52 protein-coding genes, 5 tRNA genes and 1 riboswitch (2 of these 58 cut by a window edge) are annotated in these 56,003 nt (G+C 63.1%); of the genes, 16 read left to right on the plus strand and 41 right to left on the minus strand.

Annotation, left to right across the window (positions count from 1 at the left end):
• The 4 genes in view from ACNQOP_RS02380 to ACNQOP_RS02395 are tightly spaced (at most 11 nt apart) and all read right to left on the minus strand, a layout consistent with a single transcriptional unit that may run on beyond the window.
• Positions 1 to 807, minus strand: partial view of a vWA domain-containing protein gene (locus ACNQOP_RS02380; protein ID WP_416403183.1) — the 5' portion only. The gene continues 183 nt to the left of window position 1, outside the view; only the first 807 of its 990 coding nucleotides appear in the window; it begins with the start codon at positions 805 to 807; the stop codon falls past the left edge of the window.
• Positions 798 to 1,262: a hypothetical protein gene (locus tag ACNQOP_RS02385; RefSeq protein WP_416403184.1), complete on the minus strand. Its 465-nt coding sequence runs from the start codon at positions 1,260 to 1,262 to the stop codon at positions 798 to 800. The genes ACNQOP_RS02380 and ACNQOP_RS02385 overlap by 10 nt, the downstream gene beginning before the upstream one ends.
• Positions 1,252 to 2,181 carry a DUF58 domain-containing protein gene (locus ACNQOP_RS02390; protein WP_257367950.1) on the minus strand — a complete coding sequence of 310 codons (930 nt, stop codon included), beginning with the start codon at positions 2,179 to 2,181 and terminating at the stop codon, positions 1,252 to 1,254. The genes ACNQOP_RS02385 and ACNQOP_RS02390 overlap by 11 nt, the downstream gene beginning before the upstream one ends.
• An 11-nt stretch (positions 2,182 to 2,192) precedes the next feature.
• Positions 2,193 to 3,200, minus strand: a complete 1,008-nt coding sequence (locus tag ACNQOP_RS02395; RefSeq protein WP_416403185.1) for an AAA family ATPase — start codon at positions 3,198 to 3,200, stop codon at positions 2,193 to 2,195.
• A 109-nt stretch (positions 3,201 to 3,309) separates the two neighbouring features.
• Here ACNQOP_RS02395 and ACNQOP_RS02400 point away from each other — a divergent pair, with 109 nt between their 5' ends.
• Positions 3,310 to 3,513, plus strand: coding sequence for a hypothetical protein (locus tag ACNQOP_RS02400; protein ID WP_374111492.1), 204 nt, complete (start codon positions 3,310 to 3,312; stop codon positions 3,511 to 3,513).
• Between the two features lie 11 nt (positions 3,514 to 3,524).
• On the opposite strand, the gene ACNQOP_RS02405 is transcribed toward ACNQOP_RS02400, so the two are convergent.
• The 5 genes from ACNQOP_RS02405 to ACNQOP_RS02425 form a co-directional block, all read right to left on the minus strand.
• Positions 3,525 to 4,397 carry a carbohydrate ABC transporter permease gene (locus tag ACNQOP_RS02405; RefSeq protein ID WP_416403186.1) on the minus strand — a complete coding sequence of 291 codons (873 nt, stop codon included), beginning with the start codon at positions 4,395 to 4,397 and terminating at the stop codon, positions 3,525 to 3,527.
• Positions 4,394 to 5,263 carry a carbohydrate ABC transporter permease gene (locus ACNQOP_RS02410; RefSeq protein WP_416403187.1) on the minus strand — a complete coding sequence of 290 codons (870 nt, stop codon included), beginning with the start codon at positions 5,261 to 5,263 and terminating at the stop codon, positions 4,394 to 4,396. Before ACNQOP_RS02410 ends, ACNQOP_RS02405 begins: the two co-directional genes overlap by 4 nt.
• Positions 5,260 to 6,588 carry an extracellular solute-binding protein gene (locus ACNQOP_RS02415; RefSeq protein ID WP_416403188.1) on the minus strand — a complete coding sequence of 443 codons (1,329 nt, stop codon included), beginning with the start codon at positions 6,586 to 6,588 and terminating at the stop codon, positions 5,260 to 5,262. The genes ACNQOP_RS02410 and ACNQOP_RS02415 overlap by 4 nt, the downstream gene beginning before the upstream one ends.
• Before the next feature lie 159 nt (positions 6,589 to 6,747).
• Complete coding sequence (locus ACNQOP_RS02420) at positions 6,748 to 7,947, minus strand: ROK family transcriptional regulator (RefSeq protein WP_257367944.1); 1,200 nt, start codon at positions 7,945 to 7,947, stop codon at positions 6,748 to 6,750.
• Positions 7,948 to 8,129: 182 nt separating this feature from the next.
• Positions 8,130 to 9,260 (minus strand): class I SAM-dependent methyltransferase, encoded by a 1,131-nt coding sequence (locus ACNQOP_RS02425; RefSeq protein WP_416403189.1) that lies wholly within the window; start codon positions 9,258 to 9,260, stop codon positions 8,130 to 8,132.
• A gap of 196 nt (positions 9,261 to 9,456) precedes the next feature.
• Here ACNQOP_RS02425 and ACNQOP_RS02430 point away from each other — a divergent pair, with 196 nt between their 5' ends.
• On the plus strand, positions 9,457 to 9,837 hold the full coding sequence (locus ACNQOP_RS02430; RefSeq protein ID WP_235520867.1) for a cupin domain-containing protein: 381 nt from the start codon (positions 9,457 to 9,459) through the stop codon (positions 9,835 to 9,837).
• Between the two features lie 59 nt (positions 9,838 to 9,896).
• On the opposite strand, the gene ACNQOP_RS02435 is transcribed toward ACNQOP_RS02430, so the two are convergent.
• Positions 9,897 to 9,969, minus strand: a tRNA-Ala gene (locus ACNQOP_RS02435).
• A gap of 389 nt (positions 9,970 to 10,358) precedes the next feature.
• On the opposite strand from ACNQOP_RS02435, the gene ACNQOP_RS02440 reads away from it, so the two are divergent.
• A complete protein-coding gene (locus ACNQOP_RS02440; protein WP_416403191.1) occupies positions 10,359 to 10,949 on the plus strand; it encodes a ScbR family autoregulator-binding transcription factor in 591 nt (196 codons plus the stop codon).
• A 101-nt stretch (positions 10,950 to 11,050) separates the two neighbouring features.
• On the opposite strand, the gene ACNQOP_RS02445 is transcribed toward ACNQOP_RS02440, so the two are convergent.
• From ACNQOP_RS02445 to ACNQOP_RS02500, 12 genes are all read right to left on the minus strand, one after another.
• Positions 11,051 to 11,126, minus strand: a tRNA-Ala gene (locus ACNQOP_RS02445).
• A 115-nt stretch (positions 11,127 to 11,241) separates the two neighbouring features.
• A complete protein-coding gene (gene rsfS / locus ACNQOP_RS02450; RefSeq protein WP_211712230.1) occupies positions 11,242 to 11,646 on the minus strand; it encodes a ribosome silencing factor in 405 nt (134 codons plus the stop codon).
• 58 nt (positions 11,647 to 11,704) lie between these two features.
• A complete protein-coding gene (locus tag ACNQOP_RS02455; RefSeq protein WP_416403192.1) occupies positions 11,705 to 12,871 on the minus strand; it encodes a hypothetical protein in 1,167 nt (388 codons plus the stop codon).
• Between the two features lie 8 nt (positions 12,872 to 12,879).
• Positions 12,880 to 13,545 (minus strand): nicotinate-nucleotide adenylyltransferase, encoded by a 666-nt coding sequence (gene nadD, locus ACNQOP_RS02460; protein WP_308194946.1) that lies wholly within the window; start codon positions 13,543 to 13,545, stop codon positions 12,880 to 12,882.
• Positions 13,546 to 13,558: 13 nt separating this feature from the next.
• Positions 13,559 to 13,798 carry a hypothetical protein gene (locus tag ACNQOP_RS02465; RefSeq protein ID WP_235520871.1) on the minus strand — a complete coding sequence of 80 codons (240 nt, stop codon included), beginning with the start codon at positions 13,796 to 13,798 and terminating at the stop codon, positions 13,559 to 13,561.
• Positions 13,799 to 13,880: 82 nt separating this feature from the next.
• Positions 13,881 to 15,245 carry a glutamate-5-semialdehyde dehydrogenase gene (locus ACNQOP_RS02470; protein WP_416403195.1) on the minus strand — a complete coding sequence of 455 codons (1,365 nt, stop codon included), beginning with the start codon at positions 15,243 to 15,245 and terminating at the stop codon, positions 13,881 to 13,883.
• Entirely contained in the window at positions 15,242 to 16,423 is a 1,182-nt protein-coding gene (gene proB / locus ACNQOP_RS02475) for a glutamate 5-kinase (RefSeq protein ID WP_416403196.1), read from the minus strand. The genes ACNQOP_RS02470 and proB overlap by 4 nt, the downstream gene beginning before the upstream one ends.
• Positions 16,413 to 17,999, minus strand: coding sequence for a GTPase ObgE (gene obgE, locus ACNQOP_RS02480; RefSeq protein ID WP_257367938.1), 1,587 nt, complete (start codon positions 17,997 to 17,999; stop codon positions 16,413 to 16,415). The genes proB and obgE overlap by 11 nt, the downstream gene beginning before the upstream one ends.
• 134 nt (positions 18,000 to 18,133) lie before the next feature.
• Positions 18,134 to 18,397, minus strand: coding sequence for a 50S ribosomal protein L27 (gene rpmA, locus ACNQOP_RS02485; RefSeq protein ID WP_003803426.1), 264 nt, complete (start codon positions 18,395 to 18,397; stop codon positions 18,134 to 18,136).
• A 62-nt stretch (positions 18,398 to 18,459) separates the two neighbouring features.
• Positions 18,460 to 18,768 carry a 50S ribosomal protein L21 gene (gene rplU, locus ACNQOP_RS02490; RefSeq protein WP_018777818.1) on the minus strand — a complete coding sequence of 103 codons (309 nt, stop codon included), beginning with the start codon at positions 18,766 to 18,768 and terminating at the stop codon, positions 18,460 to 18,462.
• A gap of 375 nt (positions 18,769 to 19,143) precedes the next feature.
• Entirely contained in the window at positions 19,144 to 20,655 is a 1,512-nt protein-coding gene (gene thiD / locus ACNQOP_RS02495) for a bifunctional hydroxymethylpyrimidine kinase/phosphomethylpyrimidine kinase (RefSeq protein ID WP_416403199.1), read from the minus strand.
• Positions 20,646 to 20,744, minus strand: a riboswitch (TPP riboswitch). Its footprint overlaps the gene before it by 10 nt.
• 164 nt (positions 20,745 to 20,908) lie before the next feature.
• Positions 20,909 to 24,088, minus strand: coding sequence for an Rne/Rng family ribonuclease (locus ACNQOP_RS02500; RefSeq protein ID WP_416403201.1), 3,180 nt, complete (start codon positions 24,086 to 24,088; stop codon positions 20,909 to 20,911).
• Between the two features lie 471 nt (positions 24,089 to 24,559).
• Here ACNQOP_RS02500 and ACNQOP_RS02505 point away from each other — a divergent pair, with 471 nt between their 5' ends.
• Positions 24,560 to 25,231: a vitamin K epoxide reductase family protein gene (locus tag ACNQOP_RS02505; RefSeq protein ID WP_416403202.1), complete on the plus strand. Its 672-nt coding sequence runs from the start codon at positions 24,560 to 24,562 to the stop codon at positions 25,229 to 25,231.
• Positions 25,232 to 25,320: 89 nt separating this feature from the next.
• On the opposite strand, the gene ndk is transcribed toward ACNQOP_RS02505, so the two are convergent.
• Genes ndk through ileS form a run of 4 tightly spaced genes read right to left on the minus strand, consistent with a single transcriptional unit; the run spans position 25,321 to position 30,884 of the window.
• A complete protein-coding gene (gene ndk / locus ACNQOP_RS02510) occupies positions 25,321 to 25,740 on the minus strand; it encodes a nucleoside-diphosphate kinase (protein ID WP_062069281.1) in 420 nt (139 codons plus the stop codon).
• Between the two features lie 40 nt (positions 25,741 to 25,780).
• Positions 25,781 to 26,233: a DUF4233 domain-containing protein gene (locus tag ACNQOP_RS02515; RefSeq protein ID WP_416403204.1), complete on the minus strand. Its 453-nt coding sequence runs from the start codon at positions 26,231 to 26,233 to the stop codon at positions 25,781 to 25,783.
• Between the two features lie 2 nt (positions 26,234 to 26,235).
• The gene (locus ACNQOP_RS02520; protein WP_257367933.1) at positions 26,236 to 27,597 is read right to left on the minus strand and encodes a bifunctional folylpolyglutamate synthase/dihydrofolate synthase; all 1,362 of its coding nucleotides are present in this window, start codon (positions 27,595 to 27,597) and stop codon (positions 26,236 to 26,238) included.
• A 2-nt stretch (positions 27,598 to 27,599) separates the two neighbouring features.
• Positions 27,600 to 30,884: an isoleucine--tRNA ligase gene (gene ileS, locus ACNQOP_RS02525; protein ID WP_416403205.1), complete on the minus strand. Its 3,285-nt coding sequence runs from the start codon at positions 30,882 to 30,884 to the stop codon at positions 27,600 to 27,602.
• 326 nt (positions 30,885 to 31,210) lie between these two features.
• Here ileS and ACNQOP_RS02530 point away from each other — a divergent pair, with 326 nt between their 5' ends.
• Positions 31,211 to 32,245, plus strand: a complete 1,035-nt coding sequence (locus ACNQOP_RS02530; RefSeq protein ID WP_416403206.1) for an endonuclease/exonuclease/phosphatase family protein — start codon at positions 31,211 to 31,213, stop codon at positions 32,243 to 32,245.
• A gap of 60 nt (positions 32,246 to 32,305) precedes the next feature.
• Here the strand turns inward: ACNQOP_RS02530 and ACNQOP_RS02535 are convergent, their stop codons facing one another.
• On the minus strand, positions 32,306 to 33,085 hold the full coding sequence (locus ACNQOP_RS02535) for an SDR family oxidoreductase (protein ID WP_257367930.1): 780 nt from the start codon (positions 33,083 to 33,085) through the stop codon (positions 32,306 to 32,308).
• Between the two features lie 72 nt (positions 33,086 to 33,157).
• Here ACNQOP_RS02535 and valS point away from each other — a divergent pair, with 72 nt between their 5' ends.
• Together valS and ACNQOP_RS02545 are read left to right on the plus strand one after the other, a co-directional pair.
• Positions 33,158 to 35,779, plus strand: coding sequence for a valine--tRNA ligase (gene valS, locus ACNQOP_RS02540; protein ID WP_257367929.1), 2,622 nt, complete (start codon positions 33,158 to 33,160; stop codon positions 35,777 to 35,779).
• A 376-nt stretch (positions 35,780 to 36,155) separates the two neighbouring features.
• The gene (locus tag ACNQOP_RS02545) at positions 36,156 to 37,031 is read left to right on the plus strand and encodes an Fpg/Nei family DNA glycosylase (protein ID WP_416403208.1); all 876 of its coding nucleotides are present in this window, start codon (positions 36,156 to 36,158) and stop codon (positions 37,029 to 37,031) included.
• 15 nt (positions 37,032 to 37,046) lie between these two features.
• Here the strand turns inward: ACNQOP_RS02545 and ACNQOP_RS02550 are convergent, their stop codons facing one another.
• The 6 genes from ACNQOP_RS02550 to ACNQOP_RS02575 form a co-directional block, all read right to left on the minus strand.
• Positions 37,047 to 37,661: a DsbA family protein gene (locus ACNQOP_RS02550; protein ID WP_284985818.1), complete on the minus strand. Its 615-nt coding sequence runs from the start codon at positions 37,659 to 37,661 to the stop codon at positions 37,047 to 37,049.
• Positions 37,662 to 37,740: 79 nt separating this feature from the next.
• Complete coding sequence (clpX, locus tag ACNQOP_RS02555) at positions 37,741 to 39,030, minus strand: ATP-dependent Clp protease ATP-binding subunit ClpX (RefSeq protein ID WP_257367926.1); 1,290 nt, start codon at positions 39,028 to 39,030, stop codon at positions 37,741 to 37,743.
• A 182-nt stretch (positions 39,031 to 39,212) separates the two neighbouring features.
• The gene (locus tag ACNQOP_RS02560; protein ID WP_018777832.1) at positions 39,213 to 39,872 is read right to left on the minus strand and encodes an ATP-dependent Clp protease proteolytic subunit; all 660 of its coding nucleotides are present in this window, start codon (positions 39,870 to 39,872) and stop codon (positions 39,213 to 39,215) included.
• Positions 39,873 to 39,911: 39 nt separating this feature from the next.
• Positions 39,912 to 40,523 (minus strand): ATP-dependent Clp protease proteolytic subunit, encoded by a 612-nt coding sequence (locus tag ACNQOP_RS02565; protein ID WP_284985852.1) that lies wholly within the window; start codon positions 40,521 to 40,523, stop codon positions 39,912 to 39,914.
• A 219-nt stretch (positions 40,524 to 40,742) separates the two neighbouring features.
• On the minus strand, positions 40,743 to 42,125 hold the full coding sequence (gene tig, locus ACNQOP_RS02570) for a trigger factor (protein WP_416403212.1): 1,383 nt from the start codon (positions 42,123 to 42,125) through the stop codon (positions 40,743 to 40,745).
• A gap of 69 nt (positions 42,126 to 42,194) precedes the next feature.
• Positions 42,195 to 42,269: transfer RNA gene (locus ACNQOP_RS02575), tRNA-Pro, on the minus strand.
• Between the two features lie 126 nt (positions 42,270 to 42,395).
• Between ACNQOP_RS02575 and ACNQOP_RS02580 the strand changes: the two genes are divergently transcribed.
• Positions 42,396 to 42,469: transfer RNA gene (locus ACNQOP_RS02580), tRNA-Gly, on the plus strand.
• Between the two features lie 78 nt (positions 42,470 to 42,547).
• Here ACNQOP_RS02580 and ACNQOP_RS02585 read toward each other — a convergent pair.
• The 3 genes from ACNQOP_RS02585 to ACNQOP_RS02595 form a co-directional block, all read right to left on the minus strand.
• Positions 42,548 to 43,435 (minus strand): Fpg/Nei family DNA glycosylase, encoded by an 888-nt coding sequence (locus ACNQOP_RS02585; protein ID WP_257367923.1) that lies wholly within the window; start codon positions 43,433 to 43,435, stop codon positions 42,548 to 42,550.
• The gene (locus ACNQOP_RS02590) at positions 43,435 to 43,917 is read right to left on the minus strand and encodes a ribose-5-phosphate isomerase (protein WP_257367922.1); all 483 of its coding nucleotides are present in this window, start codon (positions 43,915 to 43,917) and stop codon (positions 43,435 to 43,437) included. Before ACNQOP_RS02590 ends, ACNQOP_RS02585 begins: the two co-directional genes overlap by 1 nt.
• A gap of 97 nt (positions 43,918 to 44,014) precedes the next feature.
• Positions 44,015 to 45,022, minus strand: coding sequence for a hypothetical protein (locus ACNQOP_RS02595; protein ID WP_416403215.1), 1,008 nt, complete (start codon positions 45,020 to 45,022; stop codon positions 44,015 to 44,017).
• A gap of 132 nt (positions 45,023 to 45,154) precedes the next feature.
• On the opposite strand from ACNQOP_RS02595, the gene pepN reads away from it, so the two are divergent.
• Both pepN and ACNQOP_RS02605 read left to right on the plus strand, forming a co-directional pair.
• Complete coding sequence (gene pepN / locus ACNQOP_RS02600) at positions 45,155 to 47,716, plus strand: aminopeptidase N (protein WP_416403217.1); 2,562 nt, start codon at positions 45,155 to 45,157, stop codon at positions 47,714 to 47,716.
• 57 nt (positions 47,717 to 47,773) lie between these two features.
• Complete coding sequence (locus tag ACNQOP_RS02605) at positions 47,774 to 48,253, plus strand: OsmC family protein (protein ID WP_416403218.1); 480 nt, start codon at positions 47,774 to 47,776, stop codon at positions 48,251 to 48,253.
• Here the strand turns inward: ACNQOP_RS02605 and ACNQOP_RS02610 are convergent.
• Positions 48,250 to 49,248 (minus strand): NAD-dependent epimerase/dehydratase family protein, encoded by a 999-nt coding sequence (locus ACNQOP_RS02610; protein ID WP_416403220.1) that lies wholly within the window; start codon positions 49,246 to 49,248, stop codon positions 48,250 to 48,252. The genes ACNQOP_RS02605 and ACNQOP_RS02610 overlap by 4 nt on opposite strands.
• A gap of 87 nt (positions 49,249 to 49,335) precedes the next feature.
• Here ACNQOP_RS02610 and ACNQOP_RS02615 point away from each other — a divergent pair, with 87 nt between their 5' ends.
• Both ACNQOP_RS02615 and ACNQOP_RS02620 read left to right on the plus strand, forming a co-directional pair.
• Complete coding sequence (locus ACNQOP_RS02615; RefSeq protein WP_416403221.1) at positions 49,336 to 50,034, plus strand: mechanosensitive ion channel family protein; 699 nt, start codon at positions 49,336 to 49,338, stop codon at positions 50,032 to 50,034.
• Positions 50,027 to 50,509 (plus strand): globin, encoded by a 483-nt coding sequence (locus tag ACNQOP_RS02620; RefSeq protein WP_283091472.1) that lies wholly within the window; start codon positions 50,027 to 50,029, stop codon positions 50,507 to 50,509. Before ACNQOP_RS02615 ends, ACNQOP_RS02620 begins: the two co-directional genes overlap by 8 nt.
• A 3-nt stretch (positions 50,510 to 50,512) precedes the next feature.
• Here ACNQOP_RS02620 and ACNQOP_RS02625 read toward each other — a convergent pair whose 3' ends face one another.
• Complete coding sequence (locus ACNQOP_RS02625) at positions 50,513 to 51,184, minus strand: hypothetical protein (RefSeq protein ID WP_284985827.1); 672 nt, start codon at positions 51,182 to 51,184, stop codon at positions 50,513 to 50,515.
• 63 nt (positions 51,185 to 51,247) lie between these two features.
• On the opposite strand from ACNQOP_RS02625, the gene ACNQOP_RS02630 reads away from it, so the two are divergent.
• A complete protein-coding gene (locus tag ACNQOP_RS02630; protein WP_416403222.1) occupies positions 51,248 to 52,153 on the plus strand; it encodes an acyl-CoA thioesterase in 906 nt (301 codons plus the stop codon).
• A gap of 98 nt (positions 52,154 to 52,251) precedes the next feature.
• Here the strand turns inward: ACNQOP_RS02630 and ettA are convergent, their stop codons facing one another.
• Positions 52,252 to 53,934, minus strand: a complete 1,683-nt coding sequence (ettA, locus tag ACNQOP_RS02635; protein WP_235522107.1) for an energy-dependent translational throttle protein EttA — start codon at positions 53,932 to 53,934, stop codon at positions 52,252 to 52,254.
• A gap of 54 nt (positions 53,935 to 53,988) precedes the next feature.
• Entirely contained in the window at positions 53,989 to 54,414 is a 426-nt protein-coding gene (locus tag ACNQOP_RS02640) for a DUF6993 domain-containing protein (RefSeq protein ID WP_416403223.1), read from the minus strand.
• A 146-nt stretch (positions 54,415 to 54,560) separates the two neighbouring features.
• On the opposite strand from ACNQOP_RS02640, the gene ACNQOP_RS02645 reads away from it, so the two are divergent.
• Positions 54,561 to 54,992, plus strand: a complete 432-nt coding sequence (locus ACNQOP_RS02645) for an SRPBCC family protein (protein ID WP_257367913.1) — start codon at positions 54,561 to 54,563, stop codon at positions 54,990 to 54,992.
• 47 nt (positions 54,993 to 55,039) lie between these two features.
• On the opposite strand, the gene ACNQOP_RS02650 is transcribed toward ACNQOP_RS02645, so the two are convergent.
• Positions 55,040 to 55,115, minus strand: a tRNA-Arg gene (locus ACNQOP_RS02650).
• 218 nt (positions 55,116 to 55,333) lie between these two features.
• On the opposite strand from ACNQOP_RS02650, the gene ACNQOP_RS02655 reads away from it, so the two are divergent.
• The gene (locus ACNQOP_RS02655) at positions 55,334 to 55,885 is read left to right on the plus strand and encodes a single-stranded DNA-binding protein (RefSeq protein ID WP_416403226.1); all 552 of its coding nucleotides are present in this window, start codon (positions 55,334 to 55,336) and stop codon (positions 55,883 to 55,885) included.
• Between the two features lie 63 nt (positions 55,886 to 55,948).
• On the plus strand, positions 55,949 to 56,003 hold the start of the coding sequence (locus tag ACNQOP_RS02660; RefSeq protein WP_416403227.1) for a hypothetical protein. It continues 278 nt past the right edge of the window; only the first 55 of its 333 coding nucleotides appear in the window; its start codon is at positions 55,949 to 55,951; its stop codon lies off the right edge, out of view.

The raw sequence follows: 56,003 nt of genomic DNA on the forward strand, positions 1-56,003 counted from the left end.
GGAGCCTCCAGTCCGCTCGGCAGCGGCCCGCAGTTGAGCCCCTGGCTGGTCGGTTCGGCCACCGTAGTCCACGTCCCCGGGGTTAAGGGCGTGCACCTTGACATTCTTGGTCGCCGCCAGCGCCACGGCCTCGTCCAGGGTGAAGATCGGCTCCCCGGAGAGGAAGTTGTCCGTTGCCAGCACCACTGACCGCGAACGCTTCGCTGTCCCTTGTTCCCCGCTGGGGTGCGTGTCCGGGAAGCTTTGGACGCAGGAAGCCAGTCCGTCTCCGATCAGGGAGGAGCCTTCGCCGTTCCAGGTGCCGTCGAAGAACGATCCGGCCCCGTCGTCGAGTGCTTCCTTGGCGAGCTTGAGCTGTTCTGCCGCGTATTCGTAGTCGTCGGTCAACGGGAACACTTGAACGCTGCTGCTGTCGAAGATGACCATGCCTATCCGTTCGCCGTCGAATTCCTTGGCCAGCTCCTGAAAGACGCCGGCGATGGCTGCGTCCGTGCCGGTCATGGACCCGGAAACGTCCAGGCAGAGCACAATGTCCCTGTTGCGGATTTCCGGCTGCTCGGTGGTCCGTTGGGTGGGTCGGGCGGCGGCTGTAGCGGTGGCGGCCAGGAATACTGCTCCCAACAGGACTGCGAGCGCCAAGCGCAGACGGTGCCGGCGCAGGGCCTGCTGGTACTCGGGGAGCCCGGTGAGCCTCTCGCCGTAGGCTACGGCACGGGTGGGTCTGGGATTATGGCGACGGTGCAGCCATGCGGCGAAAACCACCGTGATTGCTGTGAGGGGAAGGATCCACCAGTAGCTCAGTTCCATTCGAGCACCACCTGGCGGGCTGCGACTGCGGATTGGCTGACGGTTTGGACGGGCATGGGGGCGAATTCGTTGGGGTAGATCCGTGCGATCCCGGTTGCGAGGTCTGCCAACCCGTGGCCGCGCAGTTCTTCGAGCGTCATGGAGGTGATGGGCAGCCCCGTGGCGCGTCCGGCGAACTCGCGGACCAGGAAGCTCAGCCTTTGGTGGGCCTCACGTTCGGGCAGGCGACCGGCGTCGGCGTCCGATGCCGTGGCCTGGATGGCGGCCAGGCAGGTGTTGCGCAATGTGTCCAGTGTCGGGTTGGCTAAGGCATCCAAGCGGGCGGCCTTTTCCGGGCGGGCAGGCCAGAACAACCAGGCGTACCAGGCTGCGACGAGGAGTACCAGGATCAACCCCAGCCACAGCCAGAGCTGCTGGTAGTGCAGTGGCTCGTAGAAGCCGGAGTCATCCTGCACTGGTGCCACCTTTGCCGCGCTTTGCAGTGGTTGCGGCCCGGGAGCGGTGTTTTTCGAGGAGCGTGAAGATTGCGGTCAGGACGTCCTCACTTCCACCGGTGTGTTCTTCGGCGATACCGAGGCGTCGGAAAGTATCGCGCCGCCGCCGCGTCCGTTCCACGGTGGCGGTGGCGTACGCGGCCTGCACCTTGCTGTCCATGGCCAGGGGTGACGGGATTGCTTCGGCGGTCCGGACGTCCGTGCTGTCCTTTGCGACGCTGCCCGGAGTTGGCGCCAACTCCGCGTCCTGGATGGTGAGCCAGAGGACTTCGTGCCGGGCCCGGAGTCGGCGCAGCATCGCCTCTGTATGGTCATCAGGCAGGAACTCGTCGGCGACCACCACAATCAGCAGCCGTCCCTTCAGGTATCGCAGGACATAATCGAGTTGCTTGGCGATTTTCCCATGGGGACTCTCCAGGGTTATCTGTGAATCGATGTCCCGTAGGAGGCGTTCCAGGTGTTCCTCTCCGGTGCGCGGGGGGACGTAGAGGGAGGCGGCTTCGTTGCCGTGCAGCAGGCCCACATCGTCACCATGGCGACATGCCAGATACCCCATGACCCCCGCGGCGTGAACGGCGATGTCCTTTTTGCCTTCACCCGAGGAAGCCTCCGCGGCCATGTTCCGTCCCGTGTCCACCAGGAGCAGCACCGAATGGCGCCGCACAGCCACGTAGCGCTTGACCAGCGGTGATCCGTGCCTGGCGGTGGCCTTCCAATCGATGTCCCTGACTTCATCTCCCGGGACATAGGCTCGCAATTCATCAAAGTCCAGGCTTCGGCCCTTGAAGACGGAACCGTACTCGCCGTCCAGCAACGTGAGGGTGCGGCGATGGGCGAAGATGAACATCCTGGATTTCACGCGGCGGAGAAGGCTCGGCAATGGCTTGTCCGTTACGGCGTCTGCACCGAAGCCAGGACGGCATCGATGACGGTTTCCACGGAGATCCCCTCAACGACGGCATCGAAGCCGAGAATGATGCGGTGGCGCAGGACGCGGTGGGCAAGGTTCTTGACGTCTTCCGGGATGACGTGGTCGCGGCCGTTGAGCAGGGCAAGGGCCCTTGCCGCTTGGCTGAAGGCAATGCTTGCCCGTGGACTGGCACCGAACTCAACCAGGCCGGCAAGTTGGGGTTCGAGGTACTGGCTTGCGTTGCGGGTGACGTAGGCCAACCCCACGATGTACCTGACAATGGCCGGATCGATGTAAACCCTGCGCACCAGCTCCTGAACCTGGAGCACTGCATCCAACGATGCTGCGGCAGGCGGCTTCAAATCCGGGTTGAACACTCCGGCATCGATCCGCCGGATGACCTCTGCTTCCTCGGCCGGGCTTGGATAGTCCAACACATCCTTGAGCATGAACCTGTCCATCTGGGCCTCGGGGAGGCGGTAGGTCCCTTCCTGCTCAATAGGGTTCTGCGTTGCCAGTACCAGGAACGGCTTGGGCAGCGGATAGGACTCCCCGCCAATGGATGTCTGCCGTTCCTGCATGGCTTCCAACATGGCGCTCTGGGTCTTAGCGCTGGACCTGTTGATTTCGTCAAGCAAAACGATGTTGGCGTGGACCGGGCCGAGCTGGGTAACGAACGTCCCCTTCGCAGCGTCGAAGATCTGCGTACCGGCGATGTCGCTGGGAAGAAGGTCCGGCGTGCACTGGATCCGGCGGAACTCTGCGCTGACCGATTCGGCAATGGCTTGGGCCGCCGTCGTTTTCGCCAGCCCCGGAACGCTCTCGAGAAGCACGTGACCGCCAGTCAAAAGACCAAGGACCAAGGTCTCGCGCAGGCGGGTTTGGCCCACCACCTTATTTTCGAAACTGCGGACAATGCTACCCACGAGCTGCTGGGCACGGGCCATGTCCGGGGCGTCAATGCCGGCCGTGGCAGTGGTCTGTTGCACTCGTGGTCTCCTTGCTGGCGTTGTTTGGCCACTCTATCCAAGTCGGGGTCCAAAAAAGCCGCAATGGGCAGCCCTCCCCATGCGGACGCCGCGGGTCTATCCTTTTGCCATGCACCAGCTACCAGCCGCCTACCAGAACTACCTAGCGAGCCAAACCCAGCATGTTGTGGACGCCGTCCGCCCTGTCCTGCTGCAGTCAGCGGCGGATCAACGCCACGGCGTCAGGATCACCTACAACACTGGTCCCACGGGTCATCAAGCCCACTTGGACGAGTCGATACCTTACGGCGAAATCGTCGAGGACATCGACTGATCCCGTCCGCGCTAACCCTTCATGGCGCCGGACAGGGCAAACGAGTTCCCCATGCCCCGGGACACCAAGGCATAAAGGACCAGCACCGGAACTGAATACAGGATCGAGAAAGCCGCCAACTGCCCGTAGGCTATGGCGCCGTGCTGGCCAAAGAAACTGAAGATCGACACCGAGGCAGGTTGCTTCCCCGTGGACAGCAGCAGGATGAAGGGGACGAAGAAGTTTCCCCATGCCTGGATGAACACGAAGATCAACACCACGCCCAGGCCCTGCCCCATCAGCGGCAGCACGATGGTGCGAAGCGCCACCAGATTCGACGCACCGTCGATCCAGGCAGCCTCCTCGAGTTCCAAGGGCACGGAGTCCATGAAGTTCTTGGTCATCCAGATCGCCATGGGCAAGGTGGTGGTGGCCATGAAGAAGATGGTTGCAGCCATGGAATCCAGCAGTTGCAGCTGGACGAACAGACCGTAGACCGGAACCATGATGGCAGTCACGGGCAGCGAGGTACCGAACAGGACCGTGTACAGGAAAGGCTTGTTGAAGCGCGACTGGTACCTGGACAACGGGTACGCTGCCAGCACGGCAGCCAACAGGTTCACTATTGCGGTGCCGGCCGAGAGCAGGAAACTGTTGGCCAGGGGCCTGAACAGCAGCTCAGGGGTCAGCACGGCACGGAAATTATCCAACGACGGCGCTTCGGGCATCTTGGCCTGGTAGCTGGCTTGGGGATCGACGGCGGCAAGCGCCAGCCACAGCAATGGCACCACGAAACACACCCCAACGAGGACCAAAGCGGCATTCGCACCCAGCTTTGCCCGACGGCGTGAGCCGGTTCCCGGCGTCGTCCGCTGTGTCCGCGATGGCACCTCCGTCCGGCTCATGCGCGCTTGTCCCGCAGGAGCTGCACGTACACCGCGCCAAAAACCATGCCCAACACGATCAGCACGGAAGCCACCGCCGTTCCGTAGCCGATGTCACCGAACTTGAAAGCCTCCTGGTAGGCCAGCACGGGCAGGTTGGTACTGGCGTTCGCTGGTCCCCCGGCGGTCATCACCCAGATCAGGGTGAAGACGGCGAGGGTCTGCAGAGTGATGAGCATGAGGTTGGTCGCTATGCTGCTCCGGATCAGCGGAAGCGTGATGAACGCCAGGCGCTGCCAACCCCGAGCCCCGTCCATCAGGGCTGCCTCGGAGACATCCCGGGGAACGTCAGCCAGCGCTGCCCGGTACACCAGCATGGAGAAGGCTGTGCCGCGCCAGGTATTTGCAAGGATGATCGCCACCATGGGGAAGGAATACAGCCAGTCCGCGCCCGGGATGCCCATGCCGCCAAGGATCTGGTTCAGCGTCCCGTCCCGGTTGAAGTAGGCGTATGCGGCGAAGGCGGCAACGATCTCCGGCAGCACCCACGCCGCAACCACTGCCGTTCCCACCCAGGAAGACACGGCCTTGCTTGAACGGGTCATCAGCAGTGCTATCAGCAGGCCCAGACCGCTCTGGCCAAGCACGGCAGATGCCATGACGAAAACCACCGTCAGCCAGGCGGCCAAGGGAAAGGAGTCATCGCCAGCCATGCGGACATAGTTGTCCATGCCCACCCACTGGGGGTCCCTGGCTCCTTTCCCGGACAAGGCAGCGTTGGTGAAGGACGCGTAGAACGACCACACCACCGGAGCCAGGAGGAACACCGTCAACAGCACAATCGACGGAGCCACTGGCAGGAGCCGCAGGAAGCGGCGGACCGTCATTTCCCCAAAACCTTGTCCTCCCCTACCAGCTTCCGTAGGGCGGCGTCGTAGTCGGCTGAGGCGTCTTCGGGACTTTTCTTGCCGGTGATCACGGCTTCCGTGGCTTCCTGCACGGCGGTGGAGATCCTCGGGTAGTCAGTGGTCGCAGGCCGGTAGTGTGTCACTTTCACCAGGTCCGAGACATCCTTCACGAACGGGTTGGCAGCCAGGTACCCTGGGTCGGCCGCAACATCTGTCCGGACAGCGATCTGGGAATTGTTGATGTCGTAGGACAAAGCGTTCTTCTTATTCAGGACCGTAGTGAGGAATGAGAAGGACAGGTCGGGATTCTTGCTTTTCGCACCCAAGGCCAGGGTCCACCCGCCCGACATGCTCACCCCGCCGGGTTCCTGCCCCTTTTGAGTGGGAAACATCGCAACGCCCATGTCCTGTTCGTAGCCGGGCCATTCGTACGCTCCGCCTTTCTGCCAGAACGACGGCGCGTAGGAGCCTTCCACTGTGGCGCCCAGCTTGCCTTTCGGGAACCATTCACCGAAGACCTTTTTCCATACATTCGCGTCCAGGGCCTCGGCCGGGCTGACAGCCAGCTTCTCGTCATACAGCGTTTTCAGGAAGGCCAACGAGTCAGTGAATCCCTGTGAACCGACCACCCATTTTTTCTCGTGCTCGTCGTACAGGGTGCTGTCCGTGCCGTACAGCAGTTCGTAGAACCCCTGCATGACTGTGCCCTCGCCGGTTGCCTTTCCGGCGTAGAGGTTGAACGGGATGGCCTCAGGGTCCGCGGCTTTGATGGCGCGGGCTGCGGCCAGGATCTCCTCCCAGGTTTTGGGTTGCCATGGCACGGGTATCCCGGCCTTCCGCAAGACGGCTTTGTTGTACCAGATGGCACGTGTGTCGGTGCCGAGCGGTACAGCGTAGACAGCGCCGTCGTCGGCTCGTCCGGCTTCCTTGGCTGCTTCGTCGAACGCGGGCCAGTCGCTCCATTTTTCGAGGTAGCTGTCCAGCTTGAGGAGGTAACCGGCGTCGACGTCCGAACGGACCTTGAAGGTGTCTTCGTAGAAGACGTCGGGAGCTGTGTCGGTGGAACGCTGCGTCAGGGCCAGCTTGGTCCCGTAATCGTCGTCGTTGGCCTGAATGGGCTGGAGATCAACAGTCACCCCGGAATGGGCGGCTTCGAATTCCTTCTTGGCATCCTGCATGACCGCGTCCAGCGCCGTGAAGGAATCCGTCTTTTGGTACACGATCTTCAGGGTCTTGTTCTCCGCTGCATCAGGGGAGGGTGAGCACGACGTCGTCGCCGCAAGGATGGCAGCGACAGAGAACATGGCGGCAGATCGGTATATGGCAGTTCTTACCCGGAAGGTCTTTATTCGGCTGCCCATGAGGCTCCAATCGGTCGAAAGGTGGCTGCAAGCCAGCACTTCATCGTGACACCTATGCGAGGTGGCCCAGCCTTACGGCTATTCAGTTGTCCCTGCCTGGCCTTAGCCCTCCAGCAGGAGCCTTTGCGCGCGCGGGGCGAGCATGTGTTCCAGGACCAGGCATGCGGCACCGATCGCGCCGACGTCCTCGCCAACCCCTGTGCCCACGACTTCGAGCCCGTGGATCGCACGGGCCGCATTGTTCTGTTCCAGCAAGGCGGGCACCCGTTCCAGGAAGTACGGCGACATCCGGCCCCAGAAGGGCCCGCCAAACACCACGCGCTCCACGTCCAGCGTGTTGGCTACTACGGAGACTGCCCGGGCGACGAGTGTGGCTGACTTGTCCAGGATCGCAATGGCCTTGGCGTCACCGGCATCGGCTTTGTCGCACAACTCGGCGAACCGCTCCTGGACTTCCGGGCCGTCTGCTCCCTGGCGCTTTCCGTCCAGGACGCCGGCCTCTTCGGCTTCGGCAACAAGGACCTGGGGGATGCTGGTGGACTTGACGCACCCGCGCTGCCCGCAATCACACAGGGGACCGTCGGGATCCACCACAATGTGGCCGATTTCGCCTGCGTTACCGGACGTGCCACGCACGACTTCGTCATTGAGGACAATGCCGCAACCGATACCGGTTCCCATGTACATGAAGACAAAGCTGCCTGCGCCACTGGCGCCACCTGCCCAGGTCTCCGCAACCGCTGCGCTGGTGACATCCTTGTCCACGAGGGTTTCCAGGCCCGTGGCTTCGGCCAACGCTTCGCGGATTGGTACCCGGTCCCAGCGGGTCAACAGCGGCGGCTCCACTACAGAGCCCTCGTCGAGGTCGATGGGACCAGGGACCGCAACGCCCAGTCCGGCGATCTTGGACGCGTCAACGCCTGATTCCTGGATGAGGATATCGATTTGCCCTGCGATGCTGGTGATCACGTCCGCCGGGTCACCGCCTGGGGTGGCCATGCGTGAATGCCGGACGACATCACCCAACAGGTCCAGGACCACGAAGGTGATGACGGCCGGGTCGAGATGAACGCCCACCGCGTACATCCCCGCGGGGTTCAGGCGCAGGATGGTCCGGGGCTTACCCGGCCCCGATCCTTCCTTGCCGGCCTCCATGATGAGCTGTTGGTCAAGGAGGCGCCGGGAGATGTTGGAGATGGTCTGCGGTGAAAGCCCAACGATTTGCGCCAGTTCAACGCGACTGAGCCCTCCCGGGGATCGCCGGATCGCTTCCAGGATGACGGTGAGGTTGAAGTCACCCATCCTGGGTAGATTCGTTCCGCGCCTAGGTGTCGGCTGCCGGATCTCAGTCACTGATGCCCCTCGTCATTGGAAAAACGTCGTCAATTAAGTCTGTCTGAATCGTACGATACCCACGCCACCACGGATATGAGCACACGCAGGCGCGGGGGTCATGGCTTGGTAACGATGAGCCCGGGATGCCCTCAGGCTTTCCGGCTGCGAGTCACCGTGAACTTCGGGTTACGGCCTTCCTCCACAGTCGGCCCGACATATCGCTCCAAGGCCGGACGGTACTGGAGGTGGCTGTTGTACACGGTCCATAGTTCCCCGCCGGGCGTCAGCACCCGTGCCGCGGCTTCAAACAACTTCAGGCCGGCACCGGCATGGACGCTTGCCCCCAAATGGAAGGGCGGATTCAGCAGGATCAGGTCCACACTCCCGGCCTCGAGGCTGGACATGGCATCGTCGTGGATCACGCTGATGCGCTCTGCCAGGCCGTTCGCGGCCGCGGTCGCGGTGGCAGATGCGACGGCCGCCGCGGACTGGTCGGTGGCGATGACCCGGGCACCTGGTTGATGGCGGGTGTACATGGTGGCAAGGATTCCGGTTCCGCAACCGAGGTCCACCACCTGCCGGGCCGCCGGAATCCGATCGAGGAAACCAAGGAGGTAGCGGGTTCCAATGTCCAGGCGGGCTCCGGAAAAGACGGCTCCGTGGGCGCAGACGGTGATTCCCAATTCGGGGTTGGCTTCGACCACGGGGAATGGCGGCTCGTCGGGGACTGGCCTGGGTCCCTTAGCTACGAGGATCCGCGATTTTTGCCTGGCCAACTGGGGCTGGACTGCGGAGAAGTACTTCTCCAGGACTGCGTTCATCCCCACGGACATGTGTTTGACGCGTCCACCGGCGAGCAGGACCGCATCCGGTCCCGCGAACCGGGCAACGGCGTCGGCAATTTCTTCCAACTCGGCCAACGACTTAGGCAGCTGCAACAGCACCAGGTCCGCGTCCTGCAGCAATTCCCGGCCAAGTTCGTGTGGCGTGTACCGTCCGTCCAAGCCTGCCGCGGCGGCATTGCGCTGCAATGCGGCCCTTCCGGTAAACAGGTCCTGGTTGACGCGGACATGCCCGACGCCGGGACCAGACAAGGCGCCCAGGGTCAGGGCCCCGTAACGGTCACCAATGACTACAACCTGGCTATCGGGCCCGAGGTAACCTTCCGCAGTCTCCAGCAGCAGCCGATCTGTGGCGTCGTAAGCCTGCAGGTTGTCCGCTTCGACGTCCGGAAGCCGGCTCAACCTACCGAACAGCGCTTCGAGTTCCCATGCCGTCACAACGCGTTTCCTGCTTTCCTTGCTTCAATGTCTCGACTTATTCCTCGACCGGGAGCACTCTGGAGGCACAACACAAACACCCGTCCGCCCCGTGGCCCACGAACCGGCCCAAACACTGACGGGCATCGGTCCCGGCGGCCGTAGGAGCCAGGGCGCCCGGACCAGCAACAGTTGCTCCCCTCCCCTGCGAGAAGCCATGAGTGTCAATGCTGTCACGAACCTGGAAGTAAAGTCCCACAATTCCCCAGATGAATCACGCCACCCTGAGAAGACCACGCTGGATCTTGTCACCGTAGGAGACTACACAATCGGCCGCCTGACCTTTGAGCCCGGATGGACGTGGGCCGACTGCATCAAGCCAGTGGTCGGCACCGACTCCTGCCAGTTGAGCCACGTAGGATTTTGCGTGTCCGGCAAACTCGACGTGGAAACCACCGACGGCGGACGTATAAGCATCTCCCCCGGCGATTCATACACCATTCCTCCCGGCCACAATGCATGGGTGGTCGGTGACCAGCCGTTCCAAGGAGTCGAGTTCGTCAGCGGCGCCGAATTTGGAAAGGCACTTTCGGAGTAGCCAAGACCTGCGGGAAACAAAAAGGACCCCGCTCTCATGAGCGGGGTCCTTTTCCGAAGTGGAGCTGAGGGGACTCGAACCCCTGACCCCCTGCATGCCATGCAGGTGCGCTACCAGCTGCGCCACAGCCCCGGAAATGCTTGCTTTTCCAGGAAGTTTTTCTCTTCCCGTCGAAGCAACTCGTCAATAGTAACCACAATTCACTGAGAAGCGAAATCATCTCAAGGTGAGGTGCGTCACCCGTCAAAACTCCCTGCAGCCGGGCCTCCTCCGGGCGTACGCGGCAGCCGAGGTGCGCTGGAAATCCATCGCACCTCCCCCCAAGCCGGCTGCCGGTGAGCCGCGCGGGAACACCCTTGCGGCTCACCTGAAGTCTAGGAGCCAAGCGGCGGTAAACCAAACCGATCAGTCGGTTTTGCCGGAATCCGTTGCACCAACAGGTCAGTGGTAGCGTTGTCGGGACGCAAAGCTGCCCGATGCGCCAGCGAGTCCATCCCCCACCGAGAGGCTCTGCATCCCCAATGCAACAACGTGCGAAGGACACCAGGCTGGCCGTCATTGAAGGTGCGGCCCGCGTATTCGCGGAGATTGGCTACGGGAACGCCAGCCTGACCGACATCACCAAACGTGCCGGCGTCACAAAGGGAGCCCTTTACTTCCACTTCACGTCCAAGCGGGAACTCGCCCTGGCCGTCATTGAAGAGCAACACGCCCTGGTGCTGGCGTCCGGCGCAGAAATAATCGGGTCCAGCAAGCCCCCCATCGACAAACTCATCAGCCTTTGCCGGATGTTCGGCCAGCAGCTTCTTGACGAACCCATCGTCCAAGGCGGTATCAGGCTCACGTTCGAAGCAACCGCGTTCCAAGCAGATGTATCCGGGCCCTACGAAGACTGGATCAACACCGCCGAACAGTTGCTTCGACAGGCCGTGGATGAGGGCCAGGTGCGGCCAGACGTGGATCCCGCGGCGTTCTCCCGGTACCTGATCGCGTCCTTCACCGGCGTGCAGATGGTCTCGGATGTCCTGACCGACAGGAAGGACGTCATGCTCCGGATCGACCAGATGTGGGAATTCATGCTGCCGGCATTGAGTATGGGCGCCAGTACCTGATTGCCAGGGCCGTGCCGAGCCGCCACTCACGGAAAGCTGCGGTGAAAAGAAAAGAGGCCCTGCCTTCTCCATGTCTTCCATGAAGTAGGCAGGGCCTCGATTGGTGGAGCTGAGGGGACTCGAACCCCTGACCCCCTGCATGCCATGCAGGTGCGCTACCAGCTGCGCCACAGCCCCATATCTTCGCTGCCCAGCACCTGGCATTTCAGCCATCCGCGCCGAAGCAACTCAAATATCTTAGAACAGCGATTCCGAAAATTCCAAATCGGGCATATTCGGTGCCGCGCAATCCTTAGTGCTCGGAATCCTCCGCGGTGACAGCCTTGGCGGAAGCGTCGTCACCCAGCTCAAGGTCCACCACAGGGCAGTCCTTCCACAGGCGATCCAAGGCGTAGAAGACCCTGTCCTCGGCGTGCTGAACGTGAATGACGATGTCGGCGTAGTCCAGCAGGACCCAACGGCCCTCGGAGCGTCCTTCGCGGCGCACCGGGCGGAGGTCCTGCTTCAAGAGTTCTTCTTCAATACCGTCAACGATGGCGTTGACTTGGCGTTCCGTCGGAGCCGAGGCGATCAGGAAAACGTCTGTGAGTGCCAGACGCTCGCTGACGTCGAGGGCGACGATATCCTCGGCAAGTTTGCCGGCCGCGGCACGCGCGGCGTGACGGGCGAGGGTGATGGATTGTTCATGTGCAGACACGGGGACTCCTTGTTGTGGCCTGTGGCCTGTGAATGGCGTGAGCCGTTGTTTAGCGGAACTAGCCGCTGGTAATCATGATGATGCCGACGATGAGCGCAACGATGCCCAGTGCGAGGACACCGAACTGCAGCAGCCTGTTGCGCTGGGCCCTGGCCAGGCCGGCCGTGTTGGCATCGAGTGGATCAAGACCGTAGGCAGTGCTCGCCGAGATCGGCGGCCTTTGCTTTTCTTCGCCAGTGTCCACCTGATGGGCCGACTTCTTGCGGGCCGACCGCGCTACAGCTTCCGCGCGGGCCAGGACGCCGGCACGGCCGCGTGAGCCCGGCTTCTTTCCGGTTGCCGGTTCAGCTTCAAGCTTGGGACCGGCGGACGTAATCAGGGGAACAAAGGTTGTGCTGGGCCGCTTCATGACCGGCCGTTCGACACCTGGTACCTTGACGAACTCCAGGGGCGTGACCATGGCAAGGTTATTAGCTGTGGAAGGACCCGAATTCCCGGGGTTTGGCTTACGTGGCTCGGCCTTGGCTTGGTCCGGCGTCGCCTGTTCGGCCAGTTTCTGCTTCGCAGCGGCACGCTTGTTCAACACGGCCGCGCGCTCCGCCAAGGCAATCTGCTGGGCCAACACCTCTGGATCAACTGCCAGGGGGTCCTGCTCGGCAATGTGTTCCAGTTTCGCGGTCTGGTTTTGGACCTGCGCCGCGATCATCTCGCGGACTGCCAGGGCCTGCTCCACCGACATATCGGATTCTGTTGGGCCGCTCTTGCCCGCTCCGTCGGTCGTCGGGGAGGCTGCCGGATCGGCAGGAGCCGTGACGGGCTTGCCATCGGCCGCCGCTGCGGGCTTGCCCGCGTCCGGTGCCGGAACGATGGGGTTCATGGACGTGGCAACTTCAGCCTGGAGCTGCTGCAACCTCAGCTGGCGACGCGTTGGCGGGCCGCCACCCGAGAGCTGTTCCTCCTTGTCAGCCAGGTCCTTGATGGTCCGGAGGGCTGCCCGATCACGGGCGCGGATCTGGGATGAACGCTCCTGCGCCGCGGGTCCCACAGCGTCCACCGGCGCGTTTGCCGCGCGCCTGTTGCGCGCGTTCGGGCGATCGGCTTCTTCGGCGGCAGCCGCTTCTGCGGGGTCGCTTGACGTAGCGTCAGGCGTTGTTTCCGGGTGCTCTTCCCGGGCACGGCGAAGCTCGCGCCTGCTGCGGATGGGTCGCTGTTCCTGGCTGCTCATTTAAAAACTCATTCAGTACGTGCTTGGTCGTCTGATCCGGATAATGCTGGCGACAGTTCCCCTGCCGATGGCCGGGGTGCGTACAGCCCATATTTTGCGATGTACTGGACCACTCCGTCCGGCACGAGGTACCACACAGGGTTGCCCGCGCCGACGCGTGTCCTGCAATCCGTGGAGGAGATCGCCATGGCGGGCACTTCGAGAAGGCTGACATCCTCTGTCCGGCCCAAATCGTTCAGTTCGTGTCCAGGGCGGGTCACGCCGACAAAGTGGGCCAAGGACCACAATTCGTCAACGTCTTTCCAGGACAGGATCTGCGCCAAAGCGTCGGCACCCGTAATGAAGAAGAGGTCCGCATCAGGACGGAGTTCCCTCAAGTCGCGGAGGGTGTCGATAGTGAACGTCGGGCCTGGTCGGTCCACGTCCACACGGCTTACGGTAAAGCGGGGGTTGGAAGCTGTGGCGATCACTGTCATGAGGTAGCGGTGCTCGGGCTCGCTGACCTGCTTGTGCGACTTTTGCCACGGCTGCCCGGTGGGCACGAAGACCACTTCATCAAGGTCGAACTTGGCTGCGACTTCACTTGCAGCCACAAGGTGGCCGTGATGGATGGGATCAAACGTTCCACCCATCACGCCCAGCCGAAGCCTGCGCTCCGACTCCCCGCGAGGTATTGCGGCGATAATGTTAGTGGCCCTGGCCGTGGGTGTGCTTGTTGGGGTGCTGGCGGTGCGGATCGGAGTGCTCTTCCACTGCCTCGTGACGGTTGCCCAGGTTGGTGTAGGACAGCGTTACGAACATGAGAACCAGCAGCAGGGCAAACATGGAGACGCCGAAGACCCACGGCTCGGCCCACAGCGGGGCGAGTTCCTCGTGGCCGCCTTCTGTCGCGGCGGCAATGGACGTGGCGATCTGCTGAAACAGCATCTTCTCCCCTAGTTGGTTCTCAAAGGATTTCGACGGCGGGACTCCCCGCCGTTCCGGACTTCTGTTCTATGTTACCGCGTTGCTAGCTGCGGATTTGGCCTTCGCCCTGGACGATCCACTTAGTGGTGGTGAGTTCCGTGAGGCCCATGGGTCCGCGCGCATGGAGCTTCTGCGTGGAAATCCCAACCTCCGCGCCGAGCCCCAACTCACCGCCGTCGGTGAAACGCGTGGAGGCGTTGACGATCACAGCGGCCGAATCGATGTCTGCGATAAATTTCTCCGCATTTGCCAGGTTGTTGGTGAGGATGGCTTCGGTGTGCCCGGTGGTCCACTTGCGGATGTGCTTTACGGCGTCGTCCAGGTTGTCCACCATGGCAACGGCGAGATCCAGGTCCATGTATTCAGTGGCCCAATCCTCGTCGTCGGCCGGGACGGTCTCCACACCAGCACCCAGGGCAGCCGCAATCCGATCATCCACGTGGAGGGTCACACCTGCGTCGCGGAGTGCTTTGGCCACGGCAGGAAGAACGGTGGAACCGGAGTGGACCAGGAGCGTCTCAACGGTGTTGCAGACACTGGGCCGCTGCGTCTTTGCGTTCAGGAGGATGTCCACGGCCATCTCTTCGCCGGCGGACTCGTCGATGAAGATGTGGACGTTCCCCTCCCCGGTCTCAATGACGGGCACGGAGGAGTTGGTCACCACAGTCTGGATGAGCTCGCGTCCGCCGCGGGGAATGAGGACATCCACCCGTCCGCGGGCTCGCATCAGGACGTTGGCGCCTTCGCGGCCGTACTGGTCAACGCTTTGCACCGCATCGGCCGGGAGGCCCACGGAGTCCAGCGCTTCGCGCAGGATCTGCACCAGCGCACCGTTGGTGTGCGCGGCGGCGGACCCACCGCGAAGAATCACGGCGTTGCCGCTCTTGAGGGCGAGTCCCGCGATATCCACGGTGACGTTGGGACGGGCTTCGTAAATGGCGGCCACAACACCCATGGGCACATTGACCTGACGCAACCGCAGCCCGTTGGGAAGCGTTTGGCCACGGACCACGTTGCCCACAGGATCGGGCAGCCCGGCAAGGTTTTCCAGGGCGGAGACCAAGCCGTCGATGCGGGCGGGCGTCAGCGTGAGCCTGTCCAAGAGCGCCGCGGAGGTACCGTTTGCACGGCCCACTGCCACATCTTTGGCATTGGCTTCCAGTACATGCTTACGGTTTTCCAGCAGGGCTGCGCCGATCGCACGCAGGCCGCGGTCCTTCCAGGCACGGTTCGCCTGGCCCATGCGTCGGGCAGCCTTCCGGGACCGGTCGGCGATTGCGTGTACCGCAGCCTGGACATCCTCGGGCGACAGTGGAGCGCCGCCTGCCACAGGGTTCTCCGGCGTCTGGCCGGCAGCACCGGAAACGTCGGAGATCACAGGGGCGTCGGGGGTCAGCGCTTCAGTCATGCTCCAAGTTTAGATGAGCGCGGCGCCCCCAGGAGCACCAGATCGTCAACATGAACAACTTCGCGGTCATAACCACGGCCCATGGCTTGGCCGAGCTCCTGCGTGGTCCGTCCCAGCATCCGCGGCAGTTCCTCCGAGGAGTAGTTCACCAGGCCGCGCGCCACCACGGTTCCATCATGCCCCACCATCTCGACGGGGTCACCAGCTTCGAAGTCGCCACTGATATCCGATATCCCCGCGGGCAGGAGCGACCTGTGCCGGTCGCGCACGGCTTTCACGGCGCCGTCGTCGAGCATCAAGCGGCCCTGAACGGTCGCCAGGTGGGCCAGCCACAACAGGCGTACCGGCTTGCGGTTTCCGTTCACGGCAAACCACGTCCCCACGTCCTCGCCGGCCAGGGCAGCCGCGGCGTTGGCCGTAGAAGTGACCAGTGCATGAATACCGGAACCGGCGGCGATGGAGGCAGCCTCCACTTTGGTCATCATTCCGCCCGTTCCCACACCGGCTTTGCCCGCCTTGCCAATGGTGACGTCTTCAAGGTCCTGCGGACCGCGGACCAGCCGAATCCGCTGCGCACCCTGGGACGGCGGACCGTCGTAGAGGGCGTCGACGTCGGACAGCAGCACGAGCGCGTCGGCGCGGACCAGGTGGGCCACCAACGCAGCCAGCCGGTCGTTGTCGCCGAAACGGATTTCGTGGGTAGCAACAGTGTCGTTTTCGTTCACGACCGGTACCACGCCGAGGTTCAGCAGCCGATCCAAAGCACGGAACGCATTGGTGTGCTGCGTGCGGCGCATGAGGTCATCGGCCGTCAACAGGACCTGGCTGACAGTGATCCCATGCGCGCTGAAAGCCTGCGTGTAGCGGGCCATCAGGAGTCCTTGACCGACGCTCGCTGCTGCCTGCTGCGTGGCCAGGTCCTTCGGGCGCTTGGCAAGGCCCAACGGAGCCAGGCCAGCGGCGATGGCACCAGAGGAGACCAAGATGATTTCGGTGCCCGCATTGCGCTGGTGGGCCAGGGCGTCGACAAGCCCCGCGAGGGACTTCTCGGAAATACCGCCCTTGATACTCGTCAGCGACGAGGAACCCACTTTGACGACAATCCGCTTGGCGGTGGCCAGTGCGTTGCGTTCGAGGCCCTCGGCGGAGTTCGGTGCGTCGACGGTCCTAGTCGTCATCACCGGCGTCCAGGTTGCTTTCCTTCACGGCCTGGGCGCGCCGGCCGCTGACGGACTCGGTCCAGATGCCCGCCTTGCGCTCAGCTTCAAGCTCGGCACGCGCAGCAGCCTTGGCTTCGCGGCGTTCAACCTGTTCTTCGCGCTTCTGCGAACGTGTGGGCCGGTCCCCGATGTCGGCAACGCGGATGTCCGTGCCGCGCGGAGTTGCCAGGAGCTCGGCGCCGGCCATCATGGTCGGCTCCCAGTCGAAGACAACGCCGTCGTCTTCACCGATGACCACGGTGTCGCCCGGCTTGGCACCGACCTTGAACAGTTCGGTTTCGACGCCGAGCTTCGCCAGCCGGTCGGCAAGGTATCCAATGGCTTCCTCGTTGGTGAAGTCGGTCTGCTTGACCCAGCGAACGGGCTTCTCCCCCAGGACACGGAACAGCGGCTCGAGGTTCTTTTCTTCGCGGCGGATCTTGAAGCCGGACTCGTTGACCGCGCGCGGACGAAGGACCGGAGGTGCCACCTTGGGGGGCGCAGTCGCTACCGCATCACGCGCGGCCTTGACGATCTCTGCCATGGCGAAGCCCAGTTGGCGCAAGCCTTCGTGGCTCGTGGCCGAGACTTCGAACACGCGGTATCCGCGGGCTTCGAGGTCCGGGCGAACGAACTCGGCCATGTCCTTGCCGTCCGGAAGATCCACCTTGTTGAGGACAACCAGCTTGGGGCGTTCGTTCAGCGGCACCACCTCACCGTCGACACCGGCGTAGCTCATGTCCACTGCGTACTTGTCGAGTTCGGCCTCGATAATCGCCAGGTCGGACAAAGGATCCCGATCGGATTCCAGGGTTCCGCAGTCAAGGACGTGCACCAAGGCGGCGCAACGCTCTACGTGGCGCAGGAAGTTGTGTCCGAGTCCCTTGCCGTCGCTTGCTCCCTCGATCAGGCCCGGAACATCGGCAATGGTGAAGCGGACATCGCCGGCCTGGACCACGCCAAGGTTGGGGATGAGGGTGGTGAAGGGGTAATCGGCAATCTTGGGCCGGGCAGCGGACATGGCTGCGATCAGGCTGGACTTGCCGGCCGACGGGAAGCCAACCAGGGCGATGTCGGCAATGGACTTCAGTTCCAGGACAATATCGCTGGATTCGCCTTCGATGCCCAGGAGGGCAAAGCCGGGAGCCCGGCGTTTCTGCGAGGAAAGCGACGCGTTGCCGAGGCCGCCCTGGCCGCCGGCGGCAGCGATGTACTCAGTACCTTCGCCCACGAGGTCAGCCAGGACTTCGCCGTCCTTGGTCTTGACCACAGTGCCATCGGGTACCGGAAGGATCAGGGTTTCGCCGTTCTTGCCACCGCGCCAGTCACCCATGCCCGGACCACCGTTGGTGGCGTGGCGGTGGGGTGCGTGGTGGTAGTCGAGCAGGGTGGTGGTCTGGGCCGACACCCGAAGGATGACGTCGCCACCATTGCCGCCGTTGCCGCCGTCGGGCCCGCCGAGCGGCTTGAACTTCTCCCGCTTAACAGAGACACAGCCGTGGCCGCCGGTTCCGCCGGATACGTGCAGGACTACCCGGTCTACAAAGCTCGCCACGTGGATCTCCTCAGTTGCTGTTATACAGCGTTGTTGCAAAACCAGTGCGCCCAAGCGCCCCAGTCGATTGTAATGCGGTTAAAAGAACGGTGGAGCGGGCCGTTTGGCCCGCTCCACCGGTTCAGAACTTGTTGTTACTCTGCAGCTGCAGCAGCAACGATGTTCACTACGCGACGGCCGCGGCGAGTACCAAACTCAACCGCACCGGCCTGGAGAGCGAACAGGGTGTCGTCGCCACCGCGGCCGACGCCTGCACCGGGGTGGAAGTGGGTTCCACGCTGGCGAACGATGATCTCGCCTGCGGAAACTACCTGACCACCGAAGCGCTTTACGCCCAGGTACTGAGCGTTGGAGTCACGACCGTTGCGAGTGGAACTCGCGCCTTTTTTGTGTGCCATGTGAAATGCCTGCCTCTAAATTTCTGGGGAAACTGAAAAACCTGAACAGCGTGTAACGAAAGTTACGCGATGCTGGTGATCTTGATCTTGGTCAGTTCCTGACGGTGACCCTGACGCTTCCGGTAGCCGGTCTTGTTCTTGAACTTCTGGATGACGATCTTCGGACCACGGAGGTCTTCGAGGATCTCAGCCGTAACCTTGACGTTGGCCAGTTCCGCAGCTGCGGAGGTGACCTTGTCGCCGTCAACCAGGAGCAAGGCGGGCAGCTCAAGCGTGCTACCGGCTCCACCGGGGACGCGGTTAAGCGTTACGTAGTCTCCAACGGAAACTTTTTCTTGGCGGCCGCCTGCGCGGACAATCGCGTACACCACTTGGGTACTCACTTCTCTCGACGTTTATAACTAAATTTGCGTGCGGAACCTGAACCGGAATCAGGCTTGGTTCGCGCTGTGCCTCAACGCCGTGGACTTCTGAACGAAGTCCGCGAGTCATCCCATGAACAATTCCAAGGGGCATAACCCAAGTGTTGGCGTAAGCACCGAAGATCAAGATTACGCTAGTTTGACCTTCAGCTGCAAATGAGGCCGGGTCCGGAGGCTACCACGTGACTCGCGTCACCAGTTGTAACGGACTCTCCCTGCACCGTGCCCATACAGCCTACAGGGTTTGGGCACGATTAACGCGATTTGCCCTGCGACGCGCGGCGAGCCTCGCAAATTACCCGCCCGGACGCCCGACCGGAGAGGTCATGAGAAAACCCGTGGCGCGTCGAAGAAGGCAGTTTCGTAGCGGCAGGACTGGGTGAAGGCTTCCATCATGGCCTCGCGATCCGCCGGCGAGGCCGCAAGGGCCGCCGCGTCCGTGAGCTTGATCGCAGTCCTGGTTGCCTCGGCGAAGTCTTCGTCGGCGTACGTCTTCAACCACTCCGCGTATGCGTGGTCCACAGGGGAACCTGCTTCCACGTAGGCGTGGTGGAGTTTCTGGCCCACTTCCGCGTACAACCAGTAGCAGGGAAGAATCGCCGCCAGCAGCACCGCGTAGCTTCCCGATGCCGAACAGGCCAGCAAATGGTCCACATAGGACTTGGTCACGGGACCCGTTGTTCCGGACACGTCGCGGCTGCTGAGCCAGTTCCTGTGCAATTCCGACTCGACCTCCAGGCACTGCCGGGAGCCCTTGGCCCAGAACAACTGCTCGTCTTCAGTAGGAGCCAGGGCGCTGGCCCGGGCCAGGACCCGGGAGTAGCCGTTGAGGTAGATCGCGTCCTGTGCCAGGTAATAGCCGAACGCGGATTCCGGGAGGCTGCCCTTCTGAAGGCCATCGATGAAGCCAAGCCGATGGATCGCCTCGAGCTCCGCGCGTGCGTGTTCCCACAAAGTCGCGGCGAACTCGCCGGGCCTCAGACCCCGCTGGTGGTGGAAGTGGTGGATCGGCCCGCTTCCTCGTCCTACTTCCAACGCCCCGGAGTGCCTCAAAGCCTCAAGCAACCAAGGCTTCACCTCCCGCAGTGAAGCTTCCCAGTCCCCCGTGCTAACCTGCACCGTGGCCAGGCCGGACGACAACGAACACCCTGTGCCGTGGCTGTTCCGGGTATCGATGCGGGGCCCGTCGACCTCGACCACGTCCTGCCGCAGCAACCCGCTCGTATTCACCAAAGCATCAGGACACGCCGTTCCCGCCAAGTGGCCGCCCTTCACAAGGACCGTGTTCCCGTACTCAGCGGCCAACCGCTTACCCTGGTCCAGCGCCGAAGCCCAGTCCGTCGCCTCCGTTTCACCCAGGAGCACCGCCAGCTCGGGAAGGTTCGGGGTCAGGAGGTCTGCCAGGGGCAAAAGCGAACGCAACGCCTTCTCAGCGGACTCGCGCAGGAGCCTGTCTCCGCTGGTTGCCACCATCACCGGGTCCAGGACCACGACGGCGGGACGCACCTTTTCGAGCCAGCTGCGGACTTCGTCGATGACCTCTGCGTCGCCGAGCATGCCGATTTTGACGGCGTCAATCTCAATGTCGTTGCTGATGGCGTCCAGTTGTTGGCGCAGAAATTCGACGGGGGGCACGTGGACGGCGCTGACGCCCACGGTGTTCTGGGCTGTGAGGGCGGTGATTGCAGCCATGCCGTAACCACCGTGGGCCGCGATGCTCTTCAAGTCCGCCTGGATCCCTGCCCCACCGGAAGGGTCGGAGCCGGCGATACTCAGCACCCGCGGTGTTGGCCTGCCCGAAGCAACCGGGTAGACAGGAGAATATGCTGCAGTCATGTGGACATCCCTTCGCCGGTGCTAACCGGACAGGTTCAACGGGTCTGGATCTCAGCCCGGCCCAACGCCAGGCACCCCGTGTCTGTCCCCCAGCCTAACCGGGAAGCAGCCCGGCCCGGGAACAGCGCTGCGTAGGGGCCCGGATATGACCCATTGACGTCCCCAGGTCTGGCCATGGACGTCCTGGACGCGCAAAAGACCCCGTAGCGACTGCCGGGGCAGTTGCTACGGGGTCCGATAAGCCGTGAGCGGATCAGAGCTCGGAAGCCGGCACGCCGACTCCCAGGATGATGGGCTCGTCTGCGGGTGCCTTTTTGGCTGGTTCCACAGGGGCCTTAGCCTCGTGGGACGAACCTTGTGGCGCCGACGCAGTCACTTCATGGTGTTCAACGCTGGTTTCGTTGGCCGCACCTTGGGCCCTGCTTGCGCTGCGGTTACGGCGACCTCGGCGACTCCCGGACGTCGAAGCGGCTTCCCGATCCTGCTCAGCGGCCCGAGCCGGGGCAGCCACCTTCGGGGCAGCAACAGCTTCGCGGACGGCAGCTGGTTCCGCTTCCGCCTCCGGCGCCGCTCCCAGGTGGGAGAATGCCTCCGCCAGCAGATCCAGGCTCATTGCCGGTTTGGCCGCCTGTGGTTCGTCCTGGTGTTCAACGAACGGCAAAGCGACTTCTTCGCCACCGAAACGCAGGACCGGGGTGGAGCGTGCTTCCCGGACTGCTGCCTCGTGGGCCGTTGATTCTTCGTCGTTGCCATGAGCTACGGGTTCGTCGGCAGCCGTCTGATGAGTTGACCGCGCCAGTTCCTCTGCACGGTGAAGCTCGTCGTCGTGCAGGTGGGCAGCGTGTGCTGCAGCCGCGATGGTAGCCAACGCAGCGCGGGTTGCCTCGGCCTTTGCCTGGCGCGCAGGGTCCTGCGGTTCCGGGTGCGTTGGCGAGGCCGCGTGCGCGGCCGGCGCAGACTGAACCGGAGCGGGGGCTTCGGAAACAGCCTGTCCCCCACCCTTGCCTCGGCGGCGCTTCCGTTCCGTACGGGCCGCCGGCTGCTGCTGCGTCGATTCCGTGTGCGGGCGGTGGTGCTCAGCGGCCACAACGTTCGCACGGCGGTGTTCCACCGGCTCATCGTGTGTCACGACGCCACGGCCGGCGCAGTGCTCGCACTGCTCGCCGAAGACCTCGAGGAGGCCGGTGCCCATGCGCTTACGCGTCATCTGCACCAGGCCCAACGACGTGACTTCAGCGACCTGGTGCTTGGTACGGTCGCGGCCAAGGCACTCAACCATGCGGCGCAGCACAAGATCGCGGTTGGATTCCAGGACCATGTCGATGAAGTCGATGACAATGATGCCGCCGATATCGCGCAGGCGCAGCTGGCGGACTACTTCCTCGGCAGCTTCGAGGTTGTTCTTGGTGACAGTCTCTTCGAGGTTGCCGCCGCTGCCGGTGAACTTTCCGGTGTTGACGTCCACCACGGTCATGGCTTCGGTGCGGTCAATGACCAACGAACCACCCGAGGGCAGGAAGACCTTGCGTTCCAGGGCCTTGTGGATCTGCTCGTCGATGCGCCAGGCAGCGAAGATGTCCTGGTCCTTGGTCCACTTCTCGAGGCGGCCCACCAGGTCAGGGGCAACGTAGGTCACGTAGGCCTCGATGGTGTCCCATGCGTCGTCGCCGGAGACGATCAGCTTGGAGAAGTCTTCGTTGAAGACGTCGCGCACTACCTTGATGGTCAGGTCGGGTTCGCCGTACAGCAATTCCGGTGCAAGGATCTTGGTTGAGGAGGCTTGCCCCTCAATGCCCTCCCACTGAGCGCGCAGGCGGTTGATGTCGTGCGTCAGCTCTTCTTCCGAGGCACCTTCAGCTGCGGTGCGGACAATGACGCCGGCGTTTTCCGGCAAGCGGTCCTTGAGGATGCGCTTGAGGCGGTTGCGTTCGACGTCCGGCAACTTGCGGGAGATACCGGTCATTGAGCCGCCCGGTACGTACACCAGGTAGCGGCCCGGCAGCGAAATTTGGCTGGTCAGTCGGGCACCCTTGTGACCCACCGGGTCCTTGGTGACCTGCACCAGGACAGAATCGCCTGACTTCAGGGCGTTCTCGATCCGGCGCGGCTGGCCTTCGAGGTTGACAGCATCCCAATTGACTTCGCCGGCGTACAGCACGGCGTTACGTCCACGGCCGATGTCCACGAACGCGGCTTCCATGGAAGGCAGTACGTTCTGGACCTTGCCGAGGTACACATTGCCGATCAGCGAGTCCTGTTGTGTCTTGGACACGAAGTGCTCGGCCAGGACGCCGTCCTCAAGGACGCCGATCTGGATTCTGTCGTCGCGCTGGCGGACGATCATTTGGCGGTCTACCGACTCGCGGCGCGCAAGGAACTCGGCTTCGGTGATGACCTGGCGGCGGCGGCCGGTTTCGCGGGACTCCCTGCGGCGCTGCTTCTTGGCCTCAAGCCGCGTGGAGCCCTTGACGCTGGCGACACGGTTGGACGGAGCCGTTTCGGTGATGGGCCTGGGGGCGCGGACACGGGTCACCGTGTTGGGCGGGTCGTCATCCGTGCCACCGGTCAGTTCAAGATCCTGGTCGCCGCGGCGGCGGCGACGGCGACGACGCGACGTCACGCCTTCTTCAAGGGCTTCCGCTGCCTGGGCTTCGTCGTCCTCGGACTCGCTGGGGCCTTCGGTTTCGTTCTCTTCGCGTTCGGTTCCACGCCTGCCGCGGCGGCCACGGCTCCGGCGACGACGGCGGCTGCCGGCGTCATCGAGCTCGTTGTCCGCGCTGGACTCGGCCTCTTCTTCGACTTCCCCGGCCTTCTCTTCCACGGCCGCAACGCGCGGGACGGTGGTGAGGTCCGGAGCCTGGAAAATCATGGACGTGATGGACACCGGCTCAAGGAAAAGGGACGTGGACGCGGCCGGTGTCTCCTCCTCAGCGGGAGCGTCCTCGGCCGCAGGAGCCGGCGCATCAGCAGCAGCCGGTGTTGCGGCGACTGGCTCAGCAGCAGGTTCGACGGGCTGGGAGCCGGGCTCCGGCGTCGTGGTTTCTTCAGCGGCCGGCGCCTCGGCTGCTTCAGCCTTCGGCTTAGCCGTACGACGACGGCGGACCGGCTTTTCGGGGGCGGGCTCGGCGACAGCTTCAGGCTGGCTCTCGACTGCGGCGGCCTCGGGGGCGCCAGCGGCTTCCTCGCCCAAGCCGGGGAGCGGCTCCGCGGGTTCAACCTTCTTGCGGGACCGGGTCCTGCGTACCGGCGGGGCGGCCGCTTCCGGGGTATCGGTCCCCTCGACAGCTGCAGGCACTTCAGGGGTGGGCGACTCAACCGCGGGAGTTTCCTTGGGCGCGGCCTTGCGGCGGGTCCGGGTGGTCTTCTTCGGCACTTCCGCTGTTTCCGCGGAAGCTGCCTCGTCATTAACGGCTACAACCTGGTCTTTATCCATATGTGGCAACACTCCTGCCCCAGCGACGCCGCCACATCCGGCGCCCGGTGGGGCAAATATTGTCAAAACCCGCAGGCGTTGACAGAAGTCGGTAGTTTGCCTTCCGGTTCGCACCATCATTGGGGTGCGGCAGCCCTGGAAGGCCGGTGGCCCTGTCCTGAAACCCGTTGTTCTGCTGCCACAACCAGGTGCCGTCCATTGTCATGGCGGGCCTACCGAGGATCACGGGATCCGGGGCATGCCCAGCTCATACTGGCGGTCTTGGGAACAAGTCACCGGACCGGATTCCGAATGTGGGTCGAAAACCGGCCATGTTCATTCTCTCACACCCCTGCACCTTCGCGGGGTAACCGGCTGTGTCGCCGCACTGCCGCTACAGGCTGGGGGCCTCCCCCAGCCTACGGCGCTACAATCCTCCCAAGAGCCCTTCCCGCCCCGCCGGGCCACATATCGAAAAGGATCAGATCCGCGATGCCGAGCACCGCCAGGGGAAACCTGGCCAAGAACGCCTCCACGCCGGTGGAAGAACAGTCCACCGTGTACGCTGCACTGCCCAAGACCGTGCGGGACAAGCCCTTTGCGTGGCTCCTGCTGATCACCGGCGTCATCGGCTGGCTTGCCTCAGGGGCGTTGGTCCTTGAGAAGCTCGAAGTTCTGAAGGACCCCAACCATGTCACCGTCTGCGATGTAAATCCCTGGATTTCCTGCGGCAAGGTCATGGAAACTCCCCAAAGCTCAGTGTTTGGCTTCCCGAACATGTTCATCGGGATTGTCGCGTTCGCCGTCATCATCACCACCGCCATGGGCCTCCTTGCCGGCGCAAAGTTCTCCCGCTGGTACTGGCTGGGTCTGCAGACCGGGGTAACCCTGGGTTTCGCATTCGTTGTGTGGCTGTGGTCGCAGGCCCTCTACGTCATCAACGTCCTGTGCCCGTTCTGCATGGTGGTCTGGGCCGTCATGATTCCCCTGTTCGTCTGGGTGACAATCCGGAACATCTCCACCGGTGTCATCAAGGGACCGCCGGCGCTGGCCAAACTGCTGGGTGATTCCGGCTGGATCATTGTGGCACTGCTCTACGTTGCCGTCGCCGCCACTATTTTCTTCGCATTCCTCCACGTGTTCGCCGGGACGTCCGGCTACTAAGGAAACACGCGCAAACGCCCGCGAGATGATAGAAAAGGCCAATGTTCGACTCGAACATTGGCCTTTTCTGTCATCTCGGTGGGGCGTTCTTAGCCCTCGAACCAGATCTTGATCTCACGCTCAGCGGAGTCAACGGAATCCGATCCGTGGACCAGGTTCTGTTGGACTGCCAGGCCCCAGTCGCGGCCGAAGTCGCCACGGATGGTGCCCGGTGCCGCAGTGGTGGGGTCCGTTGTTCCTGCCAACGACCGGAAGCCTTCGATCACGCGGTGGCCTTCGAAGACTGCGGCGATGACCGGTCCGCTCAGCATGAACTCGACCAGGGGCTCATAGAACGGCTTGCCCACGTGTTCCTCGTAGTGCTGTTCCAGCAGCTCGCGGGTCGCGTTGACCTTCTTCAGCTCCGCCAGGGTGTAGCCCTTGGCTTCGATCCGGGCGAGGATGGTCCCGCCCAGGTTGCGGGCGACGCCGTCGGGCTTGACCAGGACGAGGGTCCGTTCAATGCTCACAGTTGCTCCAATGTGGTTGGTCAGTGGTTTTCATGCCAGTTTACGGGGTTTGGGTGCCTGCTTCGTCACCGTGGGCCGCGTCCCATTCCGCCTGCTCACGGTCCCGTTGCGCCACTTCGCGGTCGATGCGCATCCCTGCCCTGATCCCATACCACCAGCAGATGGCGAAGAGGATGCCGACAATGAACATCGTGGGCTCAGCAAAGCCCGTCAGGATCAGGACCAGTTGCAAGGCCCAGCCGACTGCGATGCCCCAGGGTTTGGACAACACTGCGCAGGCCAGAACCAGCACAATGCTCAAGGCGATGCCCACGCCCAGGATAATCCCGGGGTCCACTTCACCCCGCTTCAGCCCGAAGACAGCCAGGGTCCCGAAGAACGCCACGAAGGCCTCCAGCAGAAGCACCGTGGACGCGAACATCATCTTGGTGGACCGACGTTTCTTCGGCATGCCCGGCCGCCATTCGCGCTGGGCCTTCGTCATCTTGGCCACGCTCAGGCACCTGCCTTTCCGAGCAGGATTCGGGCCTCTGCAACTACGGTGATCGATCCGGTCACCAGGACGCCACCGGCGAGGTCGTCGTTGGATTCAGCACGCTCCACAGCCCATTCGAGGGCGTCGTCGAGCTTCTCCGCGATATGTACGTTGTCCTCACCAAAACCGAGGTCGACGGCGAGTTCGGCCAGTTCCGCTGCAGGCACGGCACGTGCCGAGTTGGACTGGGTGAAGCAGAATTCCTCGGCGAGTCCGCCCAGGGACTCCTTGAGGGTTTTCAGGATCTCCTCGGCATCCTTCTCCCGCAGGATGCCCACTACCACCACCAACTTGCTGAAGCTGAAGGCCTCCTGGATGGCCTCGGCAGAGACCCGGATTCCATCCGGATTGTGGGCAGCGTCCACCACCACAGTGGGAGCGGTCCGCACCACCTCGAGGCGGCCGGGCGACGTCACCGTGCCGAATGCTTCCTTCAGCACCTCGGCGTCGAGCTCCTTCTCTCCCCCGCCGAAAAATGCCTCAAGGGCAGCCACGGCAACAGCGGCGTTCTCGGCCTGGTGGGCGCCGTGCAACGGCAGCAGAAGATCCTCGTAGCGACCGGCGAGTCCCTGGATGGTCAGGACCTGGCCACCCACGGCCACGCTGCGGGATTCAACGCCGAACTCAACGCCTTCGAAGCGGAACGGAACGTCCACTTCGCGGGCCTTTTCCAGCAGGACCTGGGCCGCATCCACCGGCTGGGCCGCACTCACCAGGAAGCCGCCGGCCTTGATGATTCCGGCCTTCTCGTAAGCAATGTCCTCGGTGGTGTCGCCCAGCAGGTCCGTATGGTCCAGCGAGATCGGCGTGATGACCGAGACCTGGCCGTCTCCGACGTTGGTGGCATCGGTGATGCCTCCCAAGCCGACTTCAATGACTGCTACGTCCACCGGCTGGTCAGCGAAGACCGCAAAGCCAAGGATGGTCAGGCATTCGAAGTACGTCAGCCGTGGCTGGTTCTCCGCGACGAGCTCGTTGTCAACGATTTCCAGGTACGGGCGGATTTCGTCCCAGATGCGGACGAACGTCGCGTCCGGCACAGGCTCACCGTCGATACTGATGCGCTCAGTGACCTTTGACAGGTGCGGGCTGGTGTAGCGGCCCGTGCTGAGTCCGTGGGCGCGCAGACCGGCTTCGATCATGCGGGCAGTGGAGGTCTTGCCGTTGGTGCCCGTGATGTGGATGATCGGGAAGGCCTTGTTCGGCTCCCCCAGCACGTCCATGGCACGGAACAGCGGAGCCAGGCGTGGCTCCATCTTGTTTTCCGGCGCCCGGCCAAGGAGTTCCGCGTAGACGCTTTCCACCGAGAATTCGTCAGTCATGATCAGGCCCCTGCCTTTGCCACGGTAACCTGCGGTTCGTCGACGCCGGCAACCAGGACTTCGAGTTCCACGGTGAGTGTCTCGGTCTTGACCAGCTCAGCGTTGGCTTCCAGGGCGTCGACAACGTCCTGCGCGGCATGAACAGAGGTGCGGATGCGGTCACTGACATTGAGTCCAGCGTCCTTGCGTGCCTGCTGGATGGCCCGGACCATGTCGCGGGCCAGTCCCTCGGCGGCAAGTTCCGGCGTGACCTCGGTGTTGAGGACCACAAAACCGCCACCGGGCAGGACGGCGGCAGCGGCAGCACCGCCGTCGGCCGACTGGGCCACCACTGTTTCCAGGGTGTATTCGTGGGGCTCGAGCTCAAGGCCGCCGGCCACCACGACTCCATCGTTCACGGACCAATCGCCCGACTTGGAGCCCTTGATGGCCTGCTGGACGTTCTTGCCAAGGCGCGGACCGGCGGCCCGGGCGTTGACCACGAGTTTCTGCTCGATGCCGAACTCTTCCGGCGAGGCAGAGGAAGCGTCCATGAGGCGCACGGAGCGCAGGTTAAGTTCATCCGCGACGACGGCGGCAAAGCCTTCCAGCGCATCCGCGCCCGGTGCCACGACGGTCAGTTCCTGCAAGGGCAGGCGTACGCGAAGGTTGGCGGCTTTGCGCAAGCTCGAACCCGTGGAACAGATCTGCTGGACACGGTCCATGGCTTCGACGAGTTCCGGGTTGGACGGGAACAACGCAGCGTCAGGCCAGTCAGCCAGGTGGACCGAACGTCCGCCCGTCAATCCGCGCCAGATCTCCTCGGAGACAAGCGGGAGCAAGGAGGCGGAGACACGGCAGATCGTTTCGAGGGCCGTGTACAGGGCGTCGAAGGCATCAACGTTCTCGTCGAAGAAGCGCTGGCGGCTGCGCCGGACGTACCAGTTGGTGAGCATGTCCAGGTAGCTGCGGAGTTCGTCGCAGGCACCTGAGATGTCATAGCTGTCCAGGCTTGCCGTGACGTTGCGCACCAGGTCCCCCGTGTTGGCCATGAGGTACTGGTCCAGCGTGTCGGAGTAGCCGTCGTAACGCAGCTTCGCGTCGTAACCCGCACCGCCGTTGGCGGCGTTGGTGTACAGCGTGAAGAAGCTGTAAACGTTCCACAGCGGCAGGATGACCTGGCGGACGCCGTCACGGATGCCCTGTTCGGTGACGATCAGGTTGCCTCCGCGGAGGATGGGGCTGGACATGAGGAACCAACGCATCGCGTCGGAACCGTCGCGGTCAAGGACCTCGGACACGTCCGGGTAGTTGCGCAGGCTCTTGGACATCTTTTGCCCGTCGGAGCCCAGCACGATGCCGTGGCTGATGACGTTGCGGAACGCCGGCCGGTCGAACAGCGCCGTGGACAGGATGTGCAGCATGTAGAACCAGCCACGGGTCTGGCCGATGTACTCCACGATGAAGTCCGCAGGGTTGTGGGTGTCGAACCATTCCTCGTTTTGGAACGGGTAGTGGACCTGCCCGTAAGGCATCGAGCCGGAATCGAACCATACATCCAAGACATCTTCCACGCGGCGCATTGTTGATTTACCGGAGGGATCGTCCGGGTTGGGCCGGGTCAGTTCATCGATGAACGGGCGGTGCAGGTCCACCTGTCCTTCGTTGTTGACAGGAAGCCGGCCAAAGTCCGCCTCAAGGTCGGCCAACGAGCCGTAGACATCGGTGCGCGGGTACTCGGGATCGTCCGACTGCCATACCGGGATGGGCGAACCCCAGTAGCGGTTGCGGCTGATGGACCAGTCACGTGCGTTCTCCAGCCACTTGCCGAACTGGCCGTCCTTGACGTTGCCGGGGATCCAGTTGATCTCCTGGTTCAGCTCGGACATGCGGTCCTTGAACTTGGTGACTTCCACGTACCAGGAGGACACAGCGCGGTAGATCAAGGGGTTACGGCAGCGCCAGCAGTGTGGGTAGCTGTGCTCGTAGCTGGCCTGGCGCACCAAGCGGCCGTCGGCACGGAGAACCTGCGTGATTGGTTTGTTGGCCTCGAAGACCTGCAGGCCGACGATTTCCGCGAGGCGGCCATGGGCGAACAGGGGAAGGAACCTGGCTCCCTCATCCACGGAAAGAACCACGGGGATGCCGGCTTCTTCACAGACTTTCTGGTCATCTTCACCGTAAGCCGGAGCCTGGTGGACGATGCCCGTACCGTCGGTGGTGGTGACGTAGTCCGCAACGAGGATCCGCCAGGCATTCTGGGTCCCGTACTTTTCGGTATCGGCGAAATCGTTCCAGAGCGGTTCGTACTCGAGGCCTTCCAACTGGGCGCCCGTGTAAGTGGACACTACAGCGGCAGCTGCGGCAGCGGCGTCGTCGTACCCCAGGTCCTTGGCGTAGGACCCCACGAGATCAGCGGCCAGCATGAAGCTTCCGGAAACCGGCGCCTCAGCGGAAGCGGCCTTCACGCCGTTCGGTCCGGCGGGCAGCACTGCATACGAGATGTCAGGCCCGACGGCGAGCGCTGCGTTGGTGGGCAGCGTCCAGGGCGTCGTGGTCCAGGCGAGCGCCTGTACGCCTTCGAGTTCGTTGGAAAGCGCGGAGCCGTTGGCCTTGATGGGGAACGTGACCGTGACTGTTTGGTCCTGGCGGTTCTTGTAGACGTCGTCGTCCATGCGGAGCTCATGGTTGGACAGTGGCGTCTCGTCTTTCCAGCAATACGGAAGGACGCGGTAGCCGTTGTAGGTCAGGCCTTTCTCGTGCAGCTGCTTGAAAGCCCAGAGGACCGACTCCATGTACTCGACGTTGAGGGTCTTGTAGTCGTTCTCGAAGTCCACCCAGCGGGCCTGGCGGGTGACGTAGGCCTTCCATTCGTTGGCGTACTTCATGACGGAGGCACGGCAGGCATCGTTGAACTTGTCGATGCCCATGGCTTCGATTTGGGTTTTGTCCGTCATGCCGAGCTGCTTCATGGCCTCAAGCTCTGCCGGCAGCCCGTGGGTGTCCCAGCCGAAGCGGCGTTCCACGCGCTTGCCGCGCTGGGTCTGGTAGCGGCCCACGAGGTCCTTGGCGTAGCCCGTGAGCAGGTGGCCGTAGTGGGGCAGGCCATTGGCGAAGGGAGGGCCGTCGTAAAAGACGAACTCGTTGCTGCCATCCTTACCGGCATCGCGCTGGTCGATGCTGGCCTGGAAGGTGCCGTCTTCATCCCAGTATTTGAGGATGCGTTCTTCGATCTCCGGGAACTTCACGGAAGCGGACACGCCGTGCGTGCCGGAAGAAGACGCTGAGGCCTTGGGGTAGTGGGTCATCTCATATCCTGTGATAGCTGGTTGACTGTCAGGATGCGAGGACGGCTTCTGAGCTGCCTGTCGGCTGCGCAGGTACCGCGGTACCACCTCACTTACCGGGACGCAGGGTCCCGGCCTCTCATTACTGCTGTGACGGGCTTACCCGTCCGGTTCTAGTGGGCGCTGGCCGCCACGTAGACGGTCTGTGCTGTTCTTCCGGAAGCTCACCGGTGATGGCCGGGTCAACGCTTGTCCTCCAAGTCTAGCGGCAGCCGGGGTCCTTGCTCTACTCGGCAGTTCCTCCTCCGGATGGGCGTCACGTGACGCCCATGAATAGACTCGGGCCCATGACGCATCCCGCTGCTGCCGTTCCGGAAACCCGCACCACGCCAGGAAGGCCTTCCATTGTGTGGTCGGTGCTGGCCCTGCTCCTTATGGTCCCGGTGGCGGGGCTGTCCATCTTCCGTGCTGTTCCCGCTGAGTGGCCTCTGCCGGTGGTCCAGCTGCTGTCTTTCACCCCGTGGATGGTGCTGCCTACGGTGCTGGCATTGCTCCTCGCGGTACTGGGGCGGCGTGCCTGGGTGATATTCACCAGCACGGTCCTGCTTGCCGCGCAGTTGTTCTGGCTTTTCCCCTTTGATGCAGGAAAGGCGGAGCCCTCGTCCGCGGGGACCCCTGCCGCGGATATTAGGGTCATGAGCCTGAACTCCGAGTATGGCGGGGCGGATGCGGCCACGATCGTGGGGTTGGTCCGCGACAACGGCGTCCAGCTGTTGGTGATCCAGGAGTTCACTCAAGGACTGGAGGATCGCCTACGGTCCGAGGGCCTGGAGAGGTTGCTGCCCCAACACCTCAGCAAACCCAATGACGACGCATCGGGCGGCGCGGTGTATTCGGTGTTTCCGTTGGAAGCCGAGGGACAACTGCCGGACACCCCGTTCACCATGGACGTCACCCGCGTCCAAGTGGCCGATCCGGCCGCCGGTGCCACGGCCACGTTGCACCTAACCAATGTGCACACTCTTCCTCCTGTGGATGAGCGCATAGCCCAGTGGCGGAGCGACCTTGCGAAGATCGCCCGCCAGGCAGCCCGGCCCGGCAACCAGCTGCTCATGGGCGACTACAACTCCACCTATGACCATTCGGAGTTCCGGGCCTTGCTGGACTCCGGACCGGACGGACGCAAACTGGTGGATGCAGGGACAGCCGCAGGTGCCCGGTTCTCCCCCACGTGGCCGATGGAGGGGCCACCGCTTCCGGGGATCGTCATCGACCATATGGTGACAACGCCCCGGATCAGCAGCAGCAACTACTCGGTCCGCCAGGTTCCCGGCAGCGACCACGCAGCCATCATGGCCACACTTGGCGTCCCCGCGGGCTAACTCGTTCCTTACCCGCTAAGCCGTCGCTGGCTTGCAACGGTTTGGCGGGCCGGCGACGGTTTAGGCCTGGTTCCGGATCAGTTTGTGGTTGGCGGCCTGGGCTACCGGGCGGACCACGATCTGGTCGAGGTTGATGTGGTGCGGCAAGGAGACGGCGTACTTTACGACGTCGGCCACGTCCGCAGCGGTCAGGGGCTTCTCGACGCCCTCGTACACCTTGGCAGCGGCGTCCTTGTCGCCCAAGCGGTTAAGGGCGAACTCCTCCGTGTGCACAAGACCGGGAGCGACCTCTATGACCCGGACGTTGTTGCCAACCTCTTCCAGGCGCAGGGCATTGGTCATGGCGTGCTGGGCGAACTTGGCCGCGTTGTAGCCGGCACCGCCTTCGTAGGCGGACAGCCCGGCCGTCGAGGTCAGGTTGAGGACAGTTCCTTCGCCGTTGTCGCGCAGCATCGGCAGGAACGCCCGCGTGATTTTCATGGTGCCCAGGACGTTTACCTGGTACATCCAGTCCCAGTCCTCGGTGTCGGCGTTCGCGATGATGTCCGCGCCACGGGCACCGCCGGCGATGTTAATGAGGGTGTCCGCACCTCCGGCTTCGGTGACGGCCGCGAGCAAGGCCGCAACGTCGTCGTCGACCGTGATGTCAGCCGGGAACGGCACGGCGCCGGTTTCGGCACCCAGGGCGCCAAGGCGGTCAGCCCTGCGTGCCACCGCGAAGACCTTCCAGCCGGTGGAAGCCAACGCCCTCACGGTGGCTTCTCCGATGCCGGTGCTCGCCCCCGTAACGACGGCGGTTTTGTTCTGGACTGCGGGGGTCTGGTGTGCTGCCAAAGTCATGGCACTACCCTATCGGGCGTGCGGGGGCACCGGACGGCGGGTTGTAACGCCGGGCCATGAAACAATTGGTCCATGGCTGAATCAACGCAGGGTACAGACACGCCCGCCACCGCCCCCATCAACGTTCCCGACAAGCCGGCCCTTGAAGGCCTCGAGGCTGCCCTCACGCAGCGCTGGCTGAGCGAGGGAACCTACAAGTTCAACCCGGACACCACCCGGGAGCAGGTCTACTCGATCGACACTCCCCCGCCGACGGCATCAGGCTCCCTCCACGTGGGCCACATGTTCTCCTTCACCCAGACCGACGTCCAGGCCCGCTACATGCGCATGACGGGCAAGAACGTGTTCTACCCCATGGGCTGGGACGACAACGGGCTGCCCACCGAGCGCCGTGTCCAGAACTACTACGGTGTGCGCTGCGATCCCGCCGTTCCCTACAAGGCTGACTACACGCCCCCGGCTCAGCCGGCGAAGAACCAGCGCGATTTCGACGTCGTTTCGCGCCAGAACTTCATCGAACTGTGCGAGGAACTCGCCGTTGAGGACGAGAAAGTCTTCGAGAACCTGTTCCAGACCCTGGGCCTGTCCGTGGACTGGGACCTGACATACCGCACCATCGACGACACCTCCCGCGCCGTGTCGCAGCGCGCCTTCCTCGCGAACCTGTCTGCCGGTGACGCCTACATGGCCGAGGCACCGACACTGTGGGACGTAACCTTCCGTACCGCTGTGGCGCAGGCCGAGCTCGAGGACCGCGAAGTTGCCGGCGCCTACTACCGCTACCCCTTCTTCACCGAAGACGGCGAAAAGATCTTCATCGAGACCACCCGCCCGGAACTGCTTGCTGCCTGCGCAGCTCTGGTGGCAAACCCCGACGACGAGCGGTACCAGCCGCTGTTCGGCAAGACAGTAAAGTCTCCGCTCTTCGACGTGGAACTTGAGGTCAAGGCCCACCCGCTCGCCAAAGCGGACAAGGGTTCCGGCATCGCTATGGTGTGTACGTTCGGTGACCTGACCGACGTCACCTGGTGGCGTGAACTCCAGCTCCCCACGCGAGCCATCATGGGCCGCGACGGCAGGATCATCGCCGACACCCCGGAGTGGATCAATACCGAAGCCGGCAAGGAAGCCTACGCAGCCATCGCCGGCAAGACCGCTTTCTCCGCCAAGGAAGCCGTGGTGGAACTGCTCAAGGCCGCCGATCTGCTCGATGGCGAACCCAAGAAGATCACCCACCCTGTGAACTTCTTCGAGAAGGGCGACAAGCCCCTCGAAGTGGTGACGTCCCGTCAGTGGTACATCCGCAACGGGGGCCGCGACGAGGAACGCCGGGAACGGCTGATCGGCCGTGGCCAGGAGATCACCTTCCACCCGGCCTTCATGCGCTCCCGCTACGAAAACTGGATCGCCGGCCTGAACGGCGACTGGCTCGTATCGCGCCAGCGCTTCTTCGGTGTGCCCATCCCAGTCTGGTACCCGCTGGACGCCCAGGGCAACCCGGACTACGACAACCCCATCCTGCCCTCTGACGACATGCTGCCGGTGGACCCCGCCGCCGACGCCGCTCCCGGCTTCGAGGAATCGCAGCGCGACCAGGCCAACGGCTTTACGGGTGACGCCGATGTCCTGGACACTTGGGCCACATCTTCCCTCACCCCGCAGATTGTGGGCGGTTGGAGCCGCGACGAGGACCTGTTCTCCAAGGTCTACCCCTTCGACCTCCGTCCCCAAGGCCACGACATCATCCGCACCTGGCTATTCTCCTCGGCCGTCCGTGCGGATGCCTTGCAGAAGAGCGCCCCCTGGAAGCATGCGGCCATTTCCGGCTGGATCCTGGACCCGGACCGTAAGAAGATGTCCAAGTCCAAGGGCAATGTTGTGGTGCCCACGGATGTGCTCAACGAGTACGGCTCTGACGCTGTCCGTTATTGGGCTGCATCGGCCAAGCTTGGCGCCGACACCGCGTACGAGATCGCGCAGATGAAGATCGGCCGCCGCCTGGCCATCAAGTTACTCAACGCCTCGAAGTTCGTGCTGAACCTCGGTGCCACGGAGAACTCGGTTGTCACCACCGACCTTTCGGTACTGACCAACCCGCTGGACCGCGCGCTGCTCGCCCAACTCTCGGACGTCGTCGCGCAGTCAACCAAGGCGTTTGAAAACTACGACTACGCCCGTGCGCTCCAGATCACGGAATCGTTCTTCTGGCAGTTCACGGACGATTACGTGGAGCTCATCAAGGACCGCGCCTACGGTGCCGCCGGCGAAGCAGAACAGGCCTCCGTGCTTGCAGCGCTGGCAACCACGCTGGACGCACTCCTGCGCTTGTTCGCGCCGTTCCTGCCCTTCGCTACCGAAGAGGTATGGGGTTGGTGGCGCACCGGTTCGGTCCACCGTGCGGCATGGCCCGCCGCCGTGGAAATCACCGACGGCGATACCACCATGCTCAGCACCGTGGGCGTTGCCCTCAGCGGTATCCGGAAAGCCAAGTCCGAAGCCAAGGTCAAGCAGCGCACCGAGGTACTCTCAGCAGCCATCACCGCTCCTGAGGTACTCGTAGCCCAGTTGAAGGCTGGCCTCGGTGACCTGAAGGCAGCTGCCAACGCCAAGGAAATCACGCTCCAGTCCGGGGAAGGCGACCTGACCGTCAGTGATGTTGTCCTGGCACCCGTGGAGGACGTTACAGCGTCCTAGCAGCCAGGATCCGCGTTAGCGGCATCGTGCCCGTTTTGGGCAAAGGGGAAGCCCCATCAGCGTTTTGCCGTTGGTGGGGCTTCGACTTTTCGGCTGCTTGGTGACGGCTTGGCAGTCTGGCGGAATCCTTGGAATTTCAGGTCTTCCTACCTCGTCACTGGTAGCTTGCTTCCAACTTCGCCGAAGGCTGCGTTGGTTGCATATCACTGAATCTTTGGTTTCCGTGTCCCTCTTCTTTCGAAGTGGGTAAGAACCATTGTTGTCCCGCTGCGGGCGATGCACAAGGCCTTCGGAAGAACTACAGAACTGTAGTTCGTCGAGGGCTTTTTGCTCCCTCTTTCTGTGGGTTCGCCCTGCCATGTGGCAGAGTATGACCATGCCGGAACTCCCCGAAGTGCACGGGCTGTGCATGTACCTGGACACCCAACTCCATGGCGCCGTGCTCACCGAGGTCCGCATCAACTCGTTCTCGGCGCTCAAGACAGCCGACCCGCCCTACAGCGCCCTCGAAGGCAGGACCGTTCGAGGGGTCCGACGCATCGGGAAGTTCGTGTGCATCGATGTCGAAGGCCTGTTCTTCGTGTTCCACTTGGCGAAGGCCGGCTGGGTGCGCTACACGGAGCACCCATCATCTGCCGGACTGCGCATGGGGAAAAGCAACATCGCGGCGCGACTGTTGCTTCACCGGCCTTCCGACGACGCGCACATCGGCTTGGACCTGACCGAAGCCGGAACCAAGAAGAGCCTGGCTATCTATGTGGTCAAGGATCCCCATGACGTACCGGGTATCGCTACCCTGGGGCCCGAGCCGCTCAGCCCGGACTTCGACGTCGACACTTTCGCAGCCATTCTCGCGTCCAGTTCGCAACAAATCAAAGGGTTGCTCCGCAGCCAGGGCGTCATTGCCGGAATCGGGAACGCCTACAGCGACGAAATCCTCCACGCCGCCAAGATCTCTCCCTTCGCAAGCGCGAAGTCACTGGACCAGACGACCGTGGCGCGACTCTACGCCTCCATGCAGGACGTCCTGGTGGGTGCCGTCAACGCCGCGGCCGGCAAGCCATCCAGTGAACTCAAAGACACCAAGCGCAGCAATTTCCGTGTGCACGCAAGGACAGGACAACCGTGCCCGGTCTGTGGGGATACAGTCAGGGAGGTGTCCTTCGCGGACACCTCCCTGCAGTATTGCGCTACGTGCCAGACCAACGGCAAGATCCTCGCCGACCGGAGGACATCACGGTTCCTGAAGTAGCTGGATTATTTCCGGCTAGCTGAATTCTGGGCTTTCCGAGCGGCTGCGCTTCAGCTCGAAGAAGTGTGGGTAGTCAGCCAAAGTGACCGTGGCGTCCCACAGCTTACCGGCCACTTCGCCGCGCGGAATCCGAGTCAGGACCGGGCCGAAGAATGCTGTTCCGTTGAACGCAACCACCGGGGTACCCACATCCTGGCCGACCAGGGAGATACCGGCTTCGTGGCTTTCGCGCAGCTTGGCGTCATACTCGTCCGAGTCTGCGAAACGAGCCAGCTCTGCAGGAAGGCCTACCTCGGCCAACGCCTTCTGGATGACGGAGGCGCGGTCCTTGTTGCCTTCATGGTGGATCTGCTCCCCCATGGCGTCGTAGAGGGGCTTGACGTAGCTGTCGCCGTGCAGTTCCTGGGCGGCAATGATGACACGGACAGGTCCCCAGCTGTTGTCCATCATGGCGCGGTACTCGTCGGGCAGGTCACGGCCTTCGTTGAGGACCGAGAGGCTCATGACATGCCATTCAGTCTCAATTCCACGAACCTGCTCCACTTCCCCGATCCAACGTGACGTGATCCACGCGAACGGGCAGACGGGGTCGAACCAGAAATCAGCTTTGTTGGCAGTCTGTTCGGGCACAGGGAACTCCTCGGAAAGGTGGGAAGGTGGTTGGCTGGCGACTCCGGCGGAGCCTTGCCTTATTTACGCCAACAGGCGCCTAGGCCGACTTATTCCTGCGCTTGGCCACGACATCGTGGGCAATCATGGTGGGCTGCGCCTTCTTGAGTACGACCTCGGAGGTGATGACCACCGTGGCAATGTCGTCCCTGCTGGGAAGATCGAACATCACTGGCAGCAGTACTTCTTCCATGATCGCCCGGAGGCCGCGGGCTCCCGTGCCGCGCTCCAGCGCCTGGTCGGCAATGGCGTCCAGGGCGTCGTCGTCGAACTGCAGGTCCACACCGTCAAGCTGGAACATCTTCTGGTACTGCTTCACCAAGGCGTTCTTTGGGGTGGACAGAATCTGGATCAAGGCGGGCCGGTCAAGGCTGGAAACTGTGGTGATGACCGGGAGCCGACCAATGAATTCGGGAATCAACCCGAACTTGAGCAGATCCTCGGGCATGACTTCGCCATATGTGTCGACGTTGTCCCTGGCCTCGTTCAGCGGAGCTCCGAAGCCGATGCCCTTGCGCCCGGACCGGGAACCAATGATGTCTTCCAATCCAGCAAACGCACCGGCCACGATGAAGAGCACATTGGTGGTGTCGATCTGGATGAATTCCTGGTGGGGGTGCTTCCGGCCGCCCTGCGGTGGAACCGAGGCCACTGTGCCCTCGAGGATCTTCAGGAGCGCCTGCTGGACACCTTCTCCGGAGACATCCCTCGTGATCGAGGGGTTTTCGCTCTTACGGGAAATCTTGTCGATCTCGTCGATGTAGATAATGCCCTGTTCGGCCTTCTTGACGTCATAGTCGGCGGCCTGGATGAGCTTCAGAAGGATGTTCTCAACGTCCTCGCCAACGTAGCCCGCCTCCGTCAAGGCCGTGGCATCGGCAACAGCAAACGGCACGTTGAGCCGCCGCGCCAGCGTCTGGGCCAAGTAGGTCTTTCCGCAGCCGGTGGGCCCAATCAGCAGGATGTTGGACTTGGCAATTTCCACGTCCTCGTGGTGCGAGCCCTCGCCCAGGCTTCCGGTCTTGGGTGCGTGCCCTGCCTGGATGCGCTTGTAGTGGTTGTACACGGCAACAGCCAGGGACCTTTTCGCCGGTTCCTGGCCAATGACGTATTCCTGCAGGAAGTCGAAGATCTCGCGGGGCTTGGGCAGTTCGAAGCTACCGAGATCGGAAACCTCTGCAAGCTCCTCTTCGATGATTTCGTTGCAGAGCTCGATGCACTCGTCACAGATGTACACACCGGGCCCGGCAATCAGCTTCCGCACCTGCTTTTGGCTCTTTCCGCAGAAAGAACACTTCAGCAGATCCGTGCTCTCGCCAATCCGAGCCATGTGGGAATCCCTTCGTTGCATGCGGGTGATGCGGCGGCGCGCCGTACTCAAGTGTGCGGCCATGCCGCGGTTGGCACCACCGTGACAAGATCCACTCTAGGTCACAATGGGCTGCTTGGGTGGAAACAGAACGCCGGTGCGGTCCATATTTCGTGAACCGCACCGGCGTCCAATTCCGGTTACTACCGGGCGATTGCCTGGGGCTTGATCTTCCGGGAGTCAAGGACCTGGTCGATCAGACCATAGTTCATGGCTTCGGCGGCCGTCAGGATCTTGTCACGCTCGATGTCATTGTTTACCTGCTCCGAGGTGCGACCCGAGTGGTGGGCCAGCGTGTCCTCAAGCCATGTACGCATACGCATGACCTCGGCAGCTTGGATTTCCAGGTCAGAGGCCTGGCCACCCTGGCCACCGGACAGAGCCGGCTGGTGGATCAGTACGCGGGCATTCGGCAGCGCCAGGCGCTTCCCGGGTGTACCGGCGGCGAGCAGGACCGCTGCGGCGCTGGCCGCCTGGCCGAGGCAGACCGTCTGGATCTCCGGGCGAATGTACTGCATGGTGTCGTAGATAGCCGTCATGGCGGTGAACGAGCCACCCGGCGAATTGATGTACAAGGTAATGTCACGGTCCGGGTCCGTTGACTCGAGGACCAGCAACTGGGCCATGATGTCATCGGCCGAGGCATCGTCAACCTGGACGCCGAGGAAGATGATGCGGTCCTCGAACAGCTTGGTGTACGGGTCCTGGCGCTTGAAGCCGTAAGGCGTGCGCTCTTCGAACTGGGGCAGGACGTAGCGGCTGGACGGGAGATTACCGGCAGACCATCCGAAGTTGTAGTTCATGTTCTTTACTCCTGGGTTTCAGTGGTTCTTTAGTGCCGGTCAGTTGTCGGAGTTCGACTGGTTGGCCGTTCCGCCACCGCCGGCAACAGAACCGGCGTGCGCCGAAATCTTGTCGAAGAATCCGTACTCCAGGGCCTCGGTAGCGGTGAACCACTTGTCGCGGTCGTTGTCCTTGAGGATGGTTTCGACGGTCTGGCCCGTCTGCTCCGCGGTCAACTCAGCCATGACCTTCTTCATGTGCAGGATCAGCTCAGCCTGGATCTTGATGTCCGAGGCGGTGCCGCCGATGCCGCCCGAGGGCTGGTGCATCAGGATGCGGGCGTTGGGGGTTGCATAGCGCTTGCCCTTGGTTCCGGAGGACAGGAGGAACTGGCCCATGGAAGCAGCCAGGCCGGTGGCGACGGTGACGACGTCGTTCGGTATGAACTGCATGGTGTCGTAGATGGCCATACCGGCTGTCACGGACCCACCAGGGGAGTTGATGTACAGGTAGATGTCCTTCTCCGGGTCCTCGGCCGAGAGCAGGAGCAGCTGCGAGCAGATGGCGTTGGCGTTCTCGTCACGCACTTCAGAGCCGAGCCAAATGATGCGCTCTTTCAGCAGGCGGTTGTAGATGTAGTTGTCCTGGGCTGCGGGATCGACAGTTGCCATCCGGGGAGCCTCTGATTGCTGTGACATAAGTACTTACCTCTCGCTGGTGCCAGTGACCTCACTGAACTTCACTACTTGGACACTAACCGTTTTCGGGGGTGATTTGTTCGCCGGAATCGCGCTGTTCGCTGACGGCGCACGTTTGGGATCAGCGCCAACGGGGGCCTTAAAGCAAACCGACCCCGGATCAGAAGATCCGGGGTCGGTTGACGGCGTGTACTAGAACTTCACAGCGGCGGGATCGTCGCTTGCGGGAGTTTCCGTTTCGTCGGCTGCTTCGACAGCTTCAGCATCTTCAGCTTCAGCTTCGCCGGCAGGCCGGACGAAGTCCGTGAGGTCAACCTTGTTGCCCTCGGAGTCGACAACCTCTGCCTGGCCCAGGACGACGGCCAGCGCCTTGCGGCGGCGGACCTCGGAAACCATCATGGGAACCTGGCCGCTCTGATCAATGATCTGGGCGAACTGGTTCGGGTCCATGCCGTACTGGCTGGCGGTGGTCACGATGTAGTCAATGAGCTCGTTCTGGCTGACATTGACCTCTTCCTTGTCCGCGATGGCGTCAAGGATGATTTCGTTCTGGAAGGCACGCTCAGTGTTGGCCTTGACCTCGGCGCGGTGCTCCTCGGTGTCGTGGTCACCTTCGCCGTGTGCGTTCTCCGGGTTGAAGTGCGCTTCAATCTGCTCTTCCACCACCGAGTCCGGCACGGGGACCTCGACGAGCTCAACGAGCTTGTCCAGGACCTTGTCACGGGCCTCAACGCCCTGCTCAACAACCTTGGAGTCGGCAGCCTGCTTGGCGAGGTCCTCACGGAGCTCAGCCAGGGTGTCGAACTCTGAGGCCAGCTGCGCAAAGTCGTCGTTGGCTTCAGGGAGCTCGCGCTCCTTCACGGCCTTGACCGTGACCTTGACCTGAGCAGCTTCGCCGGCGTGGTCGCCGCCGACAAGCGTGGTGTCGAAGATTGCTTCTTCGTCAGCAGAGAGGCCGGTTACGGCTTCGTCCAGGCCTTCGAGCATGGTGCCTGCGCCTACCTGGTAGGACAGGCCGGCAGCGGAGTCGATCTCTTCGCCGTCGATCGTGGCGTTGATGTCGATGGTGAGGAAGTCATCGTTCTTGGCGGGACGCTCGACGGACTTCAGCGTGCCGAAACGGCCGCGCAGTTCATCGAGGGCCTTGTCGACGTCGGCTTCGGAGGATTCCGCAGCAGCAACCTCAACCTTGATACCGGAGTATTCCGGCAGTTCGATCTCGGGACGGACGTCGATCTCGACCTGGAACTTGAGTTCACCATCGGTTGCGGACGGGTCCGGAACTTCGGTGATTTCAACCTCAGGACGGCTCAGCGGACGAACGCCGGTTTCCTGGACAGCAGCCTGGTACCAGCCGTTCAAGCCATCATTGATGGCCGTTTCCAGTACATAGCCACGGCCGACGCGCTGGTCGATGAGCTTGGAAGGAACTTTGCCCTTGCGGAATCCGGGAACCTGGATCTGCGAAGCAACGGTCTTGTACGCGGCATCGATGCTCGGCTTCAGTTCCTCAAAGGGAACCTCAACGTTGAGCTTGACCCGCGTTGCGGTGAGGTTCTCGACAGCGCTCTTCACAGTCTAAGTACTCCTGATTTTGTGGGTATGGGGTTCTGTCGTATCCCTGAAGCGGACACAAACACAGAGTCGGGGTGACAGGATTTGAACCTGCGACTTCCTGCTCCCAAAGCAGGCGCTCTAGCCAAGCTGAGCTACACCCCGAATGCACAGGACAGTCTACGGGCAAGCGAGCCAAGATTGCACATTTGACACCGCCGCCGGAATTAGGTTTAGTTGTACCCGGCTTCAACAGCCACAGGGAAAGCGTCCTCAAGAGGATGTCCACCTGGGGACGTAGCTTAATGGTAAAGCCTCAGTCTTCCAAACTGATTACGCGGGTTCGATTCCCGTCGTCCCCTCCAGCAAAGCGCCCCGGTCTTCGGATCGGGGCGCTTTTTGCTTCCAGCTGTTTTTGGCTTCGAAACAGAGCCTGGAACCGCCTAAACCTGGCAGCCGGGACACCAATACAGCTTGCGAGCACCAATTTCGGTGATGCCCACCAGCGTCCCGCAAGCCCGGCAGGGCAAGCCGTGACGTTTATAGACAAAGTGCGCATCGGCGTCGGGCGCGATTGCCCCTCCACCGGTCCACAGCGACGGAGGCGTCGTAACAATCCGACCGTCACGGACGCCGTCGGCCATTGTTGCCACCGTGTCATCCCACAGCCGGCCAGCCGTTTCGGCGTCGATGCTGCTTCCTGGGGTCCACGGATCAACTGCCTGTCTGAACAGCACTTCGGCCCGATAGATGTTGCCCACCCCGGCGAGCACCGACTGGTCCATCAATAACAAGGCAACGGCAGTCTTGCGGCGACGCAGGCGTCGAATAAACTCCTCACGGTCCCCCGGCCGGTTATGCAGAGGATCCGGGCCCAGCCTTGCCAGCACGGCCTCTGCCTCCGCGGCTGTGATCGCCGCACAGGTGGTGGCCCCACGCAGGTCGGCCCATCCGTGGTCCGAAACGAGGCGGACACGCACCGCCCCTACGGGCGGAGGCGGTCCGGCGTAGGCACCGTCCGGCGCGGCCGAGCCAGTCTCCCGCTCGCCGATTCGACGGGGAGCGCCGATGCTGGACGCCCCGGTAAAGGATTCGTCGCCCCCGAAACTCCAGGCGCCGTACAGGCCCAAGTGAACGTGGAGGAACAGTCCGTGGTCAAAGCTGAGGAAAAACTGCTTTCCGTGGGCCATGGCGTCAACCATGGTGTGCCCGGTCAGCAGCGCAGCCCCGGCGGAGAAGCGTCCTTGCGGACTGGTAACTTCCAACCGCTGACCGCCAAAAACATCCTGGAATTGGCGGGCCAGGCGATGGACCGAGTGGCCTTCTGGCACTATTCGACGATTTCGCCGGTGTTTTCGTACACCGCGATCTTGCCGATCCGACGGACATGCCGTTCGTCGTTGCTGAAAGGCTCAGCAAGGAATGCCTCGATCAGCTCCGTGGCCTCTTCGACGCTGTGCTGGCGCCCTCCGACTGCGACGACGTTCGCATCGTTGTGTTCGCGGGCGAGCTTGGCTGTAGAAAGGTTCCAAGCCAGGGCGGCTCGCACACCCTTGACCTTGTTTGCGGCAATTTGTTCGCCGTTGCCGGAGCCGCCAAGGACGATTCCCAAGGCGTGCACGCCAGCTTCCTGGTCGGCGACCACAGCGACGCCTGCGTTGATGCAGAACGACGGGTAATCGTCCAGGGCGTCGTATTCCTTGGGACCGTGATCCACCACTTCGTAGCCCTTGGCTGTGAGGTGGCTGACCAGGTGGGCACTCAGTTCCATGCCGGCGTGGTCAGTTGCAATGTGGACGCGGGGTGTAGTCACAGGAAGTCCGTTTCTTTCTGGCGCGCAGGTACGGCACTGGGCAGTGGCACAGCACTGGCCGGGCGCGGCGATGAGGGATGCGCTACCTAGGGTACCGCTAGCCGGGTTGTTGGGTCTGCCCGTCCCCCCCTTGGGCCCGATGGGCCGCCCTGTTCAAGATTCCGGCGAGTTTGTCCGCGGAGGCGCGGGTTCCGGCGCTCAGCGCCACACGCCGCCCATTGAGCCTCCTGACGACTACCGCGGGTCCGCTGCCGACGAGCATTGCCGTGGCGTCGTCGTGGTGGCGCCATCCCCACCCGCCGTAATCCGCAGCTTTGACATCCGCGGGTGCCGCTGCTGCGATGTCGACGGCGGGAACGGCCAGGACGCGCACGAGGCCGCCCGCGAAGACCTGCAGCCCTCCCCTGTCGGCACGCACCCGGGCGAACAGGAATCCCGCTCCCACCAGGGCCGCCAAGGCGACCAAGGCACCCAGCCACGGGACCACCACTGCGATCAGTGCAGCCGGGAAGAGCGCCGAAACAATGATCATGATGAACACGGAGCTCCGGGCATGTACCCACATCCTCAGGGTGTCGTTGGCGAGGTCGGGGTCCTCCAGGAGGCGAAGCTCCGATTGCAGTGCGGCATCGTCCTCGGGAGTCCATCGGGGGTCGGGCTTGAAAGCGAACATCATCACGATGCCGAGGGCCAACGCTGCGCCGCTTCCCATTGCCAATACGATCGGATCGACGTGGGACAACCGGGCGTCCGCAAGCCCCGACTGCCCTACCAGCCCGGCTGCCAGCACAGTGGTGATGAAGAGGCTGAGCATGAGTCCAAGGCCCATCATGACGCGCCGCATGACCACCGGGCGGGCCAACGGTACGGCCTGCAGGAAAGCGGCCCATCCGAAAACGATGATCAGGGCTGCGCCTCCGGCTACGTAGGCGCCGAAAGGCGCGAAGGAGGTGCCGCCGTCGGCGTTCCACATGACAGCGACCGGTTGCGGAAGGTCGTTGCGCAGCATCTGCGCGCACACAACGAATCCTGCGGCGAGCATCAAAGGAAAAGCCACCGCGAACCGTAGCGCGCGGAGGTCGAGCGTGTCCCGGAACCGTCCCATGCTTCAACGCTACTCCGTCAGGACGACACTATGGTGTGAGCTCCTTGCCTTACCGTCAGGGAGTGAAAGAATGGCTTCACACCAGCGACCGGGCCTACCGGTCGGTCACCCCACCTTCCCGGAGGCACCACTTTGCCAGGCCTGAACCTCACCCGCGATGAAGCGGCCGCCCGCGCCGAACTGCTCAACGTCGAGTCGTATGACGTCACCTTGGATCTGACCAAAGGCCCGGAGGTCTTTGGCTCCACCACGGTTGTCAGGTTCTCGGCGCGCCCCGGATCCTCGACGTTCATCGACGCCATCACGCACACCGTCCACAGCGTGACCCTCAACGGCACGGAACTGGACCCCGCGGAGGTCGCCGACGGGGTCCGCATCCAGCTCCCCGGACTCGCGGCTGAGAACGAACTCACGGTCGTTGCGGATGCCCCCTACATGAACACCGGCGAGGGCCTCCACCGCTTCGTCGACCCCGTAGACGGCGAGGCCTACCTCTACACACAGTTCGAAGTCCCGGATTCGCGCCGCATGTTCGCCGTGTTCGAACAGCCGGACCTGAAGGCCACTTTCACCTTCACCGTGACGGCGCCTTCGCACTGGGATGTCATTTCAAACTCCCCTACGCCCGTCCCTTCCGAAACCGCACCCGCAGAGGACGGCGGTGCACGGTCTGTCTGGAAGTTCGCCCCGACGCCGCGGCTGTCCTCCTATGTGACCGCCCTGATTGCAGGACCGTACCAGTCCGTCCGTTCCGAGGTCACCAGCTCCGACGGCCGGGTCATACCGCTCGGGGTGTTCGCGCGGAAGTCCCTCATGCAATACCTCGACGCGGACAACATCTTCGAACTCACGCGGCAGGGTTTCGAATTCTTCGAGGCCCAGTTCGGGTGCCCGTACCCGTTCGAGAAGTACGACCAGCTCTTCGTGCCCGAATTCAATGCCGGAGCCATGGAAAACGCAGGCGCTGTCACCATCCTGGAGGGCTACGTCTTCCGCGGCAAAGTCACCGGCGCCCAGATTGAACGGCGTGCCATCACGGTGCTGCACGAACTGGCCCACATGTGGTTCGGAGACCTGGTGACCATGCGCTGGTGGAACGACCTCTGGCTCAACGAGTCCTTCGCTGAGTACATGTCCCACTTGGCAGCGGTGGAAAACACGGAATTCGACCGCGCCTGGACCACCTTCGCCTCCGTGGAGAAGTCCTGGGCGTACAAGCAGGACCAGCTGCCAACAACGCACCCCATCTTCGCCGAAATCAACAACCTCGAGGACGTTGAGGTCAACTTCGACGGCATCACCTACGCCAAGGGCGCCTCAGTGCTCCGGCAATTGGTGGCCTGGGTTGGTCCGGAGCAGTTCATGGCCGGCGTCCGCACATACTTTGCCAAGCACGCCTGGAAGAACACCGAGCTCGCAGACCTCATGGTGGAACTCGAAGCCGCGTCGGGACGCGATCTTGACCAGTGGGGCAAGCTCTGGCTCGAGACAGCCGGCGTGAACACCCTCTCCCCCGAACTCACGGTCGATGCCGCCGGCACCATTACAGGTTTCGCCATCCGGCAGACCGCGATCGAGGAACAGCCCACCCTCCGCCCGCACCGCCTGGCGGTCGGTTTCTACACCCTCTCGGCCAACGGGAAGCTGGAACGGACGCACCGCGAGGAACTCGACGTGGACGGCCCCCGCACGGAAGTTCCTGCCCTGGTGGGCATGAAGCGTCCTGACTTGATCCTGCTCAACGATGACGACCTTGCCTACGCAAAGGTCCGACTGGATCCGGATAGCCTGGCGACGGCCAAAGCACACCTGAAGGACTTCGCTGCCAGCCTTCCCCGGACCCTGGTGTGGGGCTCGGCCTGGGACGCAGCCCGCGACGGCGAAACCCCGGCACGCGGCTACGCGGACCTGATCCTGGCCAACATTGCCGACGAAACTGACTCGTCAGTAATACTGGTCCAGCTGCGCCAGCTCGCGACCACGCTGACCTATTACGTGGCGGCAGACCACAAATTGGAGGCCACCACCGCGGCGGCCGAAAAGCTGTGGGAGCTTGCATCCGCGGTCGAGGCCGGCTCGGACGCACAGCTGCAGTTCGCAAAGGCTTTCGCCCAGCTCGCGCGAAGCGATAGGCAGCTTGACCGCCTCCAGGCCCTCCTGGACGGGACGGAAACCCTCGAGGGCCTGGCAGTCGACCAGGATATGCGGTGGGAGCTCCTGACTGCCTTGGTGGCCGGGGGCCGCCAGGGCCAGGAGCGCATCGACGCTGAACTGGCTCGGGACAACACCTCGAACGGCCAAAACGCTGCGGCGCAAGCCAAGGCAGCCATCCCCACCGCCGAGGCCAAGCAAGCGGCCTGGGACTCGATTGTGGTCAAGGGTGAGCTCTCCAATGCCCTCCAGGCGTCCGCCGTGGCTGGCTTCATGCGGGTGCCCGACACCGCCTTGCTGGAGCCGTTCGCCGGGAAATACTTCGAAGCCGTCCCCGGAATCGTCAAGGAACGCACCCACGCCCTCGCCCAGCAGATTGTGGTGGGCCTCTACCCAGCGCAGCTCACCGCGCAAGCCACCGTGGACCGCACGGATGAATTCCTCGCTGGGCTTCCGGAGGAAAGCGCCGCGTTGCGCCGCATGATGCTGGAGAACCGCGACGGCGTGGTCCGGGCATTGCGCGCAAGGGCAGCGGACGTCTAGGCAGCACTCACATCGGGCTCATGCGGACAGTTGCGATTGCGTCGCTAGACTGTCCGCATGAGCCTGAACGAGCACCATTACGCGCTGACTGTCCGCTGGACCGGGAACCTCGGCGAAGGCACCTCTGGTTACCGGAGTTACTCACGGGACCACGATGTAGAGATTGCCGGGCTGCCCACGCTGAAAGGCTCAGCAGACCCCACGTTCCATGGTGACCGGAACCGGTACAACCCCGAACAGCTCCTGCTGGCTGCGCTCTCGCAATGCCACATGTTGTCTTTCCTTCACGTGGCCGTCAAACACGGCGTGGTGGTCTCGGCCTACGAAGACAACGCGGAAGGCCTCATGAAGATGAACAGGGACGGCAGCGGGCAGTTCGAAGCCGTGACCCTGAAACCGCACGTCACCATCGCCGACCCCGCTCACGCCGCCTTGGTCCCGCAGCTCCACCACGAAGCCAACCAGGTGTGCTTCATCGCCCGAAGCGTCAACTTCCCGGTACACCACGAACCCATCACGACGGCGGCCGCCGCCTAACGCCGCTGGTCCCGCCACAGTGCCACGAGCCTGCGTTCGGCGTCCCGGCTGAGGCCTGCTTTTCGCTCCCTGTCCAAGCCACGTCCCCGCTCATCCTCCAGCGTGGCTGCGAGCGTCTCCTGCCACGGGCGGAGCCGCATACCCGCCTCCCGGGCTGCTTTGTTGGAGCGCGCCTGGAAGCCTTCGTGGTCCGGCGGAAGCCACAAGGGCAACGAATGCGGTCCGGCCCAGTACTCCACGCCCTGCTCCACGAGCCAGTCCTGGGTGGGACGGATGGTGTCCTCCGCGACCGGTCCGGCCAGCCGCCGGGACTCGGAGATGTAGTCGGCGAAGCTCACCACCTCGCCCACTGCGTTATAGGTTCCTGCCAGGCCCTGTTCGGCGGCTTGAAGGATCCATGCAGCCAGATCCCGGACATCGATGATCTGGATTGCTGCGTCCGGAACGTCCGGGACCAGCACCGTGCCAGGGCTGGCAGCGAATCGTGCCGGCCAATAACCGTAGCGGTCCGTGCCATCCCCTGGTCCGCCAATGAGCCCTGCCCGGACGATGTGTGCCCTGTCCCCCAGCGCGGCACGCGTCAGCTGTTCGATCGCTGACTTCGACTCGCCATAGGTTTCCGGCGTTCCCGCCTGCCCCTCCGGCAGTGGTTCCAGGAGGGCCGCGTCTTCCGTGGCCCCCGGCACCGAGTGGTCTGCGTACACCGAGCAACTTGAGACGAACGTCCAGTGCTTCGCGGCAGGGCCCAGCGCCTCCAAAGCCGCCCGGGCCTGCACTGGATCACGGGACACCTCGACGACGAAATCCCAGCTTCCTGCCACACCGGCGAAAGCCGCGGCACCCAAGGCACGGTCGCCCCTGACCCAGGTGGCGCCGTCGGGCGGTTGAGCCGAAGTACCCCGGGCGAGACACGTCACATCGTGCCCGGAGGCGACAGCCTGCCGGGCGATTTCCGCGGACAGGAAGGCGGTGCCGCCAAGGACCAGGATGCGCATACCGTCACGCTACGGCGCTAGGGTTGTCAGTGGACAGAGTGTTCCGCGCCCGGCGAACACGGGCCGACGACAAGGAGATAGTGCACCTTGACCTCCATCCCCCTAGCGGAAACCATCACCTTGGAACCAGAGAAAATAGACCTCATATCCATCCTCATCACCGTCGGTGTTGGGCTGGCGGTCTGGATCGTTGCGCGGTTCATCATCCTGCGCATCACGCGCCGGGTATCTGCCGGTAGCTCCTTCTTCAAGAAGGCGCACTTCAAATGGGTGCAACCCGCCATACGCGCACTGGACCACGAACGGCGTTCCCAACGCGCCGAAACCATCGGCACGCTGCTGACAAGCCTGGTGAGCGTCATTGTTGTGGTGATTGTCATCATCTACGTCCTGAAATACATGAACGTGGACGTCGCGCCCCTCCTGACCAGCGTGGGCATCCTGGGTGTCGCCATCGGTTTCGGCGCCCAGCAACTGATCCGTGACTTCCTCGCGGGCATCTTCATCACCATCGAGGACCAATACGGTATTGGCGACGTGATCGTTACCAGCGAAGTGGTTGGTACCGTTGAATCCGTGGGATTGCGGATTACCCGGGTCCGTGCCGAAGACGGAGCCATCTGGTACCTGCGCAACGGAGAAATCCTGCGGGTCGGCAACCGCTCGCAGGGTGACTACGCGCCGCTTGAAACACCTGATACCAGCGATGGCCCCGGCGCTGCCGCTGCGCCCGTGACTGCTGGCGCACCACGCGCCACCAAGGCCGAGGAGAAGTCCAATGAGTAGCATTTCCGGTGGCCAGCCACCAGCGCCACAAGCCGGCCCCCGCCGCCAACTGATGCAGAACGACCCCTTCAGCCAGCCCGCCTATACGGACAGCTTCTACGCTGCCGTCGGCGGGCATGAAACGTTCGTCAAGCTTATTGACGTCTTTTACGACGGCGTGGCCACGGATCCGCTGCTGCGTCCCATGTACCCCGAAGAGGACCTCGGGCCTGCGAAGCGGCGCTTCCTCATGTTCCTGGAACAGTACTGGGGCGGGCCCACCACATACGGCGAGGAACGAGGACACCCCCGGCTTCGGATGCGGCACATGCCGTTCCGGGTCACCCCCGAGGCGAAGGACCGTTGGTTGTTCCACATGCGGACCGCCGTGGACGCGTTGGATCTCTCCCCGCTGCATGAGGGCACGTTGTGGGACTACATGGAACGCGCCGCGCTGACCATGGTCAACAGCCCATCAGCCGGACCCGACGCCTGAACCTCAGAAGCCGAGCCCGAGCCCCGCGCCGGTACGGACCAGTACATGGCCGCGGGGCCCGCTCAACCGGAACCAGCGGCCGTTTCGGTACACCTGCTGCTCACCATCGGCCAGGAAACCCAACGCGAAAGCGGCGAAAGCCGCGCCCGACGGTAAGTCCTCCACGCCAGGCATTCCACGTCCCCAAACGGCAGCCCTGGCGGTATTGACGACGGCGGCACCGGCTGCGGTCGGAATGACGCCGGCCACCTCCGCGATGCCGGCTTCGGCCGCGGACCTGAGGTCGGCGTCGGACACTGAACCTTGCGGTTCCCAACCGGCCCGCGGTGCCCCGACGCCGGCCCAGGACTCCGAAACGGTCGACGGCGGAATGGGCAGGTCCACGTCCCCGTCACCTGAGCGGGCCAAACGGTCCATCACGGACGCAAGCGTCACCGTTACGTCGGCCTGGGCCGGCTCCGCAAGGGCCATGGTCCGCAGGCCCAGGATGGTGGGGGTGGACTCGCCGAGGATGCGCGGCCGCAGCACGCATACATAGGCCGCGAGGACCTTGCCCGAAGCCTGCAGGCGGATGGCGCCGTCGTCGATGCTCTTGGCCCGCGTGACGAAGGTCCGAAGATCGGCGAGGTCACGGGGATCGGCGAAGCGGAAGGACTGGGTCAAGACGTCTGTCACATGATCGACTCTACCGGCATGTCCCCGGTTGAGAGGGGTCGGGGCGGCGTCTAAAGTCGAACCATGACTGAGACGAACGCTGGCCTCGACGTGCAGGCACCCGCAGAAGACCCCATGGATGTGCTGATCGGCCTGCTGGACCTTGGTGATTTTGACGGAGCCCGGACCAACGAGGACATCTTCCTCGGGCCGTCCCAAAAGCAGCCCCGGCACCGTGTTTTTGGCGGCCAGGTCCTCGCCCAGACGATGATGGCAGGAATGCGGACCGTGGAGCAGGACCGGGTGGCCCACTCCATGCACGGCTACTTCCTCCGGCCCGGTGACGCGAACAAGCCCATAACTTTCGGCGTCGAGCGGTTGCGCGACGGCCGCTCCTTCTCCGCACGCCGTGTGCACGCCTACCAGGACGGCGTTCCGATTCTGTCGATGATCGCCTCGTTCCAGGTGGAAGACAGCGGGCTGGACCACCAGGCGAGCATGCCGGAGGGTATCCCCGATCCCGAGTCGCTGCCCAGCACCGCTGAGCTGCTGTCCCACTTCGACCACCCGATGGCGCGGCACATGTCATCCGAACGGCCCTTTGATGTCCGGCACGTGGACCCTGCCCTCTATGTCTCTCCGCCGAGCGAGCATGTGGCCACCAACGCGGTGTGGATGAAGACCATCGGCCCCCTTCCGGATGACGCCAACCTGCACCGTGCCGCCCTGGCATTCGCGAGCGACTACACGCTGCTCGAACCCATCCTCCGCAAGCATGGCCTTTCATGGATGACGCCAGGGATGAGCGTGGCCAGCCTCGACCACGCCATGTGGTGGCACCGGCCAGTGCGGGTGGACGAGTGGGTGCTGTACGTCCAGGAGTCCCCCAGCGCCCAAGGTGCCCGGGGACTTGCGACGGGCCGCATTTTCAACCGCGACGGCGTCCATGTCGCCACTGTTGCGCAGGAAGGCATGGTCAGGATTCCGTAGACCGCCGTTGCTTAAGCCGAAGAGGCCGACCCCCTTTGGGGACCGGCCTCTTCGTGTTTCAGTTTTAGTCGAGCGTCAGCTCTAGTCGCGCGTCAGCTCTAGTCGCGCGTCAGGCGGCGGTGGGTTACGCGGTGCGGCTTGGCCGCATCCGGGCCCAGGCGCTCCACCTTGTTTTCCTCGTAGGCGTCGAAGTTGCCTTCGAACCAGTACCACTTCGAGGGGTTCTCGTCATCGCCTTCGTAGGCTAGGATGTGCGTTGCCACCCGGTCCAGGAACCAGCGATCGTGCGAGACCACCACTGCGCAGCCCGGGAACTCGAGGAGCGCGTTTTCGAGGCTGCTCAACGTTTCGACGTCGAGGTCGTTGGTGGGCTCATCGAGGAGCAGCAGGTTGCCGCCCTGCTTGAGCGTCAGCGCCAGGTTGAGTCGGTTGCGCTCACCACCGGAGAGAACACCGGCCTTCTTTTGCTGATCCGGACCCTTGAATCCAAAGGCCGAAACATAGGCACGCGAGGGCATTTCGACCTGGCCGACCTGGATGAAGTCGTTGCCTTCCGACACGACCTCCCACAGGGTCTTGTTGGGGTCGATGCCACCACGGGACTGGTCCACGTAGGAGATCTTCACGGACTCGCCGATCTTCAGATCGCCATCGTCCAGCGGCTCCATGCCCACAATCGTCTTGAACAGCGTGGACTTACCAACACCGTTGGGTCCGATCACACCGACGATGCCGTTGCGGGGCAACGAGAAGGAGAGGTCCTCGATCAGAACGCGGTCATCGAAGCCCTTCTTCAGCTTATTGGCTTCAATCACCAAAGAACCAAGGCGGGGTCCCGGCGGGATCTGAATTTCTTCGAAGTCCAGCTTGCGGGTGCGCTCCGCCTCGGCGGCCATTTCCTCGTAGCGGGCCAGACGGGCCTTCGACTTGGTCTGGCGGCCCTTGGCGTTGGACCGGACCCACTCAAGTTCCTCGCTCAGGCGCTTGGAGAGCTTGGCGTCCTTCTTGCCCTGGACCTCCAAACGGGCTTTCTTCTTCTCCAGGTACGTGGAGTAGTTGCCTTCGTAGGGGTACAGGTGACCGCGGTCAACCTCGGCGATCCACTCAGCTACGTGGTCAAGGAAGTAGCGGTCGTGGGTGACGGCCAGTACGGCACCGGGGTACTGGGACAGGTGCTGTTCAAGCCACAGGACGCTCTCTGCGTCCAAGTGGTTGGTGGGCTCATCCAGGAGCAGGAGGTCCGGCTTCTGGAGGAGGAGCTTGCAGAGCGCTACGCGGCGGCGCTCACCACCGGAGAGGACAGTGACGTCGGCATCTGCAGGCGGGCAACGCAGTGCGTCCATGGCCTGCTCGAGCTGGGAGTCGATGTCCCAGGCGTCGGCAGCATCGATGGCTTCCTGGAGCTTGCCCATCTCATCCAGGAGGGTGTCGTAATCCGCATCCGGGTTTGCCATCTCTTCGGAAATTTCGTTGAACCGCTGGATCTTGGCGTAGATTTCGCCAACGCCTTCCTGGACGTTGCCCAGGACGGTCTTTTCCTCGTTCAGCGGCGGTTCCTGCAGGAGGATTCCCACGGTGTAACCGGGGCTCAGGCGGGCTTCGCCGTTCGACGGCGTGTCCAGTCCAGCCATGATCTTGAGGATGGTGGACTTACCAGCACCGTTCGGGCCCACGACGCCGATCTTCGCGCCGGGGTAGAACGACATGCTGACATCGTCCAGAATAAGTTTGTCGCCAACGGCTTTGCGAGCCTTGGTCATCGTGTAAATGAATTCCGCCATAACCTTAAATCTAGTGGCTCGGCGTACTTAACTCACATTCGGGTGCCCGTACACCTACCGTGTGTCCCCCACGAAGCACTTTCCTGTGGCGAGGACGGGCAGCACCGTGACCACCACTCCCCCATCGCGGATCTGGCCCATGACACAGTTTTCCCCGGTCAGGGCGGCCGCCTCCATGGCATCGACATCCAAGCCGGTGGGCGTGCGGCTGTCAGATACTTCCACGTTCGCCGTGGGAATGCCCGCGGAAACCAGCGCCGCCCTTACGGCTTCCCTGTCCGGCTTGGCGTTGGCTGTGACCAGCTTCTTCAAGGTGCCCTCCACCGCGAGCCTGGTGTCTTCCACCGCTGGGTCCACGTTGGCTGTCGCCACGGGAGCCAAAGAGGACGGGGCGCTTGAAGGGCTACTGGCGGGCAATGAGGTACCTGTGCAGGCCGCCAGCGCCAATGCGGTCACGGCGAGCACTGACAATGCGGCCACACGGACCCCTCTGGCCGGCCCGCCCTGCTCCGATGCTGTTCGACTGCTGATCACGTAGCTATTGTGCCATTCACAGGGGGATCGGACGGGCGTAGCTTGTCCAACAAGGAGCATTGACTCGAGGCAACGGAGACAAGGAATCAACCATGACCGGACAATCCCCGGATGCTGTGGCCACTGCCAGCATCCCGGCGAACCGCCAGAAGGTGTGGGAAGCGCTCACCGATCCTGCGCTCATCAAGCAGTATTTCCTCGGTACGAACGTCGAGACCACGTGGCGCGTCGGCGATCCGATTACCTACTCCGGCGAATACAACGGCAAGTCCTATGAGGACAAGGGAACGATCCTCGCATTCGAACCTCCGGCACGGCTGAAGACCACCCATTACAGCCCGGCCTCGGGGCTGCCTGACACCTCAGAGAATTATCACACCGTGGAATACAGCCTTGCCGAGGAAGCCGGTGGGACCCGCGTAACCATCAGGCAAGGCAACAATTCGTCTGACCAGGAAACGACCCAATCAACGGAGACCTGGCAAGTGGTGCTTCGGAATCTCAAGGAATTCCTGGAGTCCTAGGGGTTAAGCGGACATCCCCCTTGAATCATGTCCAAGGGGGATGCCGTTGGTGCCCCAGGAGGGAATCGAACCCCCGACCGGCGGATTAGAAGGCCGCTGCTCTATCCCCTGAGCTACTGGGGCGCACATGGCACGTGAAACGGCATAGGCCGCTGGCGCCACAAAGAGTTTACAGTGCGTTCGGCTGGCAACCCGACAACCCCGTGCAGCACTCCTTCCCTCCACAGGCCTTGCAGCACCAAGTTATGCACATAGCTTCGATGCGCCCTACCTGTACACTCCGCCGTGGACAAGGCTGAAAGAGCCGGACAGGCACTTCCCTACATCGAGAAGGACCACCCATGAACGACATCATCACCGTCCGCGGCTTCGTAGCCTCGGAAGTCAAGAGTTCCACCACAGCGCGGGGAACTTCCACCGCTTCATTCCGCTTGGGATCCACGGAGCGCCGCTACGATCGCGCCACCAACACGTGGGTTGACGGCAACACCAACTGGTACACGGTTCAGTCATTCCGCTACCTTGCCGGACATGTGGGATGCAGCGTCAAGAAGGGGCAACGGGTCCTCGTCGTTGGACGCCTCCGTTTGCGGCAGTGGGAACACGAAGGTCGCGTTTACCACGTGGCCGAAATCGACGCTGAGTCAGTCGGACATGACCTCATGTGGGGCTCCGCCAACTTCACCCGCATGAACGGCAGCACAGCCCCCGCCGAAACTCCTCCGTCCACTGAGGCCTCCGGTATACCGGAGCGAAACAGCGACTGGGATGCCGATCATGACCAAGTACCCCCGGAAGACGACACAGAAGAAGTCGCTGTAGGTGCCTCGGACGATGACGACACGATGTTGGTCAACATTGAAACCGGTGAACTGGCGGGGGCCGGAGTGTGATTCTGCTCCACGTGTTCCCGGACCTGCGGGACCAGCCCTGCACGTAGCGCCTATTCTGGGTCCATGCCACAGCACGATGCAGCCCCGGGAGTCGTGACCGTTCCCGCCTCCTGGGCAG

Origin of the sequence: Arthrobacter sp. LFS091, from assembly GCF_047977885.1 — a bacterium.
GTDB lineage: Bacteria > Actinomycetota > Actinomycetes > Actinomycetales > Micrococcaceae > Arthrobacter.

What these genes read in the sequence shown, in the direction of transcription:
- ACNQOP_RS02400 (WP_374111492.1), top strand. Translation starts at nt 3,310, where the DNA reads ATGCACCAGCTACCAGCCGCCTACCAGAACTACCTAGCGAGCCAAACC.
- ACNQOP_RS02405 (WP_416403186.1), bottom strand. Translation starts at nt 4,397, where the DNA reads ATGAGCCGGACGGAGGTGCCATCGCGGACACAGCGGACGACGCCGGGA.
- ACNQOP_RS02410 (WP_416403187.1), bottom strand. Translation starts at nt 5,263, where the DNA reads ATGACGGTCCGCCGCTTCCTGCGGCTCCTGCCAGTGGCTCCGTCGATT.
- ACNQOP_RS02415 (WP_416403188.1), bottom strand. Translation starts at nt 6,588, where the DNA reads ATGTTCTCTGTCGCTGCCATCCTTGCGGCGACGACGTCGTGCTCACCC.
- ACNQOP_RS02420 (WP_257367944.1), bottom strand. Translation starts at nt 7,947, where the DNA reads ATGGGTGACTTCAACCTCACCGTCATCCTGGAAGCGATCCGGCGATCC.
- ACNQOP_RS02430 (WP_235520867.1), top strand. Translation starts at nt 9,457, where the DNA reads ATGAGTGTCAATGCTGTCACGAACCTGGAAGTAAAGTCCCACAATTCC.
- ACNQOP_RS02440 (WP_416403191.1), top strand. Translation starts at nt 10,359, where the DNA reads ATGCAACAACGTGCGAAGGACACCAGGCTGGCCGTCATTGAAGGTGCG.
- ACNQOP_RS02455 (WP_416403192.1), bottom strand. Translation starts at nt 12,871, where the DNA reads ATGAGCAGCCAGGAACAGCGACCCATCCGCAGCAGGCGCGAGCTTCGC.
- ACNQOP_RS02465 (WP_235520871.1), bottom strand. Translation starts at nt 13,798, where the DNA reads ATGCTGTTTCAGCAGATCGCCACGTCCATTGCCGCCGCGACAGAAGGC.
- ACNQOP_RS02470 (WP_416403195.1), bottom strand. Translation starts at nt 15,245, where the DNA reads ATGACTGAAGCGCTGACCCCCGACGCCCCTGTGATCTCCGACGTTTCC.
- proB (WP_416403196.1), bottom strand. Translation starts at nt 16,423, where the DNA reads ATGACGACTAGGACCGTCGACGCACCGAACTCCGCCGAGGGCCTCGAA.
- rpmA (WP_003803426.1), bottom strand. Translation starts at nt 18,397, where the DNA reads ATGGCACACAAAAAAGGCGCGAGTTCCACTCGCAACGGTCGTGACTCC.
- thiD (WP_416403199.1), bottom strand. Translation starts at nt 20,655, where the DNA reads ATGACTGCAGCATATTCTCCTGTCTACCCGGTTGCTTCGGGCAGGCCA.
- ACNQOP_RS02500 (WP_416403201.1), bottom strand. Translation starts at nt 24,088, where the DNA reads ATGGATAAAGACCAGGTTGTAGCCGTTAATGACGAGGCAGCTTCCGCG.
- ACNQOP_RS02505 (WP_416403202.1), top strand. Translation starts at nt 24,560, where the DNA reads ATGCCGAGCACCGCCAGGGGAAACCTGGCCAAGAACGCCTCCACGCCG.
- ACNQOP_RS02520 (WP_257367933.1), bottom strand. Translation starts at nt 27,597, where the DNA reads ATGACTGACGAATTCTCGGTGGAAAGCGTCTACGCGGAACTCCTTGGC.
- ileS (WP_416403205.1), bottom strand. Translation starts at nt 30,884, where the DNA reads ATGACCCACTACCCCAAGGCCTCAGCGTCTTCTTCCGGCACGCACGGC.
- ACNQOP_RS02530 (WP_416403206.1), top strand. Translation starts at nt 31,211, where the DNA reads ATGACGCATCCCGCTGCTGCCGTTCCGGAAACCCGCACCACGCCAGGA.
- ACNQOP_RS02535 (WP_257367930.1), bottom strand. Translation starts at nt 33,085, where the DNA reads ATGACTTTGGCAGCACACCAGACCCCCGCAGTCCAGAACAAAACCGCC.
- valS (WP_257367929.1), top strand. Translation starts at nt 33,158, where the DNA reads ATGGCTGAATCAACGCAGGGTACAGACACGCCCGCCACCGCCCCCATC.
- ACNQOP_RS02545 (WP_416403208.1), top strand. Translation starts at nt 36,156, where the DNA reads ATGCCGGAACTCCCCGAAGTGCACGGGCTGTGCATGTACCTGGACACC.
- clpX (WP_257367926.1), bottom strand. Translation starts at nt 39,030, where the DNA reads ATGGCTCGGATTGGCGAGAGCACGGATCTGCTGAAGTGTTCTTTCTGC.
- ACNQOP_RS02560 (WP_018777832.1), bottom strand. Translation starts at nt 39,872, where the DNA reads ATGAACTACAACTTCGGATGGTCTGCCGGTAATCTCCCGTCCAGCCGC.
- ACNQOP_RS02565 (WP_284985852.1), bottom strand. Translation starts at nt 40,523, where the DNA reads ATGGCAACTGTCGATCCCGCAGCCCAGGACAACTACATCTACAACCGC.
- ACNQOP_RS02595 (WP_416403215.1), bottom strand. Translation starts at nt 45,022, where the DNA reads ATGGGACGGTTCCGGGACACGCTCGACCTCCGCGCGCTACGGTTCGCG.
- ACNQOP_RS02605 (WP_416403218.1), top strand. Translation starts at nt 47,774, where the DNA reads ATGAGCCTGAACGAGCACCATTACGCGCTGACTGTCCGCTGGACCGGG.
- ACNQOP_RS02610 (WP_416403220.1), bottom strand. Translation starts at nt 49,248, where the DNA reads ATGCGCATCCTGGTCCTTGGCGGCACCGCCTTCCTGTCCGCGGAAATC.
- ACNQOP_RS02620 (WP_283091472.1), top strand. Translation starts at nt 50,027, where the DNA reads ATGAGTAGCATTTCCGGTGGCCAGCCACCAGCGCCACAAGCCGGCCCC.
- ACNQOP_RS02630 (WP_416403222.1), top strand. Translation starts at nt 51,248, where the DNA reads ATGACTGAGACGAACGCTGGCCTCGACGTGCAGGCACCCGCAGAAGAC.
- ettA (WP_235522107.1), bottom strand. Translation starts at nt 53,934, where the DNA reads ATGGCGGAATTCATTTACACGATGACCAAGGCTCGCAAAGCCGTTGGC.
- ACNQOP_RS02645 (WP_257367913.1), top strand. Translation starts at nt 54,561, where the DNA reads ATGACCGGACAATCCCCGGATGCTGTGGCCACTGCCAGCATCCCGGCG.
- ACNQOP_RS02655 (WP_416403226.1), top strand. Translation starts at nt 55,334, where the DNA reads ATGAACGACATCATCACCGTCCGCGGCTTCGTAGCCTCGGAAGTCAAG.